The organism is Gordonia sp. (in: high G+C Gram-positive bacteria) (assembly GCF_047606305.1).
Taxonomy (GTDB): domain Bacteria; phylum Actinomycetota; class Actinomycetes; order Mycobacteriales; family Mycobacteriaceae; genus Gordonia.
Window position 1 is genome coordinate 1 of the sequence record NZ_JASGER010000014.1, and the last position, 56,258, is coordinate 56,258.

The window sequence follows — 56,258 nt, forward strand, 5'->3', positions numbered from 1 at the left end:
ACCGCAGCCGGTTCCGCCGGCCGTGCGTCCGCGGCCGCGGCCGCCGATCTCGGTCCTGCCGAACTGACCCGCAGCCGGTGGCGGCCGTCCGTCAGCGACGGCGGCCGTGCCGCGCCTGCCCGTCGGCGTAGCCGCGGCAGTAGTCCCAGGTGACGTAGTCCTCGGGGCGGGGGTCCACGGCGGGCTCGTGCGGGCGGACGGTGCCGTCGGCCAGCAGCTGCTGCAGGTTCGCGCGCAGCATGTCCCAGTCGTGGTAGTGGTCTTCGTTGCAGTCGTCGCACAGCACGACGAGGCCGCGCACACCCTCGGGCGACAACAGCGATTCGTAGACGGCCAGGTCGGCCAGGTCCTCTTCGACGGCCAGTCGCTCCGCGACGTCCAGCGGGATCCCCGGCTCCTCGGCGTCGAGTACGCCGGCGGGGTCGGTGGGGTCATCCGCGAACGGGTCCGGCGGCAGGCCGGGAGGGTAGTGGTTGGCCACGCCCCCACCGTAGCCGATCAGCGGCGCGGCTAGGATGGGGCAATGGCGAATGTGCGGACCGGTGGCGACGATCCTGACAAGGTGGCGATGCTCGGGTTGACCTTCGACGACGTGCTGCTCTTGCCGGCCGCGTCCGACGTCATCCCCTCCGAGGTGGACACCTCCTCCCGACTGACCAAGAGCATCTCGCTGCGCGTGCCGCTCGTGTCGTCGGCGATGGACACCGTGACCGAGGCGCGGATGGCGATCGCGATGGCCCGCGCCGGCGGCATGGGCGTGTTGCACCGGAACCTGTCGATCGAGGCGCAGGCCTCCCAGGTCGAGACCGTGAAGCGCTCGGAGGCCGGCATGGTCACCGATCCGGTCACCTGCAGCCCGGCGCACACGCTCGCCGAGGTCGACGCGATGTGTGCGCGCTACCGGATCTCCGGCCTGCCCGTCGTCGACGAGAAGGGCGAGCTCGTCGGCATCATCACCAACCGCGACATGCGCTTCGAGGTCGACCAGAAGCGACCGGTCGCCGACGTGATGACCCCCGCGCCGCTGATCACCGCGCAGGAGGGCGTCTCCGCTGACGCCGCGCTCAACCTGCTGCGCCGCCACAAGATCGAGAAGCTGCCGATCGTCGACGGTGCCGGCAAGCTCACCGGACTCATCACCGTCAAGGACTTCGTCAAGACCGAGCAGCATCCGCTGGCCACCAAGGACGCCGACGGTCGCCTGCTGGTCGGTGCCGCCGTCGGCGCCGGCGACGAGGCGTGGGAGCGCGCGATGGCACTCGCCGACGCGGGTGTGGACGTCATGGTCGTCGACAGCGCCCACGGACACTCGCGCGGCGTGCTCGACATGATCGGCAAGCTCAAGGCCGAGGTCGGCGACCGCGTGCAGCTCATCGGCGGCAACGTCGCCACCCGCACGGGTGCGCTCGCCCTCGTCGAGGCCGGGGTCGACGCGGTCAAGGTCGGCGTCGGCCCGGGCTCGATCTGCACGACCCGCGTCGTCGCCGGTGTGGGCGCCCCGCAGATCACCGCGATCATGGAGGCCGTCGCCGCCTGCCGCGCCTCGGGCATCCCCGTCGTCGCCGACGGCGGCCTGCAGTACTCCGGCGACATCGCCAAGGCGTTGGCCGCCGGTGCGTCGACCGCGATGCTCGGCTCGCTGCTCGCCGGCACCGCCGAGTCGCCCGGCGAGCTGATCCTGGTCAACGGCAAGCAGTTCAAGAGCTACCGCGGCATGGGGTCGCTCGGTGCGATGCAGGGTCGTGGGCAGGGCAAGTCCTACTCCAAGGACCGCTACTTCCAGGACGACGTGCTGTCCGAGGAGAAGCTGGTCCCCGAGGGCATCGAGGGTCGCGTGCCGTTCCGCGGCCCGCTCGGCGAGGTCATCCACCAGCTGGTCGGCGGCCTGCGCGCGGCCATGGGCTACACCGGGGCGGCGTCGATCGCCGACCTGCAGCACGCACAGTTCGTGCAGATCACCGCGGCCGGGCTCAAGGAGTCCCACCCGCACGACGTGACGCTCACGGCCGAGGCCCCCAACTACTACTCCCGCTGACCGGAAGGTTCAATCGTCGTGCGTGACCTCGTGGAATTCGGGATGGGCAGGACCGCCCGTCGGACGTACGAGCTGGAAGACATCAGCATCGTGCCGTCGCGACGGACCCGCTCGTCCAAGGACGTGTCGACCGAGTGGCAGATCGACGCCTACCGCTTCGGCGCACCGATCCTCTCGCACCCGACCGATGCGCTCATGTCGCCGGACACCGTCATCGAGCTGGGGCGCCTCGGCGGCCTGGGCGTCCTCAACGGTGAGGGCTTGTGGGCGCGCCACCGCGACGCCGACGCCAAGATCGCCGCTTTGCGCGATGTCGCCGAGAACGACCCCGAGCCGCGTGCGGCGGTGCGGTACCTGCAGCAGCTGCACGCCGCGAAGATCGACACCGGTCTGCTCGCCGAGGCCGTCTCGCGCATCCGCGACGCGGGGGTGACCACCGCGGTCCGGGTGAGCCCGCAGCACGCCGCCGAGCTCACGCCGAGTCTCATCAAGGCCGGTGTCGAGCTGCTCGTCGTGCACGGCACGATCATCTCGGCCGAGCACGTCGCCGAGGGCGGGGGCGACCCGCTCAACCTCAAGACCTTCATCGCCGACCTGGACATCCCGGTCATCGCCGGTGGCGTGCACGACCACCGCACCGCGCTGCACCTGATGCGCACCGGGGCCGCCGGCGTGATCGTCGGTTACGGCGCCACCGAGGGGTCGACCACGACCAACGACGTGCTCGGCATCGGGGTGCCCATGGCCACCGCCATCGCCGACGCCGCCGCGGCGCGCCGGGACTACCTCGACGAGACCGGCGGGCGCTACGTCCACGTCCTCGCCGACGGTGACATCAACACCTCCGGCGACCTGGCCAAGGCGATCGCCTGCGGGGCCGACGCGGCCGTGCTGGGCACCCCGCTCGCCTCGGCGGCCAGCGCGCCCGGCGGCGGGTGGTACTGGACGCCGCCGGCGGCACACCCGGACACCCCGCGCGGGGCGATGCTGCAGATCTCGACACCCGAGGACCGGCCGACCATGGAGCAGATCCTCAACGGGCCGTCCGACGACCCGTTCGGCGAGCTCAACCTCGTCGGCGCGCTGCGACGGTCGATGGCCAAGGCCGGCTATAGCGACCTCAAGGAGTTCCAGAAGGTCGGGTTGTCGCTGCGCGCATAGCCGTTCGATCGGGCTCGCGGGTATGACAACGACCAATGTCACGTCGGGTCTATGATCGGCCTATGTCTCGCAGCCCACAAGACAGCCACTTTGACGTGCTCATCATCGGTTCCGGCTTCGGCGGCAGCGTCAGTGCGCTGCGCCTGACCGAGAAGGGGTACCGCGTCGGGGTGATCGAGGCCGGTCGCCGCTTCACCGACGAACAACACGCCAAGACCAGTTGGCGGCTGCGCAAGTTCGTCTGGGCGCCCAAGCTCGGTCTGCTCGGCGTGCAGCGCATCCACCTGCTCAAGGACGTGATGATCCTGGCCGGCGCCGGGGTGGGCGGCGGATCGCTCAACTACGCGAACACGCTCTACAAGCCGCCGTCGCCGTTCTTCAACGACCGTCAGTGGGCGCACATCACCGACTGGGAGTCCGAGCTCAGCCCGTTCTACGACCAGGCCAGTCGCATGCTCGGCGTCGTCACCAACCCCACCTTCACCAACTCCGACCGGGTGATGAAGGAGGTCGCCGAGGAGATGGGCGTGGGCGACACCTTCGTCAGCACCCCCGTCGGCGTCTTCTTCGGGGAGAAGACCGGTGGGCGGGGGACCCCGGGCGAAACCGTTCCCGACCCGTACTTCGGCGGCGCCGGACCGACGCGCACCGCCTGCACCGAGTGTGGCTCGTGCATGACCGGCTGCCGCGTCGGCGCCAAGAACACCCTGGTGAAGAACTACCTGGGCTTGGCCGAATCGGCCGGTGCCCAGGTCATCGAGCGGACCACCGTCGACGGTCTCGTGCAGCGGCCCGACGGCACGTGGGAGGTGTCGACGCACGGTTCGTCGTCGTGGGGGCCGTTGGGTGCACGGCGCCGCACCTTCACCGCCGACAACGTCATCATGGCCGCCGGCACGTTCAACACGCAGAAGCTGATGCACGCGGCCAAGGGGTCGACCCTGCCGGAGATCTCCGACGCGATGGGCGTGCTCACCCGCACCAACTCCGAGTCGATCCTCGGGGCGATGGGCAAGAAGGTCGATCCCGACAGCGACTTCTCCGAGGGCGTCGCGATCACCTCGTCCTTCCACCCCGACGAGTCCACCCACATCGAGCCGGTCCGCTACGGCAAGGGCTCCAACGCGATGGCCTACCTGCAGACGATCCTCACCGACGGTGGAACGCGGCGGTACCGCTTCGGCCAGATGCTGCGCGTGCTGCTGACCCACCCGTGGTACCTGCTGCGCCTGCTGGTCCCGCGCCAGTGGAGCCAGAAGACGGTGATCGCCCTGGTCATGCAGTCCTCGGACAACTCGCTGACCACCTTCGTCCGCAAGCGCGGCCCGCTCAAGTACGTGACCAGCCGACAGGGGCACGGCGAGCCGAATCCGACGTGGATCCCGGCGGGCAACGAGGCCACCCGGCGGATGGCCGCCCACCTGCCCGGCGGCCTGGCGGGCGGCACCTGGGGCGACATCTTCAACATCCCGCTGACCGCGCATTACCTGGGCGGCTGCGTCATCTCCGACGATCCGACGAGCGGTGTCATCGATCCGTACCACCGGGTGTGGAACTACCCGTCGCTCTACGTGGTCGACGGCGCCTCGATCACCGCGAACCTCGGTGTGAACCCGTCGCTGTCGATCAGTGCACAGGCCGAGCGCGCCGCCGCCCTGTGGCCGAACAAGGGGGAGAAGGACCAGCGTCCCGAGCAGGGGAAGCCGTACCGCCGCATCGACCCGATCGCGCCGGTGTCGCCGGTCGTGCCCGCCGATGCGCCCGGTGCCCTGCGGCTGCCGATCACCCCGAAGCGGGCCACCGCCAAGAGGCCGCAGAAGGCCGCCGGATGAGCGCCGATTGGCGCGCCGAGCTCGCCGACCGGATTCGCGGTCTCATCCTGGGTGCGTCGCCGGAAATCGTCGAAGAGGTGAAATGGCGCAAGCCGTCCAACCCCGACGGCGTACCCACCTTCAGCGCCTCGGGCCTGGTCTGCACGATGGAGACCTATAAGGACAAGGTCAAGCTCACCTTCGCCAAGGGGGCGTCGTTGCCGGACCCGGCCCACGTCTTCAACGCGAGCCTCACCGCCGGCACCCGCCGCGCCATCGACATCCACGAGGGCGACGTCCTGGACGAAGACGCCTTCGTGGCGTTGGTGCGCGCCGCGGTGGATTCCTGCTGAGATCTGCACGATGCCGACCGGGCGATGTGACAATCACGCCCGAGGCTCAGAATCGACCCGTTCCCAGCGGTTGGCGAGGATGGTGGCGGTCAACGGTGCCTGAGGGCGACCACTAGACTCGACGTCGTGCCCCAGACTTCCAACGGCAACCCCCGCCCCGTCCTTGTCGTCGACTTCGGCGCCCAGTACGCGCAGCTGATCGCGCGGCGCGTGCGTGAGGCGCGCATCTACTCCGAGGTGATCGCACACGACGCCCCGATCGAGGAGTTCCGGGCGAAGAACCCGGCGGCGCTGGTGCTCTCGGGCGGCCCGGCCTCGGTCTACGCCGACGGTGCCCCGACGATCGACCCGCAGCTCCTCGAGCTCGACATCCCGGTCTTCGGCATCTGCTACGGCTTCCAGAAGATGACCGATCTGCTCGGCGGCACCGTCGCCAACACCGGCGGGCGCGAGTTCGGCCGCACGATGATGGAGATCGCCGACGGCGGCGGTGTCCTGCACCACGGGCTGAGCGAGAGCCAACCGGTGTGGATGAGCCACAATGACGCCGTGCAGCAGCCTCCCGCCGGCTTCACCGTCACCGCGTCGACGCCCGGCGCACCGGTGGCCGCCTTCGAGTGCGTCGAGCGCAAGATGGCCGGCGTCCAGTACCACCCCGAGGTGCTGCACACCCCGCACGGCCAGGAGATCCTGACCCGCTTCCTGTACGAGATCGCCGGCCTGGAGCCGACGTGGACCGCGGCCAACATCGCCGAGTCGCTGATCAACGACGTCCGCGCGCAGGTCGGCGATGACGGGCTGGCCATCTGCGCCCTGTCCGGCGGCGTCGACTCCGCGGTTGCCGCGGCACTGGTGCAGCGCGCCATCGGCGACCGGTTGACCTGTGTCTTCGTCGATCATGGGCTCCTGCGGGCCGGGGAGCGCGAGCAGGTGCAGACCGATTTCGTCGCGGCGACCGGTGCGCGGCTGGTGACCGTCGACGCGGAGGAGAAGTTCCTCGCCGACCTGGCCGGTGTCTCCGACCCGGAGGCCAAGCGCAAGATCATCGGCCGTGAGTTCATCCGCTCCTTCGAGGGAGCGGTGAGCGAGGTCTTGGGCGATCAGGCCGCGGCGGGCAAGAAGGTCGACTTCCTGGTCCAGGGGACCCTGTACCCGGACGTCGTCGAATCCGGCGGCGGTAGCGGCACCGCCAACATCAAGAGCCACCACAACGTCGGCGGGCTCCCCGAGGACCTCGAGTTCACGCTCGTCGAGCCGCTGCGCCTGCTGTTCAAGGACGAGGTCCGTGCGGTCGGTCGTGAGCTGGGTCTGCCCGAGGAGATCGTCGGCCGACAGCCGTTCCCCGGTCCGGGACTGGCCATCCGCATCGTCGGCGAGGTCACCAAGGAACGCCTCGACCTGCTGCGCAAGGCCGACCTGATCGCCCGCGAGGAACTGTCCGCGGCCGGACTCGACGGCCAGATCTGGCAGTGCCCGGTGGTGCTGCTCGCCGACGTCCGTTCGGTGGGCGTCCAGGGCGACGGCCGCACCTACGGCCACCCGATCGTGCTGCGCCCGGTGTCGAGCGAGGACGCCATGACCGCAGACTGGACACGCGTGCCCTACGAGGTGCTCGAGACCATCTCCACCCGCATCACCAACGAGGTCGAGGACGTCAACCGCGTCGTGCTGGACGTCACCAGCAAGCCGCCGGGGACCATCGAGTGGGAGTAAGTCCCCACCCGACCCCACCGAAACCACACCGAACGAGGGAACACCCATGCCCACACTCATGATCGTCGTCGGCAGCGTCCGGGAAGGCCGGATCGGCCTGCCCATCGCCGAATGGGCCCGCCGGGCCGCCGATGAGGACGGCCGCTTCGACGTCGACTTCGCCGACCTCGCCGAGATCGACCTGCCCTTCATGGACGAGCCGAACCACCCGCGACTGCACCAGTACACCAAGGCGCACACCGTGGAGTGGAGCAAGCGGGCCGAGGCGGCCGACGCCTTCCTGTTCGTCTTCCCCGAGTACAACTACAGCTACGCGCCGGCCATCAAGAACGCGCTGGACTATCTCAGCGCCGAGTGGAACCGCAAGCCGGTCGGATTCGTGAACTGGGGCGGCAACTCCGCCGGCACGCGCGCCCAGGTCGCGCTGCGTCCCGTCGTCACCGGGCTCGGCATGGTGATGACCAAGGGGAACGTCGAGATCAACTTCCCGCAGAAGCAGGTCGACGACGAGGGTCGTTTCGTGCCGAATGAGCAGCAGGCCGCGGTGCTGCAGGCCCAGTTCGACGAGATGCTGGCCCTGGACCAGGCACTGCGCCCGCTGCGCTGAGTCGAATATCGGCTAGAGAGCCACGGCGAGCACGATCACCAGCACGGCGATCAGCGCCACCACGCCGGCGATGATCAGCCACCGGCGCTCGTTCGACGTCGACGCGGCCACGCCCGTTGTGGCGGGTGCGGGTGCGGGTGCGCGGCGCGGTGCGGTCGCGGGCGCGACGGCCGACGGAGCCGGTGCGGGTACGTACGACCGCGGGAACGCGCCGGTGCGCATGCGCGGGGCGGTCGGAGTGGCCAGAGCCCAGACCGGCGGCGCGCCGTCGGGGCGGCTGATCCGGCCGGTCAAGACGTGCTCGGGGGTCGAGCGCGTGGCCCGTGCCGCGATCACGGCGAGCTCGTCGCGGACCTGCGCCATCGTCGGGCGCTTGGCCGGGCTCGGGGTGAGCATCGAGAGCAGCACGTCGTGCAGCGGGCCGGCCTGCTCGGGCGGGCGGATCCGCGCGCGGGCCACGCTGTCGAGCAGGGCGCCCACGTCCTCGCTCATGCCGAACGGCGGCACCCCTTCGACCATCGTGTAGATCGTCGACCCCAGGCTGTAGACGTCCGACGCCTCGCTCGGCGCCGCGCCGCGCGCGACCTCGGGCGCGAAGTAGGCGGGCGTGCCGGAGATCAGATCGCCGTCGTCGTCCTCGTCCTTGAACTGGGCGATGCCGAAGTCGGTGAGCTTGACCAGCCCGGCGTCGCGCCCGGTGTTGGCGATGAGGATGTTGCCGGGCTTGATGTCGCGGTGGATGACTCCGGCCTCGTGCGCGTCGGCCGCCGCGGAGGCGACCTGCGCGCCGATCTGTGCGGCGTCGATCGGGTCCAGGTGCTCGGTGACGTGCAGGATCTGCGCGACGTTGCGCGACGGCATGTACTCCATCACCAGCCACGGGGTGCCGCGGTCGAGGATCACGTCGTAGACGGCGATCGCGTGCCGGTGGGCCAGCTTGGAGGCGACGCGCCCCTCGTGCAGGGCCTTGCCGCGGACCGCCTCGGCGTCGGCCTCGGGCATGCCTTCGAGGGAGATGACCTGCTTGACCGCCACGTCGCGGCCCAGGAGCTGATCCTTGCCGAGCCAGACCGAACTCATGCCGCCGTCGCTGATCCGCGAGTGCAACCGATACCGGCCCGCCACAAGGTAATCCGGGCCCGGAGTCGATAGCGGAGACGTCACGCGGTGAGTATAGGGCGCCTGGTCAGGCCCGTGATCGCAGCCGTCCGGTGATGACCCCGCGCGTGGGCGCGAAGAGGTAGACGGCGAAGAAGAACACGCCCTGGGTGAGCACGACCATGCCGCCGAGGGAGGTGTTGGCGTAGAAGGAGATGTACAGCCCGATGATCCCGCAGGCGGCCGCGGCGGCCGGTGCGATGACCAACATGAGGCGGAATCGGTCGGTGAGCAGGTAGGCCGTCGCCCCCGGGATGATGAGCATCGCCACGACCAGCACGACGCCGACGACTTGCAGGGCGGTGACCGCGGTCAGGGCGAGCAGGCCGAGCATCGTCGCGCCGATCAGGCGCGGGCTCAGGCCGATCGCGAACGCGTGCGACGGGTCGAAGGCGAACAGCGTGAAGTCGCGTCGCTTGACGATGAGCACGGTGGCGACGATCGCACCGAGCACGGCGATCTGGATCAGGTCCGCGGCGGAGACGCCGAGCAGGTTGCCGAAGACGATGTGGTTCAAATCGACCTGACTCGGGGTGATCGACACGAGTACCAGGCCCAGCGCGAACAACGTCGTGAACACGATGCCGATCGCGGCGTCCTCCTTGACGCGGCTGCGATCGCGGACCGCGCCGATCAGTGCGACCGCCAGCAGGCCGAACACCACCGCGCCCAGTGCGAACGGGGCGCCGACGATGTAGGCCAGCACGACGCCGGGCAGCACGGCGTGCGACACCGCGTCGCCCATCAGCGACCATCCGGTGAGCACCAGCCAGCACGACAGCAGCGCACACACGACCGATGCGATCAGCGTCGCGGCCATCGCGTTGGTCATGAACCCGAAGCGGAACGGTTCGACGAGGAAGTCGATCACGAGGCCTCCTGCTCGCCCGGGTCGAGGCCGAACGCCCGCGCGAGGTTCTCCGGCGTCACGACCTCGGCGGGTGTGCCCTGCGCGAGGACGCGGCGCTGGAGCAGCACCGCCTGGTCGGCGAGTTGTGGAACCGACTGCAGGTCGTGGGTGGAGATGAGGATCGTGGCGCCGCGCTGCGCCTCCTCGCGCAGCAGCGCGGTGATCGCCGCCTCCGACCGCTGGTCGACGCCGGCGAACGGCTCGTCCAGGAGCATCACCGACGCGTTCTGGGCGATGGCGCGGGCGACGAAGGCGCGCTTGCGCTGGCCGCCGGACAGGTTGCCGATCTGCCGGTCCTGCAGGTCGTCGAGTTGCACCCGTGCCAGTGCCTCGTCGACGGCGTCGCGGTCGGCCCGCTTGGCGCGCCGCATGAACCCCATCCCGCCGTAACGACCCGTCATCACGACCTCGCGCACCGACAGTGGGAAGGTCCAGTCGATGTCCTCGGACTGCGGGACATAGCTGACGATCCCGGCACGGCGGGCGGCCGTCGGCGGCATGCCGTCGATCGCCACGCGGCCCGCGTCGGGGGTCACCATCCCCATGATCGTCTTGAACAGCGTCGACTTGCCCGAGCCGTTGACTCCGATGAGGGCGCACACGGTGGCCCGGGGGACCTCGAGGCTGACGTCGTCGAGGGCCAGGACCTCGCCGTAGCGCACGGTCGCCGAGCGCACGTCGAGGGCTTGGCGGTCGTCCATCGGGGTCATCGGGCCGCGCTCCCGGTCAGGCCCGCGGCGATCGTGCGGGCGTCGTGGCGGATCAGGTCGAGGTAGGTCGGTACCGGACCATCGGCCGTGGACAGGGAGTCGACGTAGAGGGTGCCCGCGAGGCGGGCGCCCGACGCCTTGGCGATCTGCCGCATGGGCTTGTTCGAGACGGTCGACTCGCAGAACACCGCGGGGATCGCGCGGTCGCGCACGAAGTCGATGGCCGAGGCCATCTGCCGGGGTGTCGCCTGCTGTTCGGCGTTGACCGGCCAGATGTACTTCTCGCCGAGACCGGTGTCGCGGGTCAGGTAGGAGAACGCCCCCTCGCACGTCACGAGCGCGCGCTTGTCGGCGGGGACGGTGCGCAGGTCGGCGGCCAGCTCGTCGCGGACGGCGCGCAACCGGGCCTTGTAGGAGTCCGCATTCGCGCGGTACTGGTCGGCGCCGGCGGGATCGATCGCGGTGTACGCGCGTCGGAGGTTGTCGACGTAGACCTCGGCGGCGCGCGGGCTCATCCACGCGTGCGGGTTCGGTTTGCCCGCGTAGGCGCCCGACGAGATGGGGACCGGCGCCACCCCGTCGGACAGGGTGACGCGCGGGGCGTGCAGATCGGCGGTGAACCGGTCGAACCACGCGTCCACCCCGAGACCGTTGTTGACGACCAGCGCGGCACCGGCCGCGCGTCGGATGTCGCCGGGGGTGGGCTCGTAGCCGTGGATCTCGGCGCCCGCCTTGGTGATCGACTCGACGTGCAGCCGGTCGCCGGCGACGTTGGCCGCGATGTCGGCGATCACGGTGAAGGTGGCGACGACGATGGGTTTGCCAGTCGGGCGGGTCGGTGCGGCGCACGCGGCGAGCAGGATCGCCGCTGCGACGAGCGCAGCACCCCACGCCACTGGTTTCGACATGGCAACAGAATAACTTCGGTTAGCCGAATTTACGAAGCCGCGCTGGTCAGACGTGGAATCGCAAGGGCCATCACCACGGCCGATCCGCACACGGCGAGCGAGATCAGCATGGACGCGACGTAGCCCGGTGTGGTGGGGATGGTCGCACTCGCCGGCACGTCGGCGACGGGGTGGATCGAGGAGGTAAGGATCATCCCGACCACGGCGGTCGAGAGCGACGTGCCGATCGCGCGGGCGAGGGTGTTCACCCCGTTCGCCTCGGCGGTTTGCTCGACGTCGACCGCCCGCATGATCTGCGCGGGCATGGCGGCATACGCGATGCCGAGGCCTGCGCCGGAAAAGGCTCCGGCGACCGCGATGGTGACCCAGTTCAGCGGCAGCGCACCGCCCACCGACGCGAGCAGCACGACGAAGGACACACCGAGGGTCGCGGCGCCGATCGCGAGCGCGACGCGCGGTCCGTAGAGGCGGCACAGGCGCGAGCACACCGGGGAGCTGAGGAACATCAGCAGCCCGGCGGGGGTGAGGATGAGGCTCGCGACGAGCATGTCGAAACCCATCCCGGCGCGCAGCCGCGTCGGAGTCATGAGCAGCTGGATCGGGATCATCTGCATCGTGTAGAAGCCGAACCCGATGGCGACCGACGCGAAGTTGGTCAGGATCACCGGGCGTCGGGCGAGGACGCGCAGGTCGATCAGGGGTGCGTCGAGGCGGAGCTCGAACCGGGCCCAGATCGCAGCGCTCACGATCGCGAGCGCGAGCAGGCCGATGGTCGCCGGGCCGGTCGGACCCCAGGTGCCGATGCGCGACAGCGGCAGCAGCAGACACGTGAGCAAGATCAGCAGTCCGAGGGCACCGGGGAAGTCGAAGCGGCCGCCGGGCGGGGGCGTCGGTTCGCCGACCGTGGCGGCCACACCGACCATCGCGAGCAGTGCCACGGCCGCCGAGACGGCGAACAGCATGTGCCAGTCGAGCAGCTGGGCGATGGACGCGGCGAACGGCAGCCCGAGTGCACTGCCGACGCCCAACGACCCGCTCATCGCGCCGATGGCCGACGACAGGCGCGCGGACGGGACGATGTCGCGCATGATGCTGATGCCCAAGGGGATCGTGCCCAACCCCAGGCCCTGCAACCCGCGGCCGACGAGGAACGGCAGGAGGGTCGGGGAGAGCGCGCAGATCCCCGAGCCGATGGCGACGAACAGCAGGCTGAGCAGCAGGATGCGGCGCTTGCCGTACATGTCGCCGAGGCGGCCGGAGATCGGGGTGACGACGGCGCCGACCAGCAGGGTGATGGTCAGGGCCCATGCGGTGTCGGCGGGATCGGCGTCCAGGCGACCCGGCAGCCCCGGGATGAGCGGGATGATGATCGTCTGCATGAGGGCGACGACGACACCCGCGTTGCAGAGCGCGGCGATGGCGAACCAGGGTGTCGGGCCGCCGCGCTGCATCGCGCCAGTCTACTGTATATAAAGCACAATCTGGCCCGGAGGGGTTATCCGATGGCCTTCACCAGGTAGGCGGCGGCGCTGGGCACGGGCTGGACGATGCCCACGGTGGACGTCTTCGCGATCTCGTCGGCGGCAGCGCTGAGCGGGCCACCGCCGATGATCACCGACGCCGCCCCGTCCTTCACGCACTCGTCGATCGCCGCGGACAGCGTGGTGATCGCCAGCTTCGGGTCGGCGGCGACCTCCTCGGCGGTCGCGTCGGTGAACCGGAGCCCGGTGAACGGCGCCGTCTGGTTGGCCTTCACCAGGGCCTCCAGCGACGGACCCAGCTCCTTGGTGGTGGTCACCATGCCGAACGGCTGGCCGCTCGCGCCGGCCGCCAGCACCGCGGCACCGCCGATCCCGATGATCGGGAAGTCGTAGACCTTGCGCAGCTCGTCCACCCCCGGATCACCGATCGCGGCCACCATGATGCCGGCCGTCTGGTCGTTCACCGCCTTCTTGGCGGCGTCGACGACCTGCGGCACGCTGGCCGCCAGCGCGGTCGGATCGACGATCACGCTCGGTCCTTCGGCTGCGGTCGCGCCGACCGCCGTCAGGTCCGATCCCGTCAGCTGTTGATTGGCCAACGCGGTCATGGTGTCGGTCGTGCCGGTGTTGGTGTTCGGGTTGATGACGAGGATGTGCTTGGTCATACCCCCGACGGTAGGCCGTCAGGCGCTCAGCCGCTGCGCCTCGCCGCGGATATCGGCGGGCAGGTCCTCGCCCGGATCGCCCAGCCCGAGGTGCTCGCGCAGGGTCGAGCCCCGGTATTCGGTACGGAAGAGGCCTCGTCGGCGCAGCTCGGGCACGACGTAGTCGACGAAGTCGTTGAAGGTGCCGGGCGACTGGGCGCTGGACACGATGAACCCGTCGGCCTCCCCGCCGCGGAAGGACTCCTCGATCTGGTCGGCGACGTCGGCGGCGGTGCCGACGAACTGCGGCAGCAGTACGCCCTGCGCATACAGCTTGCCGATGTCGCGCAGGGTGAGCTCGTCGCGCTGCGACAGCCGCCGGGCGACGTCGAACAGGCCCTGCGTGCCGCTCACGGTGATGTCTCCGACCGGCGCGTCCAGGTCGTACTGCGAGAAGTCGTGGTCGGTGTGCACCGACAGGGTGATGAGTCCGGAGATCGGGTCGGCCAACTCGTTGTGGAAGGCCTGCTTCTCCCGCGCGATCGACTCGGTCTCGCCGATGAACGGGATGAACGACGGAAAGATCTTCACGTGGTCGGGGTTGCGGCCGAAATTCGACGCCCGCGACTTGACGTCGTCGTAGTAGGCGCGGCGCCCCTCGGGCGTCGGATCGATCTCGAAGATCGCCTCGGCCCAGCGCGCGGCGAAGTTCTTGCCGGTGTCCGACGAGCCGGCCTGGATCAGGACCGGTCGGTGCTGCGGCGACCGCGGCTGGTTGAGCGGGCCGCGCGAGCGGTAGTGGGTGCCGTCGTGGTCGATGGTGTGGATCTTCGACGGGTCGGCCCACACGCCGGACTCCTTGTCGGCGGTGACCGCGTCGACGTCCCAGCTCGACCACAGCTTGACCGCGGTGCTCACGAACTCCTCGGCCAACTCATAGCGGCGGTCGTGCTCGACGTGCTCGTCGAAGCCGAAGTTCTGCGCCTCGGCCTGCGAGAGCGAGGTGACGATGTTCCAGGCGATCCGGCCGCGGGTGAGGTGGTCGAGGGAGCCGAAGACGCGCGCGACCTCGTACGGGTGGAAGTACGTCGTCGACTTGGTGACCGCGATCCCGAGCTTCGAGGTGACCGCACCGATGCTCGCCGCGACCAGACTCGGGTCGATCGTGGCGGCGGCCTGGGTGCCGCGCCGGAAGGGCTCGGACTGGTCCCCGCCGAAGCGGACGGGGGCGGCGAGCAGGTCGGCGAAGAAGGCAAAGTCGAACGTGCCGCGTTCCAGGATGCGGGCGACGCGGTGGTAGTGATCGGGGCCGAAGTAGTCGGTCTCCGATCCGGGGTGCCGCCATGCGGCGTGCGAATGCGTGACGGGGGAGGCGATGAGGAAGCCGCCGAGGTGGAGCTGGCGCGTGGTCATGGGAGGTCCTTCGTGCGGGGTCGGTGGGGTGCGTCGCCCATACAATCCGACGATGTCGCCAGGGGTCGACCTTGTATTCGGGGTGATTCGAATGCGGTCTCCGACGGGTGCGCTTCCTTGACTCCGAATAGAACATATGTTCGTATACCGACATGCGGTGGGCGGAACAGGCGATCGAGGTCGACGACGGCGGGCTGCCCGGACTGGGGCGGGCGGATCTGGTGCGGTCGGTGACCACGCCGGAGTTCGCCGGCATCACCTTCCACGAGGTCCTGTGCCGATCGCTGCTCAACCCGGTGCCGGTGTCGTCGGGCATGCCGTTCCGGTTCAGCGTCAACACGTTTCGCGGTTGCACCCATGCCTGCCGGTACTGTTTCGCGCGGCCGACGCACGAGTACCTCGACTTCGACGCGGGGGACGACTTCAACCGTCAGATCGTCGTGAAGCTCAACGCCGCGGCAGTGCTGCGCAAAGAGTTGCGGCGACGATCGTGGTCCCGCGAGGTGGTGGGACTGGGCACCAACACCGACCCGTATCAGCGGGCCGAGGGTCGCTACCGGTTGATGCCGCCGATCATTGCCGCGCTGGCCTCCTCGGGCACCCCGTTCTCGATCCTGACCAAGGGCACGTTGCTCCAGCGCGACGTCCCGCTGCTGCGGCAGGCCGCCGACGTCGTCGACGTTTCCCTGTCGGTGTCGCTGGCCATGGTCGACGCGGAGTTGGCGGCGCAGCTCGACCCCGGCGCGCCGTCACCGCGGGCCCGGCTCGACGTGATCCGCGCCCTGGCCGAGGCGGGGTTCGCCCCGCATGTGATGGTGGCTCCGGTCGTGCCGTATCTGACGGATTCGACGGCGCAGCTCGATGTGCTCCTCGCCGAGGTCGCCGCAGCCGGGGCGGTGAGTGTCTCGGCGATCCCGATGCACCTGCGCGGCTCGACGCGGGGGTGGTTCCTGCAGTGGCTGGCCGACGAACATCCGGCGCTGCTCAGGCGCTATCGGGCGCTGTACGGACGGGGTGCGTACGTGTCGAACGAGTACTCCGCACGGCTCGCGCAGCGCCTGCGGCCGCTGGTCGCGCGCCACGGTCTGGTGGGGCAGTCCGGGCCGGTGCGGCCGGTCGAACAGGGCGTCGTGCCGTCGCCGGCGCCGCGACCTGCGACGATGGTCGAACCCACGCTCTTCTAGCGCTCTGACCTGCACAGACAGCAACTCTTGCGCTTTGTCGGGGCGGCGGTCTACAGTCTTTCCTATCGAATAAATGTTCGATGAAGCCCGGCACTCTTCCCGACCGGCTTCGCAAGCGGAAACGCGCGCTGTGGCGCGGGTGATTCACGGTCGGGGAGAGCGATGGGCGAGGCGGCGGCAACGGCGGAGGTCGGCCCCACGGTCGCGCAACTGCGCCAGGCGATGGCCAGGGTTGGGGCGAGTGCGGGCACTGCGGCGCAGCGGGTGGATTCGGGCACCGGACCGGGGGAAGACGGTCTGGTCCCGGACGTCCTGGCAGTGCCCGCCACCCTCGCCGAACTGTTTCCGCACGGCGGATTGGCCCGCGGGAGCGTGGTGTCGGCGTCGGGGGCCGGGTCGCTGCTGTTGGCGATGATCGCGGCGAGCAGCGCCGAGGGCGCCCAGGTCGCCGTCGTCGGACTGGGGCGGTTGAGCATGCTCGCCGCTGCGGAGATGGGGGCGGACCTGTCGCGGGTGGCACTGGTCGCCGACCCGGGGGCCGATCCGCTGCAGATCGCGACGATCCTGCTCGACGGGATGGACCTGGTGGTGGTGAACCTGCGCGGGGCGTCGGTGCCGCCGTCGCGGGCCAAGGTGCTCGCCGCCCGGGCGCGCCGCAACTCGTCGGTGCTGCTGGTCGTCGACGGGCGGTGGCCGGGTGCCGCCGCGCATCTGTCGGCCCGGGTGAGCGGTTACCGCCGCGGTGTCCCCGGCGCGGTCGAGGCCCGGTGCGGCTATGGCCGGATCAACGGGTGGGACCTGGCGGTGTCGTTGCGGTCGCGCAGCCGCCCACCGCGCAGCGCCCGACTCGTCACGGGGGCCGCCCGGGTGGGGCGGGTCGGCTGATGGGCCGCCGGATCCTGGCCCTGTGGGCACCGGACTGGCCGGCCGTCGCGGCCGCCGCCGAACGGGACCTGCCGCCCGACGTGCCGATCGCGGTGCTGCAGGCCAACCGGGTGATCGCCTGTTCGGCGCCGGCACGGCGGATGGGTATCCGGCGCGGTATGCGCAAACGGCAGGCGCAGTCGAACTGCCCCGAGTTGGTCGTCGTCGCCGACGACCCCGACCGCGACGGCCGGCTGTTCGCCCCCGTCGTCACGGCGGTGACCGAGGTGCTGCCGTGGACGGAGGTGCTGCGGCCCGGCCTGGTGGCGGCGCCGGCATCGGGGCTGCGCTATTTCGGCTCCGAGGAGAACCTGGCCGCGGCGGTGGTCGAGTCCGTGGCCGACGTCGGTGCCGAGGTGCAGGTCGGGGTCGCCGACCAGATGTTCACCGCGGTGCTGGCGGCCCGCCGCGAACTGTTCGTCCCGCCGGGCGGCGATGCGGAGTTCCTGAGTCCGCTGCCGATCCGGGAGCTGGCCGTCGAACCCGCACTGGGCGGGGACCGCACCGAGTTGGCCGACCTGCTGTGGCGGCTGGGGTTGCGCACGCTGGGGGCTTTCGCCGCACTGCCCGCGGCCGATGTGGGCAGCAGGTTCGACGCCGAGGCGGTCGTCGCGCACCGACAGGCCTCGGGCCGTCCCGGCCGCACCCCGTCGGCCGCCGTGTCGCGACCGGAGCTGACCGTCGTGCACTCCTGCGACCCGCCGGTGACGCGCATCGACGCCGCCGCCTTCCTGGCGCGTCGCCTGTCCGTCGAGCTGCACGAGAAGCTCACCGCGGCCACGGTGTCGTGCACGCGGCTGGCGGTGCATGCGCGGACGGAGCGGGGACAGGAGAATTCGCGCATCTGGTGCTGTGCGCTGCCGCTGACCCCGGAGACGACCGCCGACCGGGTGCGCTGGCAGCTCGAGGGCTGGCTGACCGAAGGGGCCACCGGCGCGGGGGCGGGGCCGGACTCGCCGGTCGTGGAGCTGACCCTCGAGCCGGTCGAGGTGTCCGCCGGGGAGGGGCTGCAGTACGAGCTGTCCGAGTCGGGGGCGTCGGCGACGGACGGCCCGCGCGCCGACCGTGTTCGCCGGGCGCTGGTGCGGGTGCAGGGGCTGTTGGGGGCCGATGCGGTGATGGTCCCGGTCCGCAGTGGTGGTCGTGGACCGGTCGAGCAGATCACCCTGGTCCCCGCCGGTGAATCGGCGGTGCCGGCTCGACCGGTGAGCGCGCCGTGGCCCTCACGGCTGCCCGAGCCGACGCCGGCGATCCTCGTCGACGCCCCGGTCTCGGTGTGCGACGACGAGGGGAGTCCGGTGGAGGTGACCGCGCGCGGGGCGTTCAGCGGCGATCCGGTGGTGGTGGCCAGCGGACGGCACCGCTGGTCGGTGCGCTGGTGGGCCGGCCCGTGGCCGTGTGGGCTCTCCGGCGACGACATGGTGGCGCGCGCCCAGGTCCTCCTCGACGACGAGCGCGCACTGCTGCTGCGCTTCGGCCCCGACGGCAAGTGGCGGGTCGAGGGGGTCTACGAGTGAGTGCTCACGGATGATCCGCAAACCCCGCAAACCCCACACTTCGGGACATACCCGACAGCCAATCGGTGTCGGGTATGTCCCGAACTGTCGGGTTTAGTCGCGACGATCGGCAAAGTCGAGTAGCGCGCTACTCGTGACCGGTGCGCATCCCGGGTCGACCCTGGAGGGGCAAGGCAATCCCGACGAAGGAGAACGATCATGGCGAACAAGCGACTGCGGCCCCCGCGCCGCGACTGGGCGCGCATCAACCCGCAACCGCTCCCGCCCGGTGGCCTGGGCCGCATCAACCCGCAGCCGCTCCCGCCCGGCGGTGGCCGCCGTTTGCCCCGGAACTATCGCCGATAGCGGGTCTACGCTGGAGGCGTGAGTAGACGGCGATCCCATCGGAGCACCCCGGGGCCGGCCGTCCGTCGACGCATCCAGCCCTTCCATCCGGGCCCGGTGCGACCGCAGACGCCGTTGCAGAGGTGGCTGCGCGACGTCGGCAGCTCGGACCTGGCGAACGAGCTGTAGCGTCCTTTCCCCGTCGACACACCAGGCGAACACATGTTCGATAAACTGGGTCGATGGGGTGGCACAACGGCCCGCCGAGCTGGGCGGAGATGGAACGGGTGCTCTCCGGGCGCCCGCGCCCGGGTGAGGCCTTCGCCCCGCCCTACGACCAGCACATCGACGACGAGGGCGTTCCCGACGGCGGCGACGGCCCGGCCTGGTCCCGCAAGCGGGAGGCCTATCTCGCCGACGAGACGGTCCGATCTATCCGCTCGGCCACCCCGTTCGCCGAGCTGCACGCGCACAGCGCATTCAGCTTCCTCGACGGTGCGTCGACCCCGGAACAGATGGTCGAGGAAGCCGTTCGCCTGGACCTCAAGGCCCTCGCGCTCACCGATCACAACGGCTTCTACGGCGTCGTCCGCTTCGCCGAGGCGGCGCGCGAGTTCGGTCTCCCCACGGTGTTCGGCGCCGAGCTCTCGCTCACGCCCGACGCGGTGCGCACCGGAGTGCCCGACCCTCCCGGCGAGCACCTGTTGGTCCTCGCCCGCGGGCCGGAGGGCTACCGCCGCCTGTCCCGGGCGATGGCGGCGGCCCACATGCGCGGCGGGGAGAAGGGGCTGCTGCGCTACGACCTCGGCGAACTGTCGGACGCGGCCCGACAGTGGCTGATCCTCACCGGGTGCCGCAAAGGGGCCGTGCGTCGGGCACTGGACCGTGGTGGTCCGGCCGCCGCCCGACGGGCACTGGCCGAGATGGTCGAGCGCTTCGGGCACGACAACGTCGCCGTCGAGCTCACCTCCACCGGGCAACCCGACGACGATGAGCGCAACGCGACCCTGGCCGCCCTGGCCGCGGAAGTGGGGCTGCCCATCGTCGCGACGACCGGTGCGCACGTCGCCGGTCCGGATCGTCGACGGCTCGCGATCGCCATGGCCGCCATCCGGGCGCGCACCGACGTCGAGACCATCGACGGGTGGATGCCCGGCGTCGGGGGAGCGCACCTGCGCAGCGGCGACGAGATGGCACGGCTGGTGTCGGCGCACCCCGATGCACTGGCCAACGCGGTCGACCTGGCCGCCGACTGCGCCTTCGAGCTCGGGCTGATCGCCCCGCAGCTCCCGCCGTTCGACGTTCCCGACGGCCACACCGAGACCACCTGGCTGCGCGAGCTGACCCACCTCGGCGCACGCCGCCGCTACGGCCCGCCCGACGAGCATCCGACGGCGTACCGGCAGATCGAACACGAGTTGGCGATCATCGAGGAGCTGGAGTTCCCCGGCTACTTCCTCGTCGTGCACGACATCGTCCACTTCTGCCGCACCCACGACATCCTGTGCCAGGGGCGCGGCAGCGCGGCCAACTCGGCGGTCTGCTTCGCGCTGGGCGTCACCTCGGTCGACCCGGTCGCCAACCACCTGCTCTTCGAGCGCTTCCTCTCACCCGAGCGCGACGGTCCACCGGACATCGACGTCGACATCGAGTCGGACCGTCGTGAGGAGGCGATCCAGTACGTCTACGGCAAGTACGGCCGCGACTACAGCGCGCAGGTCGCCAACGTCATCACCTACCGTCGACGTTCGGCGGTGCGCGACACCGCCCGGGCGCTCGGCTACGCCACCGGACAGCAGGATGCGTGGAGTCGGATGCCCGACGAGGCGCCCGACGACGTCACCGAGATGGCCGCCCAGATCAAGGGGCTGCCCCGGCACCTGGGCATCCACTCCGGCGGCATGGTGATCTGCGACCGGCCGATCGCCGACGTCTGTCCCACCGAGTGGGCGCGGATGGAGAACCGCAGCGTGCTGCAGTGGGACAAGGACGATTGTGCGGCCATCGGTCTGGTGAAGTTCGACCTGCTCGGGCTGGGGATGCTCTCGGCGCTGCACTACGCGATCGACCTGGTCGGCGAGCACAAGGGCATCCACGTCGACCTGGCGCAGATCGACATGACCGAGACCGCCGTCTACGACATGCTGTGCCGCGCCGATTCGATCGGGGTCTTCCAGGTCGAGTCGCGCGCCCAGATGGCGACGCTGCCGCGGCTCAAACCCCGCGACTTCTACGACCTGGTCGTCGAAGTGGCGCTGATCCGCCCCGGCCCGATCCAGGGTGGATCGGTGCACCCCTACATCCGTCGGCGCAACGAGCTCGAAGACGTCCAGTACGACCATCCCGCGCTCAAACCGTCCCTCGAGCGGACCCTGGGCATCCCGCTCTTCCAGGAGCAGCTCATGCAGATGGCCGTCGACGTCGCCGGGTTCAGCGCCGCCGAGGCCGACCAGCTGCGCCGGGCGATGGGCTCCAAGCGCTCGCCGGAGAAGATGGCCGCGCTGCGGCAGCGCTTCTTCGACGGGATGGAACAGCTGCACGGCATCACCGGGGACACCGCGCAGCGCGTCTACGAGAAGATGGCCGCCTTCGCCAACTTCGGCTTCCCGGAGAGTCATTCGCAGAGCTTCGCGTCGCTGGTGTTCTATTCGGCGTGGTTCAAGCTGCACCACCCGGCCGCCTTCTGCGCCGCCCTGCTGCGGGCGCAGCCGATGGGCTTCTACTCGCCGCAGTCGCTGGTCGCCGACGCCCGACGCCACGGTGTGACGGTCCATCACCCCGACCTCAACGCCTCACTGCCGCATGCGACGTTGGAGGAGGCGGGAACCCACGTGCGCCTTGGCCTTTCGGGGGTGCGGAACATCGGCGACGACGTGGCGCAGCGGATCGTCGACGAGCGCGCCGACGGCGGACGGTTCACCGACCTCGACGACGCGGCCACCCGTGTCGAACTCACCCAGGCGCAGTGGGAGGCACTGGCCAGTGCCGGTGCGCTCGACTCCTTCGGCCTGAGCCGTCGGCAAGCGCTGTGGGCGGCGGGGGAGGCGGCCCGCCGGCGCCGCGACCAGCTGCCCCTGGCCTCGGGGTCGTCGCCGCCGACACTGCCCGGCCTGTCCGGGGTGGAATTGGCGGCGTCGGACGCGTGGGCCACCGGCATCACCCCGACGAGCTATCCGACGCAGTATCTGCGCCCCCGGCTGCAGGCACTCGGGGTGGTGCCCGCCGACCAGCTGCTGGGCGTCGCCGACGGGGCCCGCGTGCTGGTCGCCGGGGCGGTGACCCACCGGCAGCGCCCCGCGACGGCGTCGGGGGTCACGTTCATCAACCTCGAGGACGAGACGGGCATGGTCAACGTCGTCTGCTCGGTGGGGTTGTGGCGCAAGTACCGCGAGTTGGCGCACACCGCGTCGGCCCTGGTGGTCCGCGGCAAGGTGCAGAACGCCGAAGGCGCGGTCACCGTCGTCGCCGATCGGCTACAGCGGCTCGACCTGCGGATCGGCACGCGCTCGCGCGACTGGTGCTAGACCGCCCCGTCGAACCCCTGCTGGCGCCACGCCTCGTAGACGGCCAGGGTCGCCGAGTTGGCGAGGTTGTGCGAGCGGCGGTCGGGCAGCATCGGGATCCGCAGCTTGTCGGTGATGTGCGGGTCGGCGAGCATCTCCTCGGACAGGCCCGTCGGCTCGGGGCCGAACATCAGCACGTCGCCCGGCTGGTAGGCGACATCGGTGTAGAACCGCGACGCGTGGGCGGTGAACGCGAAGACCCGCTCGGGTGCCAGGGCCCGCCAGGCGGCGTCGAGATCGGCGTGCACCGTCACGTGCGCCATCTCGTGGTAGTCCAGACCGGCGCGCTTGACCTGCGCATCGCTCATCTCGAAGCCCAGCGGTTCGACGAGGTGCAGTTCGCTGCCGGTGTTCGCGGCCAGCCGGATGGCGTTACCGGTGTTGGGCGGGATGCACGGCTCGACGAACAGGATGCGGAACACGCCGGTCAGCGAGCCCCGGGATCGGCGGCGTGGCGAGCCTGGACGCGCGGACCGGTGTCACCCGGCGGCGGGGGCGGGGCGAACTGGTCGCGCACGGCGTCGGGGATCCGGCTGGCGCCGTAGACGAGCATGACCAACAGGTCCTTCGCCTTCCCGACGATCTCGTCCTCGCCCCAACCGCCGGTCGCGGCCACGGTTCCGGCGCCGGTGCCGCGCAGCACGAAGCCGTCGGCCTTGGCGGTGAGGAACTGGTAGACCGCGTAGACGAGGAGCACGATGATCGCGAGCGCGACGAGGGCCGATTCGCCGCCGCCGTAGTAGCCGCCGCCGTACACCAGGCCCGCCGACAGCAGCAGCCACAGCGCGGCCACCAGGGCCACCGAGCCGGCGATGATCTTCCACGTCGTCGTGCGTCGGCCGAGGGTCATGTCCGAGATGTGGTCGACTGGCATGCTCTCCTCGACGTAGCCGCGCGGGATGAGCCCGAAGATCGTCGACGTCCGTCGCACAACCACCCGCCGATCGGTGATCAGCACGCCCTCGGAGAGGTAGCGCAGGATCAGGTTCGGGTGGAATTCGGCGCCGTAGTAGACGGTCTCACCGGGCAGCGGACGGATCTGGGGAAGTTGTTGCGGCATTGCGGCCCTCTCCGGGGTCACGGGGTCAAGGTCGCGATCACTGTATCGAACCGGAGTGCCGAAAATGCGGCATGGAAGAATGAGAGCCGTGACAGCGACACGACTCGATGGCATCGCCACCCGCGACGAGATCTTCACCGACCTGGCCGCACGGGTCGACAAGCTCAAGGCCTCCGGCATCGAGCCCGGCTTGGGCACGATCCTCGTCGGCGACGACCCCGGATCGCACTCCTACGTCAAGGGCAAGCACAACGACTGCGCGAAGATCGGGGTCAACTCGATCCGGCGCGACCTGCCCGCCGACGCCACGACCGAACAGCTCAACGCGGCGATCGACGAGTTGAACGCCGACCCCGCCTGCACCGGCTACATCGTGCAGCTGCCGTTGCCCAAGCACCTCGACGAGAACGCCGCCCTCGAGCGCGTCGACCCGGACAAGGACGCCGACGGTCTGCACCCGATCAACCTCGGGCGACTGGTACTCGGCAAGGAGTCGACACTGCCGTGCACGCCGCGCGGCGTGATCCACCTGCTGCGCCGCTACGACATCCCGCTCGACGGCGCGCGGGTCACCGTCATCGGCCGCGGCGTCACGATCGGCCGCCCGATCGGCCTCCTGCTGACCCGTCGCAGCGAGAACGCCACGGTCACCCTGTGCCACACCGGCACCAAGGACCTCGCCGCCGAGACCAAGCGAGCCGACGTCATCGTCGCGGCCGCCGGCGTCGGACACCTCATCACCCCCGACATGGTCGCGCCGGGCGCCGCGGTCGTCGACGTGGGCGTCAGCCGCGACGCGGACGGCAAGCTCGTCGGCGACGTCCACCCCGACGTGTGGGAGGTCGCCGGCGCGGTGTCGCCGAACCCCGGTGGCGTCGGACCGTTGACCCGCGCGTTCCTGCTGGTCAACATCGTCGAGCGCGCCGAGGCGCAGTTGGCGGCACAGGGAGCCTGATGGTCGCTCCGTCCAACGTCGAGCGCGCGCGGAACCTGCGCCGCGCGCGGGTTCGCCGCTGGTACATGATGCAGATCCCGTACTTCATCGTGCTGGCCATCGTGCTGGTGGCGGGGATCTTGGTACTCGTCGACCGGTGGCGCCGCGGCGCCTTCGTCTTCAGTGGCGCGCTCGCCCTGGGTGCAGCGCTGCGGGCCTTCCTGCCGGCGCGCCGGGCGGGGCTGCTTCAGGTGCGCAGCCGCCCGTTCGACGTGGCGGCGATGGCGACGCTGGCGGCGGTCGTGCTGTGGATGGCGATCACGATCGACCCGCTGGGGACCCGGTAGCGCTACGACGGTCCTACACTCCAGACATGTACCTGGAAGAGGTGGCGGTGACCGGCCGGTGGACCGCCGACGCGGCATCCGAGGTCGCGTTCAGCGCGTCGAATCACCCGCAGTCCCAGGTCCACATCGTCTGCCGCGGAGTCCGCATCCATGCCCCGGTGCTTCCGTACGCGTGGGATCGGCTGCGGTCGGCCAGTGGTGCACCGGTGGTCGTCACGGTCGAGGGAGGCAACGAGGCGGCAGCGCTCGTCGCGGTGTCCGACCGTCTGCGCGAGGTGCTGGGCACAGCCGCGAACACCGGCGATTCGGTCAGCGGCGCGCGAGCTCGACGGTCTGGCGCAACAGCTCGGCCATGGCGTCGAACTCGATGAGGAAGGCGTCGTGCCCGTAGACGGATTCGACGACGCGCAGGCCGCCCACGCAATTGCCGAGTCCGGCCGCGAGCTCTTCCTGTAGCCGCAGCGGGTACAGGCGGTCCGAGTCGATGCCGCCGACGATGACCGGCGTCGTACAGGCGGCCAGCGCGGCGGCGACCCCGCCGCGATCGCGGCCGACGTCGTGGTTGTTGAGCACCTCGGTGAGTGCGACGTAGGACGCCGGGTCGAACCGGGCGATGATCTTGTCGGCCTGGTGGTCGAGGTAGCTCTGCACCGCGTAGCGACCGCCGTGCAGCGGATCCTCTTGTCCCTGGGCGGAATTCGCGAAGCGGTTGTCGAGCTCGAGCTCGTTGCGATAGGTCAGGTGCGCGATGCGCCGGGCCACGCCCATGCCGACGGTCGGGGACACGCCGGTGCCGTGGTAGTCGCCGCCCTGCCAGGCCGGATCGGCCTTGATGGCGGCGATCTGGGTGGTCTGCGTGCCGATCTGGTCGGCGGTGGCGCGGGCGCCGACGGCGAGCACCAGTGCGGCCCGCGTGCGGTCGGGGTAGGTGATCGCCCACTCGAGCGCGCGGGCCCCGCCCATCGATCCGCCGACGGCTGCCGCGAGCGACGTGACGCCCAGCTCGTCGAGGAGGGCCGCTTCGGCGCGCACCTGGTCCAGGACGGTCAACTGCGGGAAGCGCGAACCCCACGGCTTGCCGTCGGGGGAGGTCGACGACGGTCCGGTGGACCCGTTGCAGCCGCCGAGCACATTGGCCGCGATGACACACCATTCGTCGGTGTCGAGGGCGGCGCCGGGGCCGATCAGGCCGTCCCACCAGCCGGGGGCCGGGTGGTCGGGGGTGCCCGGCCCGGTGATGTAGGTGTCGGCGGTCAGTGCATGCAGGACGAGTACGACGTTGTCGCGCGCGGCGTTGGGCTTGCCCCACCGCGAAAACGCCATGGTGACGTCGGGGATGGTCGCCCCGCCGTCGAGCGCGATGTCGCCGACCTGGATCTGGTGCAGCGATCCGTCGGGCGTCTGCGCCCACACCGGCTCAGCCGTCGACGACGGCGTGGACGCCGGGTCCACGCCGTGTCGACGGCTGTGCAGGATGGTCACTTCGGCCTCGCTGATCGCTGGTGCCTTATCCCTTGGCGGCGGCGAAGCCCTGCTCGAGGTCGGCGAGGATGTCGTCGATGCCCTCGATGCCCACCGAGAGGCGGACCAGGCCCGGCGTGACGCCGGCCGAGAGCTGCTCCTCGCCGTTGAGCTGGCTGTGCGTGGTCGATGCCGGGTGGATGACCAGCGAGCGGACGTCGCCGATGTTGGCCACATGGCTGTGCAGGGTCAGCGCGTCGACGAACTTCTTGCCCGCCTCGACGCCGCCGGCGAGCTCGAAGCTCAGGACCGAGCCGGTGCCCTTGGGCAGCAGCTTGGTGGCCAGCGCCTTGTACGGCGACGAGTCCAGGTCGGCGTAGTAGACCTTCTCGACCTGCGGGTGCTTCTCGAGGAAGGCCGCGACCTTCTTGGCGTTCTCGACGTGGCGCTCGACCCGCAGGCTCAGGGTCTCGATGCCCTGGGCGGTGAGGAAGGCGTTGAACGGCGAGATGGCTGCGCCGGTGTCGCGCAGCAGCTGCACGCGCGCCTTGAGCGCGTAGGCCGGGGCACCGAGGTCGATGAACTTGACCCCGCCGTAGCTCGGGTCCGGCTCGGTGAAGCCGGGGAACAGGTCCTTGCCGTCGCGCTGCGACGACCAGTCGAAGGTGCCACCGTCGATGATCACGCCGCCGATGGTGGTGCCGTGGCCGCCGATCCACTTGGTGGTGGAGTGCACGACGATGTCGGCGCCGTGCTTGAGCGGGTTGAGCAGGTACGGCGTCGCGACGGTGTTGTCGACGATCAGCGGCACACCGTTGCGGTGGGCCACCTCGGAGACGGCCGGAATGTCGAGGATCTCGATCTTCGGGTTGGAGATCGTCTCACCGAAGAAGGCCTTGGTGTTGGGCTTCACGGCGGCCTGCCACGACTCCGGGTCGTCCGGGTTCTCGACGAAGGTCGTCTCGATGCCGAACTTGGGGAGCGTGTAGTGCAGCAGGTTGTAGGTGCCGCCGTACAGGCGCGGGCTGGCGACGACGTGGCCGCCGGCCTCGACGATGTTCTGGATCGCGTAGGTCTCCGCGGCCTGGCCCGAGGCCAGCAGCAGAGCGGCGACGCCGCCCTCGAGCGCGGCCAGCCGCTGCTCGACGACGTCCTGCGTCGGGTTCATGATCCGGGTGTAGATGTTGCCCGGCTCGGCGAGCCCGAAGAGGTTGGCCGCGTGCGTCGTGTCGTTGAAGACGTACGACGTGGTCTGGTAGATCGGCAGCGCCCGTGCGTTCGTGGCGGTGTCGACGCCCTGACCAGCGTGGACCTGCTTCGTCTCGAAGCTCCAGGCGGCAGTGGGGTCGTCGGGGGTTTGCGACATGGTTCTGATTCACCTTTCGGTCGGTGCGGGGGTTGCCCGTCCCAGGGTCCGACCGTCGGACCCGCGCTTGTCGTGCGGGTCATCCGCACGACCAGGTCATCACCCGGAGCACCCCACCGCGGTTGGAGGGTTGCCGGTCAGCAAGCCGGGGCTTGGCGCTGACGCTCTGAACCTGCCACAAGGATATAACACCGCGCGAAGTGCTCTCGACGGGTCTGGAATCAGGGTGGGCCGAAACAGGAAGTTCACAGAGATTTTGTGAACTGACCCGCCAGTAAGATTTACGTGTTATCCATGTCACAGTGTTTTACACTGGCAAAGCCGAGTTGCAGCACCGTGCGTGATCAGATTCCACAGCGCACGACTTCTGCGACGAGGTGCATGTCTTCAGGGAGACCCACCATTTCAGGAGGCGTTGGCATGGCAGCCCAAACCATCGACGACGACCAGCAAGACCAATCAACCGCACCCACGTGGACCGCGGTGAAACGTGTCACGGCCCTCGGTGCGATAGCCGGTGCCTTGGCGCTCATTGCCTCGTTCTTGAGTCCACCGACGGGTGCGTGGGCGGACTGTAGTCCGGTGACGATCCTCGTGCCGGGTACGAATGACCCGCAAGGGAACATTATTCACTTCTACAAGGACGACACCGGTCGAGAGCAGCGGACCGTGCACTACCCGACGACCCTCTGGCCCGCTGGAAACATCGGCTACGACCGCGACGCCCAGCTCGGCTACGACGCAACCGTGGCAAAGGTCAAGCAGGCGCAGTCAGAGTGCCAGAAGGGCAATCGTGACATCAGGATCGTCGGCTACAGCCAGGGTGCGCGAGTCGCCGGCGACGTCCTCTCGGACATCGGCAACGGAAGGGTCGACGGCGTCACTGACAAGGGTGTGAGCGGCGTGCTGTTCTCGGACCCCCGCCAGGAAGGTATCGCGGGCTACGCGGGACGAGGCATTGAGCTCAGCTTCCTAGGGGTCATTCCCGGCCTGACGATGAACGGTTCACGCAAGGGCGGCTTCGGCACGCTGGACAACAAGGTTCAGACGATGTGCAGCCAGGGCGACGGTATTTGCTACCTCGCCGATCCCTTGAAGGACCCGTTGGGTGCCATTGATTCGTTGGTGGGTTACTTCGTCAAGCACGGTGACTACCCGATCAACGGCTGGCTGGAAGCTCCAAGTAAGTGGGGCGGGATCAACGGCCTCGACTGCAAGCAGGCGGCCAATGCCGGTGGCCAGGTCTGCATGGTGCGCGGGCAGTCGTCGATCGGCCGGTTGATCAGCAATGCCATTCCGGGGGCGCCTGATGTCTACGGGATGATCGCCTCGGTGGTGAACCTGAACTGGTTGGCACCCGGGGTTGGGATCAACTCGCTGCAGCCGGTCCTTGATCTGGTCTACAGCTTCTTGCCTCCGTTGCCGTATATCACGCAGCACGCGGGCGGCTTCCTTCCCGATGCCATGCTGATCGGCGAGATGTCCGGACCGAACGCCGCTGATGCATGGGCGCGATTCGGTCTCGCCTTCGCGTCGATGGCGCTCACGCCGGTGAATGGGGCAATCTACTGGGCCAACCGAGTCGGTTCGCTGGTTGGCGTGCCCACGCTCATTCCGGAGTATGCGTTCGGTGTGCCATTCGGCAAGGCCGTCTGGGACTTGAGCGTGATCCCCGGTGACCGAGTCGCCTATCCGGGCACGGTTCCGTTCGGGCCGATCCTGCCGGGGCTTGATCGGTGGTTCAACAAGTACATCGGTGATCCGCTGGGCGGTCTGACCAACAGTCTGGGTCTCTCCGCGAAGCAAGCGGCCGCTCAAACGCAGGCGGCCGCGTCCCTGCCCACCACGGCCCAGCTTGCGGCGGCTGTGGAGGAGGTGCAGGCGAAGCCTGCCTATCAGTTCGCGGCCGTGAACCAGGAGCAGGTGGCTGCGGTCGAATCCGGTGATGAGTCGGTGACTCCGGTCCAGCTGAACGCGCGTACCGCCAAGATCGATGCGGATGCGCCTGCGGCCCAGACGCCGATCGAGAGGTCGCCGTCGGCGACGACCCCGGTCGATGCGAAGCCGTCTGTGCCCACCGTGCAGCCCCAGCCCGCCGACACGGGAGCGCAGCTCCGCACCGCTCCGTCGCAGCCGACCGTGGAGCCGGTGAAGCCGACGACGGTCGCGCCTGTTCCGACGCAGCCGATCACCCCGGCACCGACGGCTCCCGAGCCGGCCCCGCAACCGACCGCGCCCGTCGCACCGCCGGTGGTCGAGGCGCCGTCGCCGGAGCCTCAGGTGACCCAGCCGGTCCAACCGCCGGTGACTCAGCAGGTTCAACCGCCGGTGACTCAGCAGGTTCAACCGCCGGTGACCCAGCAGGTCCAGCCGGCCGTGCCGGCGGCTCCCGCTGCACCGGCTCCGGCGGTGCCGAAGGTGGCGCCGATGGCTCCGAGTGGTGGGTTCACCCCGAGTGTCGGGGGAGCGGCCACCGGCGGTGGAACCGCCGGCGGTGGCGCAGCCGGGTAGCGCCGGTCCCGTCGATGTGAGACCGGTCATATCGGTCGGTTAAGCTGTGCTCGTTCTATGCAGAGTGCAGCTCGCCCGAACGGGTCTGCCGGACCGCGGGAGGGCGCTCACATGGCGCAGACGATTGATCAGCCGGTGCCGACCACCACGTGGTCGACGGTGAAGCGTGCAACCGCGCTCAGCGCGATCGCCGGTTCGGTCGCCCTCGTGGCGGCGTTCCTCAGCCCGCCGACGGGCGCGCACGCCTGCTCCGACAGTGGAGCCCTCATCGTCGTGCCGGGCAACAACGACGTCGACTACGCCACCGGCGGCGGTTTGATGCGCGACGTCATCGACAACGCCGGGGACAAGGACGTCATCGTCGTCGGATATCCGACGACGATCTGGCCCGCCGGTGCCGTCGGCCACAACAAGAACGTCGACATGGGGCGCAATGCGACCATGCAGGCGGTCACCGAATACCAGGACAAGTGCGGCGGCAAGCCGATCGAGATCGCCGGGTACTCGCAGGGGGCGCGCGTGGCGGGCGACGTGTTGTCCGATATCGGCAACGGCCGCTACGAGGGTTACGACCTCACGGACGAGCAGATCGACCGGTTGGAAGAGACCAAGGAAAGCGACATCAAAGGCACCCTGTACGCCGATTCGCGCCAGAACCGCGTCGTCGACTACGCGGGTCGCGGCTTTGAGCAGGCGTTCCTCGGAGTCATCCCCGGCGGAACGGTGACGGGTCCGCGTGAGAACGGCTTCGGCGATCTCAGCGGCAACGTGACGTCGCTGTGCAGCCAGGGCGACCCGATCTGCTCGATGACCGACCCGGTGAAGGACCCCCTGGGTGCGGTCGACGCGCTGCTCGGCTACTTCGTCAAGCACTCCGACTACGTGAGCGAGGGCTGGATGAAGCTGGACCGGAGTGAATCCGGGTGGTCGGCGATCAACGACGGCAAGACCACGTGCAGCGAGGCATCCGGCAACGGCGGAACCGTGTGTGTCGTCGAGCAGCCGTCGTCGATCACCCGACTCGTCCGGGCGAACGCGGTGGCGATCCTCGGGATGTCCGACGCGGACGCGGCGAAGATCCCCGACGTGTACGGCAAGGTGCACGAGGTCCTCAATCTCAACAACGTGCTCCCGAATGTGAGTATCGCGAGCCTGCAGCCGGTGGTCAACCTGGCGTTCAGTGCGCTGCCGCAGCTGCCGTACGTCACCTACAACGCCGGCGGCTACCTGCCCGACGCGCTGACCGCTCTCCAGTTGGTGACCGGCATCGGCTCGGCCCTCGGCGGCGACACCGGGCCCGTCGTCGACGCGGCGAAGGCCATCGGCCTCAGCGCGGCGAGCATGCTGCTGATCCCCGTGAACGGCACGATCTTCTGGGGCAACAAGCTCAGCCAGCTCGTCGCCGGAGCAGATGTCTTCCCGCAGAACGACTTCACCCAGACCGTGTGGAAGCTGGGTCGGATCCCCGCGGAAACCTCCGGTGTCCCCGCGACCATCTGGCCGACGCCGTGGCCCCCGGCGACCGGCAGCGGCAATCGCACAGCGGCGTCGGTCAGCGCGCCCGCCACGGTCGACTTCACGACCGTCCTGAGCAAGGCGCAGACCTCAGGGGTCTACCGGGCGGCGCAGAAGGCGACCTCGCCATCGCCCACCGGCCCGGTGACCGCGCAGCAGAAGGCGACGCCGAATCTCCCCGACGCACCGAGTGCGCCGCAGCGCGACCAGTGGTTCCCGAAGCGCGACTCCGGACCGAGGTTCACCCCGCCGACCCGCACGTTCACGCCGCCGTCGCCGACCCACACCGCTCCGGCCGTGCCCACGCAGACGCCGCCGGCCGACCAGCAGCCGCCGTCGACGCAGGGGCAAACGCCCAGCTGGCGCGGCGGAACCCTTCCGTGGCACCGGGATGGCGAGCAGGGTGGCGACCGCCCGTCGTGGCGGTCGGGACAGCCGTCGGGCGGCAACCAGCCGACCGTCGGCGCGACCCCCGGAACCGCCGGCGCCGGGCAGTGACTCAGGCAACAAACCGCCCGGGTAGACTCTCAAACAGTACGCGCGTTATGTTTCGCCAGCGCGCGGCACGGCACACGCGCGTACTAGGTTTGACCTACTAGGTTTTTACCTAACGCAGGCCGCCGTCGTGCAACCCACGGGCCGGCCTGCCGCCAGACGCAGTCGCAGACACAACCTGCGCATCCGATGCCGAGGAGGGCACCAGCCATATGGGCAAGATCAAGGTCGAAGGCACCGTCGTAGAGCTCGACGGCGACGAGATGACTCGAATCATCTGGCAGTTCATCAAAGAGAAGCTGATCCACCCGTACCTCGACGTCAACCTCGACTACTACGACCTCGGCATCGAGTACCGCGACGAGACCGACGACCAGGTCACCATCGATGCGGCCCACGCCATCCAGAAGCACGGCGTCGGCGTGAAGTGCGCGACCATCACCCCCGATGAGGCCCGCGTCGAGGAGTTCGGCCTCAAGAAGATGTGGCGCTCGCCCAACGGCACCATCCGCAACATCCTCGGCGGCACGATCTTCCGCTCGCCGATCATCATCTCCAACGTCCCGCGCCTGGTCCCCGGTTGGACCAAGCCGGTCGTCATCGGCCGCCACGCCTTCGGCGACCAGTACCGCGCCACGGACTTCAAGGTCCCCGGCGCCGGCACGGTGACCATCACCTACACGCCCGACGACGGCTCCGAGCCCATCGAGCACGAGATCGTCAAGATCCCCGAAGAGGGCGGCGTCGTGATGGGCATGTACAACTTCAACAAGTCCATCGAGGACTTCGCGCGCGCCTCCTTCAACTACGGCCTGCAGCGCAACTACCCGGTCTACCTGTCGACGAAGAACACCATCCTCAAGGCCTACGACGGTGCCTTCAAGGACATCTTCCAGGACATCTTCGACAAGGAGTTCAAGAGCCAGTTCGACGCGGCGGGCCTGCACTACGAGCACCGCCTCATCGACGACATGGTGGCCTCCTGCCTCAAGTGGGAGGGCGGCTACGTCTGGGCCTGTAAGAACTACGACGGCGACGTCCAGTCCGACACCGTCGCGCAGGGTTACGGCTCGCTGGGTCTGATGACCTCGGTGCTGCTCACCCCGGACGGCAAGACCTGTGAGGCCGAGGCCGCACACGGCACCGTGACCCGTCACTACCGCCAGCACCAGCAGGGCAAGCCGACCTCCACGAACCCGATCGCGTCGATCTTCGCGTGGACCCGCGGCCTCGACCACCGCGGCAAGCTCGACAACACCCCCGAGGTGCGCGAGTTCGCCGAGACCCTCGAGGACGTCGTCATCAAGACCGTCGAGTCGGGGAAGATGACCAAGGACCTCGCCCTGCTCGTCGGCGGCGACCAGCCGTATCAGACGACCGAAGAGTTCCTGGCCACCCTCGACGAGAACCTGCAGAAGGCTCGGAAGGCCTGATGCGCCGGATCGTCGGCCTCCTCGTCGCGGCGACCGCCACGGTCGCCGTCGCCGGCTGCAGCGTGCAGGGCACGCCGCACGCCGACCCGAGGGCGACCGTGGTCGACGATGCGAGTGGCTACTCGGGCGGATCGTCGGAGGCACTGCCCCCGCCGCCCGCGGACTACAAGACGATGACGTGCACGACCTACCGGGCCCAGCCCGATCCCGTGCAGCAGTCGGTCGTGCACGCGATCCTCGGTCCGGACAAGAAGAACTACATCCTGATCTCGACGCTCGTCGACATCATGTGCCTGCGCCAGCCCAACGCCGCCGTCGTCGACGTCCTCAGCTCGATTCGACCTGATTTCATCCGCTGATCGCGCCGACGATAGCGTGACTGTCGTGAGCTCTTTCTCGGTGACGACCGTCAACGTCAACGGCATCCGCGCGGCGGTCAAGGAGCGGTCCCCCGAGAACCTCGGACTGCTCCCGTGGCTGTCCTCGCTGGACTCGGAAGCCGTTGCGCTGCAAGAGATCCGGGCCACCCGCGAACAAGCCGAAGAGGCACTGGCGCCCGCTCTGGACGACGGCTGGCACCTGAGCATGAGCGAGTCGACGGTCAAGGGCCACGCCGGCGTCGGCGTCCTGAGCCGCACCGCGCCCACGACGGTGCGCGTCGGCATCGGCAGCGACGAGTTCGACACCCTCGGCCGCTACCTGGAGGTCGACCTGCCGTCGGCCCTCGGCGAGATCACCGTCGCCAGCCTCTACCTGCCCAAGGGGGCCGTCGACCCGGCGCACACGTCGACCGCCACCGAGACCGACGAACGCAAGTTCGCCGAGAAGAAGCGCTTCCTGGCCGAGTTCGGCGATCACCTCGGCACGAGGATCGCCGAGGGCCGGCACACCATCGTCGGCGGCGACTGGAACATCGCGCCCGCCGAGAACGATCTGAAGGCCTTCAAGACCAATCGTCGTAGCCCCGGCTTCCTGCCGCACGAGCGGGAGTGGGTCGCCGACCTGTTCGCCGCCGGGTGGGTCGACGTCATGCGCCGACTGACCGGCGACGTGCCGGGTCCGTACACGTGGTGGTCGTGGCGCGGGAAGTCCTTCGACAACGACGCCGGCTGGCGTATCGACTACCACCTGGTGACGCCCGACCTCGCCGGTCGTGCGAGCAAGTCGTACGTCCACCGACCCGAGGCCTACAACCTGCGCTGGTCCGACCACAGCGCGGTCACCACCGTCTTCGACCTCTGATCATCTCAGGGCCACAGGCGTTCGCGGGTCCAGCCGTCGTCGCCGCGGCGGTAGCGCAGGCGGGTGTGCCGCCGCTGCGGGTCGCCCTCCCAGAATTCGACGCTGTCGGGCGCCAGGGCATAGGAGACCCACTCGACCGGGACCAGCTCGTCGTCGGCCGCCATGCGGCGCCGGCTCTCGGCGAGGGCCGTGTCGATCTCGGTCGGGTCCACCAGCGGCTCACTCTGGCGGAGGGTGAGCGCCATCTCGCGCGAGCCGGTCGGCCGCGCGAGGAAGTCCGCCGCGCCGGCGGCGGCACCCTCGTCGACGGCTGTTCCGACGACCCGGATCTGGCGCACGAGGGCGGGCCAGTAGAAGGTCAGCGCGGCGCGGGGATCGGCGGCCAGGTCACCGCCCTTCGGGCTGCGGGCGTTGACGGCGAAATGCCAGCCCGCCGCGTCGACGGCTTTCACGATCAACATGCGGGAGCTCGGCCCACCGTCCGGGCCGATCGTCGACAGTGTCATGGCGTGGGGTTCGGGCACCCCCGCGGCCACCGCGGCGGACAACCACTCGGCGAACAGGTCGACCGGATCGCCGGGCGCGCGGTCGGGGTCGAAGCCGGGAGGCGTGCCGCGCAGGACCGGCAGCGAGCGCAGAAGGGACCGTCCGCCGTCCTCGCGCCACGACTGCGCACTGACCTCTCCCGCGACCATGGCGACAGCTTACGTCTGAGAGACTGGGGATATGAGCAACAACCAGCCCGCCCGCCGCGCGCGGGTGCTGTCGGGCATCCAGCCCACCAGCGACTCCTTCCACCTCGGCAACTACCTCGGTGCGGTCCGGCAGTGGGTCGCGTTGCAGGACGAATTCGACGAGGCCTTCTACTTCATCCCGGACATGCACGCGATCACCGTGCCGCACGACCCGGAGAAGCTGCGCGAGCGGACGCGCCGCGGCGTCGCCCAGCTCCTCGCGCTGGGCGTCGACCCGGCCAAGTCGACGATTTACGTGCAGTCGCACATCCCCGAGGTCGCGCAGCTGACGTGGGTGCTCTCGTGCCTCACCGGCTTCGGCGAGGCCAGCCGGATGACGCAGTTCAAGGACAAGTCGGCGCGGCAGGGCACCGAGGCAGCCGGCGTCGGCCTGTTCACCTACCCGATCCTCATGGCCGCCGACATCCTGGCCTTTCAGGTCGACGCCGTGCCGGTCGGGGAGGACCAGCGCCAGCACCTGGAGCTGACCCGCGACCTGGCGAACCGGTTCAACTCGCGCTTCGGTGAGACGTTCACCGTCCCCGACCCGTACATCGTCAAAGAGTTCGCCAAGATCTACGACCTGCAGAACCCCACGGCGAAGATGAGCAAGTCGGCCGAGTCGGACTCCGGTCTGATCAACCTGCTCGACGAGCCGAAGAAGTCGGCGAAGAAGATTCGCTCGGCGGTCACCGACAGCGACTCCGTCGTGGCCTTCGACCGCGAGAACAAGCCGGGCGTCTCCAACCTGCTCACCATCCAGGCGGCGCTCACCGGGCGCTCGATCGACGACCTCGTCGCCTCCTACGAGGGCAAGCAGTACGGGCACCTCAAGGTCGACACCGCCGAGGTCCTCACCGACTTCGTCACGCCGCTGCGCGGGAAGGTCGAGGAGCTGCTCGACGATCCCGCGCATCTCGACTCGATCCTCGCCGCCGGTGCCGCCAAGGCCCGCGCCGTGGCCGCGCCGACGCTGACCGACGTGTACGACAAGGTCGGCTTCCTCGCGCCGGTGTCGGGCTAGTCGGACCGCGCCATGCCGTCCCTGCCGCCGCCGCTGGCCTCGGCCTGGAGTGCCGTCACCGCCACCGTCGGTGCGGTGATCGACTGGATCACCGGGACCTGGTCGGCGCTGCTGGAGCGCTTCGGCCTGCTCGACCGCGTCGTGGCGACGATGAAGCGCCACGACCAGCACTACGGCGGCGCCTTCGCCGCGGCCATGAGCTTCCGCACGGTGATGGCACTTGTCCCCGTGCTGATGGTCGCGTTCGCGATCGCCGGTTTCGTGTTGAGCCGCCAGCCCGAGATGCTCGCCGACTTCCGCCAGTCGATCGCCGACGCTATGCCCGGCGGGCTGGGCGAAACACTGTCCGATGCCATGGATTCGGCCATCCGGTCCCGCTCGACGGTCGGCTCGGTCGGTCTGGTGATCGCCGCATGGACCGGCATCAACTGGATGTCGGGCGCACGGGAGGCGATGACCGCGATCTGGGGCGGCCGGGTGGACCGCAACCCGTTCCTGTCCAAGCTCTACGACCTCGGGCAGGTGACGCTGCTGGGGCTGTGGTTCGTCGTCACGCTGGTGTTCAGCGCGGCGGGGTCCAAGACGCTCGCCGACCGCGTGCTCGTGTGGCTCAACCTGGACTGGTTCCCGTGGGTGTTGACGCTCGTGCAGTGGACCGCGCCACTCGTGTCGATCCTCATCACCTGGCCCCTGCTGACGGTCGTGCTGGCCAAGGTGCCGCTGGTGAACATCCCGCTGCGCAACGCGTGGAAGGCCGGGCTGATCGCGGCGATCGCGATGGAGGTCCTCAAGTCCGTGGCGGGCATGATCATCGCGGCGACCAGTCGCGGTCCGGCAGGAGCCGCCTTCGGTTCGATCATCACCGTGATGATGTTCATCAACGTCGTCGCGCGCATCATCTTCTACACGACGGCGTGGTGCGCCACCGACCCGGTCAACGCCGGGTATCTCCTCGACGAGGAGCGGTCAGCGCTTGAGGACGCGCCAGCCGAAGAAGCCGGCGGCGCCGACGAGGACCGCCGCGATCAGGCCGATGACGAGGCCGTTTCCGAACAGGCCCGACGAGTCTGACGAGTTCTGCGCGGGACCGGCCACCGGACTCGGATCGGTCGTCGGTGACGGGGTCGTCGTCTTCTCGCCGTCGGTGGCGTTCAGCGTGCCGACGGAGGCGCCCGCCGGAGCGGCGCCGCCCCACTTGACCAGGTTGACGGTCTGGGTGGAGTACGGCGAATCCAGGTAGGAGAGCCCGTACATCTGCACGACCAGCACGTCGCGGTCACCGGACTTCGCGGCGCCCACGTAGGTCTTGAGCGCGTCGTCGGTGTAGCCGGTCTTGCCGCCGATGGTTCCGGGGAAGCGTTCCAGCAGAAGCGGGTTCGACGTGAACATGTCGTAGGCGGGATGGTCCGGGTCGTCGGGGATCTCCGGGCGCGGCGGGTAGCCGGGGAAGTGGTACTGCCGCGTGCCGATCAGCTCGCGGAACGTGTCGTTCTTCATCGCCGCGCGGAAGATGACCGCCAGGTCGTACGGCGAGGTCGACATGCCCGGTGCGTCCAGGCCCGACGGCGACGCGGCGCGGGTGTCGAGGGCGCCGAGCTTCTTGGCCTTGTCGTTCATCTTCTTCAGCGTCTCGTCGACGCCGCCCAGCTGTCGGGCGATGACCATGGCGCAGTCGTTGCCCGAGGAGAGGATCAACCCGGTGAACATGTCCCGGTTCGTGTACTTGCCGCGCGGACCGGTGCCGCAGGAGTCGCCCTCCTGCTCGTACTCGGACTTCTCGACGGTGACCGGGGTGTCGAGCTTGAGCTCGTCGAGCCCGACCAGTGCCAGGAGCACCTTGATCGTCGACGCCGGTCGATAACGGCCGTGCGGATCCTTGGCGGCCAGGACCTCGCCGGAGTTGAGGTCGGCCACCAGCCAGGCCGCCGAGGTCAGCTTCGACGGGATCGGCCCCATGCCGTCGGCGACGACGGTGCCGCACGTGCCCAGACGCGGTCCACCGACCGGCGGCACCTGCACCGGCAGCGGCTTGGGTGCCGTTTCGCCCGGCTTGGGGACCTCGGAGGTGTCGATCGCGGGCGGCGTCGACGACTTGAACGGACAGTCGTCGGTGGCCGGCGTCGTCACCGGGGCCGGGCCGTTGGTCGGTGCCGTGAGCGGGTCGATCGCGCCCGGTGCCGGGACGGCCGACGAGGAGCCGTATTCCGCGGAGTCGCCGTAGGACGAGCTCGAGGTCGGGCTGGCGGGGGTCGATGACGAGCCGCTCGACGGGCCTGCCGACGGGCGGCCCGAGGACGGTTCACCGGCGGCGCCCCCGGCGCCGAGCAGCATGCTCCCCGAGACCAGAGCCCCGGTCGCCAGCAAGACGGAGGTGCGGGCAAGTCCGATCGGCCGGCCGGCAGCCGTGCCCCCCTTGAGAATCACGGGCTCACCCTAGCAAGCCAACCTGGCAAGTCGCTGGTGCCGTCGGGGCCTCGTGGTCAGGGGGCGCATGTGACCCGCGCACCCCGTCGGACGACGGTCCGAACGTCGCGCACCGCGTCGTTGACGGTCACGACGCACCGCGCGAATCCGCCTCTGCTCACGAGGGTGGCGGTGAGGCGCTGGCGGGGCGCCCGGGACGTGTAGACCAGCGTCGAGGTCCACAATCCCGCGCCGGTGACCGGTTGGACGAGCACGGTCCGATCCTGCGTGCGCGGACGGTCGAGGGAGTCGAACCAGGAGGTCGGCCCGTTGTCGCGGACGTCGGAGACGAAGGTGATGGCGATGCGATCGCCCTGGTGCACGGGCGCCGGGGGAGCGGAGGCCGGGGGAGCCGGTGCCGCGACGGCGGGCGCGCCGCCGGTGAAGAGGGACAGCAGGAACAGGATGCGGATCAGATGTGTCATGTCCCTTAGACGCACCGGGCGTCGGGACGGATCCCTCGGGTGAGCGGAGACGACAATGCACGAACCCCGTCGAGAAGGAGAATCGACGGGGTTCGCGGAACGGGCTGGTGCCGGGGGTCAGCGCGAGAACATCAGCGCGCGCTTGACCTCCTGGATGGCCTGGGTGACCTGGATGCCGCGCGGGCAGGCATCGGTGCAGTTGAACGTGGTGCGGCAGCGCCAGACACCGTCGACGTCGTTGAGGATGTCCAGGCGCTCGACGGCGCCCTCGTCGCGGCTGTCGAAGATGAAGCGGTGCGCGTTCACGATCGCGGCCGGGCCGTAGTAGGAGCCCTCGTTCCAGAACACCGGGCAACTCGTGGTGCAGCACGCACACAGGATGCACTTGGTGGTGTCGTCGAAACGCGCCCGGTCGGTGACCGACTGGATGCGCTCCTTGGTGGGCTCGTTGCCGCTGGTGATCAGGAACGGCTTCACGGCGCGGTAGGCGTCGAAGAAGGGCTCCATGTCGACGACGAGGTCCTTCTCCACCGGCAGGCCCTTGATCGGCTCGACGGTGATGGTCAGCTCCTTGGACGCGTCCTTGGGCAGCAGGTCCTTCATCAGGAGCTTGCAGGCCAGCCGGTTCACGCCGTTGATGCGCATCGCGTCCGAGCCGCACACGCCGTGCGCGCAGCTGCGGCGGAAGGTCAGGGTGCCGTCGAGGTAGCCCTTCACGTACAGCAGCAGGTTGAGCAGGCGGTCGGTCGGCAGCGCCGGGACGCGGAACGTCTCGAAGCCGGCGGCGTCGGGGTCCTCGGGGTTGAACCGATAGATCTTCAGGTTCACCATCCGCGCCTCGGGCGGGACCGGGGGCAGCGGCGGATCGCCTGCGGTGGTGGGTTCTTCGACGGTTGCGGTCATCAGTACTTGCGCTCCATCGGCTCGTAGCGGGTCTGGACCACGGGCTTGTAGTCCAGTTCGATGTCGGACAGCAGGCCATCGCCCTTCTTGTACGCCATCGTGTGCTTCATGAAGTTCGCGTCGTCGCGGTTGGGGAAGTCCTCGCGGGCGTGACCGCCGCGCGACTCCTTGCGGTTGAGCGCACCGACGACGGTGACCTCGGCCATCTCCAGCAGGAAGCCCAGCTCGACGGCCTCGAGCAGGTCGCTGTTGAAGCGCTTGCCCTTGTCGTGGACGCGGATGTGGTTGTACCGCTCCTTGAGGGCGCGGACGTCCTCGAGCGCCTGGGTGAGCGTCTCCTCGGTGCGGAACACCGACGCGTTGTTGTCCATCGTCTGCTGCAGCTCGGTGCGGATGTCGGCCACCCGCTCGTTGCCGTGCTCGGACAGCACGCCGGCCAGCCACTCGTCGACCATCTCGGTCGGGTTCTCCGGCATGTCGGTGAACTCGTGGCTGTTGGCGTAGTCGGCGGCGGCGATGCCGGCGCGACGGCCGAACACGTTGATGTCCAGCAGCGAGTTGGTGCCCAGGCGGTTGGCGCCGTGCACCGACACGCAGGCGCACTCGCCGGCGGCGTAGAGGCCGTGGACGACCTCTTCGTTGTTCGCCAGGACCTGGCCCTCGACGTTGGTCGGGATGCCGCCCATCACGTAGTGACAGGTCGGGTACACCGGCACGTACTCGGTGACCGGGTCGACGCCGAGGTAGGTGCGCGCGAACTCGGTGATGTCGGGGAGCTTCTCGTTGAGGACGTCCTCGCCGAGGTGGGTCACGTCGATGTAGACGTAGTCCTTGTTCGGCCCCGCGCCGCGACCCTCGAGCACCTCGAGGACCATCGAACGGGCGACGATGTCGCGGGGCGCGAGGTCCTTGATCGTCGGGGCGTAGCGCTCCATGAAGCGCTCGCCGTCGACGTTGCGCAGGATGCCGCCCTCACCGCGGACCGCCTCGGAGATGAGGATGCCCAGGCCGGCCAGGCCGGTCGGGTGGAACTGGTGGAACTCCATGTCCTCCAGGGGCAGGCCCTTGCGGAAGATGATGCCCATGCCGTCGCCGGTCAGGGTGTGCGCGTTCGACGTCGTCTTGTACATGCGACCGGAGCCGCCGGTCGCGAAGACGATCGACTTGGCGTGGAAGACGTGGATCTCGCCGGTGGCCAGTTCGTAGGCGACGACGCCGGTGGCGACCTTCTCGCCGTCCTCGTTCTCGGTGAGCGCCAGGTCGAGGGCGTAGTACTCGTTGTAGAACTCGACGTCGTGCTTGACGCAGTTCTGGTACAGGGTCTGCAGGATCATGTGACCGGTGCGGTCGGCGGCGTAACACGCGCGGCGGACCGGGCTCTTGCCGTGGTCGCGGGTGTGCCCGCCGAAACGGCGCTGGTCGATCTTGCCCTCGGGGGTGCGGTTGAAGGGCAGACCCATCTTCTCCAGGTCGATCACCGCGTCGATGGCCTCCTTGGCCATGATCTCGACGGCGTCCTGGTCAGCCAGGTAGTCACCGCCCTTGACGGTGTCGAAGGTGTGCCACTCCCAGTTGTCCTCTTCGACGTTGGCCAGCGCGGCGCACATGCCGCCCTGGGCCGCGCCGGTGTGGCTGCGGGTGGGGTAGAGCTTGGTGAGGACCGCGGTGCGGGCGCGCGGCGCCGCCTCGATGGCGGCCCGCATCCCGGCGCCGCCGGCGCCGACGATGACCACGTCGTAACGGTGTTCCTGCATGGGTGGTGCGTCTCCTTGTGACGGGGCCGTGGACTAGCTGCTGGTGTTGAAGGTGAGCAGCGCGTAGGTGCCGAGGATCAGGACGAGGGCCATCGACACGCCCAGCAGCAGGTTCAGCCAGAAGCGGGTCGAGTCCTTGCGCGCGTAGTCGGCGATCACGGTGCGCACACCGTTGCCGCCGTGCAGCTGGGCGAGCCAGAGCATCGTCAGGTCCCAGATCTGCCAGAACGGGCTCGACCAGCGCTCGCGCACGAAGTCGGAGTTGATGCGGTGCACGCCCTGGTCCCAGGTCAGCATGATCGCCATGTGGCCGATGACCAGGAAGACCAGCAGGATGCCGGAGAAGCGCATGAACAGCCATGCGTACTTCTCGAAGTTGCCGCCGCGGGGCTTGCGCGGCGAACGCGGGTTGTCCAGTGACGGCGGACGGTCGTGGGAGGTGAGGAGGGTCTTCGCGGGCTGCGGAGCGGCGGTGGTCATGGTGGCTACTCCTTAGTGGAACGCGTAGGTGAAGATGAGCTGGAGGCAGCGGATCGCCGCGGCGCCGAACACGAGCGCGAACAGGCCCAGCACGCCCCACAGCATCTGACGCTGGTAGCGCGGACCCTTCGACCAGAAGTCGATCAGGATGACCCGGACGCCGTTGAACGCGTGGAAGAGCACGCAGAAGACGAGGGCGATCTCCATGAGGCCGATGATCGGGGTCTTGTAGGTGTTGATCACCGCGTCGTACTCCTCGGTGCTGATCCGCATGACCGCGGTGTCGAGCACGTGCACGAAGAGGAAGAAGAAGATGGTGACACCGGTGATGCGGTGCAGGACCCATGCCCACATGCCCGGATCGCCTCGATAAATCGATCGCTTGCGCACCGGAGCGGGCGCCGTCGTTGGGGTGCTCATGGCGTAATTCGGCCTCCGAACGTGGTTTTCATGGGACCCAATAAGAACTGACTCTAAACCCTGGTCATGGGCCGGTAAAAACGACCCGAGGCGAATTCCGATCCAACCGATCGGAACTAAGGTTTGCCTTACCAATATGGATTCTGGTAATGGGCGGGAAATAGCGCGGTCACAGGGCATCCCCGACTGTTAGCCGGGTGTTTCGACGCGAAACCAAGTGTGCAGAATGTCTCACCCCGAATCTGTGTCACGCTTTACACATGAGCGCCGAATCCGCCTCGGTCACCCCCGCGCCGCCGGTTTCGCCCGGCGCGTTGCGACGCGCGCCGAAGGTCCTGCTGCACGACCATCTCGACGGGGGACTGCGCCCGGCGACGATCGTCGACCTGGCCCGCGAGTCCGGCTACGACGAGCTGCCCACCCAGGACCCCGAGCAGCTGGGCCGGTGGTTCGTCGACAACGCCAACGCGGGGTCGCTGGTCCGGTATCTGCGAACCTTCGGCCACACCGTCGCGGTCATGCAGACGGCGGCCGCGCTGCGCCGCGTCGCCCTCGAGTGCGTCGAGGACCTGGCCGCCGACGGCGTCGTGTACGCCGAGGTGCGGTTCGCCCCCGAGTTGCACCTCGAGCAGGGACTCACCCTCGACGAGGTCGTGGCCGCGGTGCTCGACGGATTCGCCGACGGGCAGCGGGCCGCCGCCGCGGCGGGGCGGCCGATCGTCGTCGGGTGTCTGGTGACCGCGATGCGGCACGCCGCGCGGTCGACCGAGATTGCGGAGCTGGCCGTGCGGCACCGCCGCTCGGGGGTGGTCGGCTTCGACATCGCCGGCGCCGAGGCCGGGAACCCGCCGACGCGACACCTGGACGCCTTCGACTACCTGCGCGCACAGTGCATGCGCTACACGATCCACGCCGGCGAGGCCTTCGGCCTGCCGTCGATCAAGGAGGCCATCGGCTACTGCGGCGCCGACCGGCTCGGCCACGGCGTGCGCGTCATCGACGACGTGGTGTTGCCGCCGGGCGCCGATCCGTCCGACGAGTCCTTCGTCGGGGCGAAACTGGGGGACATCGCGAACTACGTGCGCGACAAGCGCATCCCACTCGAACTCTGCCCGTCGTCGAACGTGCAGACCGGCGCCGTGGCCGATCTGGCATCGCACCCGTTCAACATCCTGGCGCGCCTGCGGTTCCGGGTCACGGTCAACACCGACAACCGGCTGATGGGCGATACGACGATGAGCCGCGAGTGCGGACTGCTGGCCGATCGGTTCGGCTACGGGTGGGCGGACTTCGAGCGCTTCACCGTCAACGCGATGAAGTCGGCCTTCATCCCGTTCGACCAGCGCATGACGTTGATCGACGGGGTGATCAAACCCGGCTACGCGGGGTTGACGGGCGCCTAGTTCTTGCGCTCGATCCGGTCTTCGAAGTCGTGGACCAGGGCGCGGAACGCCTCGGACTCGTTGTCGAACGGCGGGCTCGGCGCCAGGCGCTTGGGATCGGGGTTCGTCGCGTAGTCGACGAACCAGCCCAGCGGGGTCGTCGACGACAGGGCCTCGCCGACCGAGTCCTCACCGGCGTACTCGCCGGCGTCCAGCAGCAGCTCGACGGCCAGGTCCAGCTGCTCCCCGTCGATGCGGCGCGGGCCGTCGGCGATGTCCTCGGCCAGACCCGGGAGCACGTAGACGTTGTCCTCGTACACCTCGAACTCCAGCGAACCGTCGGTCGCGGCGGCGCGGACGTCGTCGAAGGTGGAGACCTTCGCCAGGTCGTGGTCGTCGTCCTCGGCGAGGTAGCGGGTGATCGCGCGTACCGACAGGAAGACGTAGATCGTCCCGTTCCGGCCCAGGAAGACTGGCTCGTCGTCGAGGTAGCAGCGCAGCGACAGGTATTCGCCGTCGGAGGTCGTGATCTGGATCGGGTCGATGCCGACGCCCACCCAGAAGTCCTCTTCGTCGATGTCGCCGTCGAGCAGCTCGCCGGCCTCGGTCTCCTCGTCGGAGCCGACCAGGCCCTTTGCCGAGCCCGTGGCGTCGTCCTCGTCGTCGCCGACCAGGTCCAGGTCGTCCTCGTCCGGCTCGCCGGAGTCCTCGGCCGACGCGGCGGCGGCCAGTTCGGCCTCGGCGGCCGCCACGGCGGCTTCGTCGACGTCAGGGGTGGTGACGAGGTCGTCGAGCGCGTCGATGACGTCGTCCCAGTTCTTGGCGATCAGGCGACCGATGCGGACCCACAGGTCCTGGCCGTCGCGACCGACGAAGTTGCGGGTACCGGCGGTGACGGCGCCCAGGATGGGGTTGCCGTTGAAGAACTTGGTGATGGTGTTCAGCTCGCAGACCTCACCGAGGATGCGGACGATCTCCAGCGAGTCCTCGAGGTCGGCGATGTTCTCCGGGGTGGGGTCCTCGGCGGCGAGCTCGGGCACGCCGACCAGGTCGTAGGTGTGCCGCTTGTCGGGCACCAGCTCATCACCCTGGAGCTCGACGACCGTCGGCCACGCAGGATGGTCGACGAGGTCGTGCTCCTCGTCGGTGCTGCGGATGTAGCCGACGAGGTGGGCGACGTCGTCGAAGCCGTACAGGTTCTCGCCGAGCCCGAGGAACGCCTCCCACTCCTCGTCGTCCTCGCGCCAGCGCGGGGCCCAAAGGGTGTAGGCGTTTCCGTCGGTGAGACCCAGCTCAATGGGGACGATGTCTCCGGCCATGGGGAAAGCCTAACGAAGGGGGCCCGCCTATACGGAACCTGGGCGGGCTTTGCCTCTTAGGATGGGGTGATGCTGGCCGAGTTCACGCCGAACGAGCGCAGGGCGCTCGGGATCATGACGGTGATCGCGCTGGCCGTCGCGGCCTATTTCCTGCGCCACTATCTGGTGCTGATGGGCGCCGCGGCGATCCTCGCCTACCTGTTCCAGCCGATCTACCGGCGGCTCGCCGCGCGGATGAACTCGGGCCTGGCGGCATTCCTCACCCTGCTGAGCGCCATCGCGATCGTCGGCATCCCGTTGAGCGGGATCATCACCATGGCCGGCGTGCAGATCGCCCAGATGGTGACGAGCATCCGCGACTGGCTGGGGAAGACTGATCTGAACGAGGTCGGCCAGCGGTTGCTGAAGTCGGCGAACCACTTCCTGGAGAAGGTGCCGATCGTCCACGTCGAGCCGCTGACGATGGACAAGGTGCGCGACGCGGTGTCCAACTTCGCCGAGGGCGCCGGGCGCTTCGCGCTGGGCTTCGCACGTGATTCGGCCGGCGGCATCGCCACGACGGTGACGATGGTGATCATCTTCCTGTACGTGTTCCTCGCGCTGCTCACCAACGCCTCGAAGGTCGTGAACCTGTTCAAGGATCTGAATCCGCTCGGGCCCGAGGTTTCCGACATCTACCTGGACAAGATCGGCTCGATGGTCACCGCGACGGTGCGCGGGCAGTTCGTCATCGCCTTCGCCCAGGGCCTGGCCGGCGCGATCTCGATCTACCTGGGCGGCATCCACCAGGGCTTCGCGATGTTCGTCATCTTCCTGACGGTCCTGTCGGTCATCCCGCTGGGCAGCGGCATCGTCACCATGCCGCTGGGCATCGGCATGGCGTTGACCGGCAACGTCGTGGGCGGTCTGTTCGTGTTCTTCTTCCACCTCATCGTCACGACCAACATCGACAACTTCCTGCGACCGGTCCTGGTGCCCCGCAACGCGCACCTGCATCCGGCGCTGATGCTGCTGTCGGTGTTCGCGGGCATGCAGATGTTCGGCTTCGCCGGGATCGTCTTCGGGCCGGTGTTGATGATCGTCATCGTGACGACCATCAACATGTACCGCTCGGTCTACAAGGGGGCGGCCTGGGTCGACGACTTCGAGTCCGCCGACGTCGACGATGCGCCGCCGCCCAACCTCTGGCGACGCCTCGCCGCTCGGTTGCGGTCGAAGGCGGGTGACTCGACGGGGGACTCGGGCTCCGCCGAGAAGGCCTCCGCGTCCGGCTAGACAGGAAACCCTACGGTCGGACTTCGCGGTCAAACCGGTGGAATCGGACGAACGGGCCTGGTCAGTGTGGGTCGGCGCGCCTAACCTCGGCGCTATGAAGATCACTGATTTGACCACCGCCGCCGTGGGCGCCGTCATCGCCGGCGGCCTCCTCCTGGGTGCCGGAGCCGCGCAAGCCGCCCCGTCCACCGCCCCCTCGCAGAAGCCGACTGCCCCGCACTCGCAGCAGCACAAGACCGCTCCGAAGAAGCAGGACAAGAAGAAGGACGCGAAGCCGGAGACCAAGAAGAAGTCGCCGGACGCCAAGAAGCAGGGCGACAAGAAGCCGCAGAGCAGCACCAAGCCGAGCACGCCCGCGAAGCCGAGCACCCCTGCCAAGCCGAGCACCCCTGCCAAGCCGAGCACGCCCGCGAAGCCGAGCACGCCCGCGAAGCCGCAGAACAACCAGAACAGCAAGACCCGTCCCAACGGCGCGACCGCGCAGTGCAAGGACGGCACCTGGTCGACCAGCCAGCACCACTCGGGCACCTGCTCGGAGCACGGCGGCGTCTCGACCTGGGTGCACTGACCCGATAGTTCAGCGGGGTCGGTAGAACCCCTGGAATCCCTGGCCGAGGTTGGTCGTGCGGATCGGGTTCACCTGGACGGGGTCCCCGGCTTCGACCATCTGGCCGTCGCCGACGATCATCGCCACGTGGCCGTCCCACACGGCGAGATCGCCGGGCTGGACCTGGGCGCGGCTGACCCGGAATCCGGCGTCGTCCTGGTTCTGCGCCAGCCGGGGCAGCTCCAGGCCAGCCCGGCGATAGGCCCACTGCGTCAGGCCGCTGCAGTCGAAGCCCTTGGGCGTCGTGCCGCCCCAGACATAGGGGACGCCCCGCTGGCTCAGTGCCGCGCGGACGGCCCGTGCCGCGCGGACGTTGGGTGCGTGCACGACCTTCCCGCTCGGCAGTTTGATCGCCAGGGACGCGTCGCGCGGGTCGGCGGCGGTTCCGCGCTTGCCCGGCGCCGGAACGGTCTTCGGTGCGTGGTGCTTGGACTGGGCGAGCAGGTTCGCCGCATCCGAGCGCAGTTCGTCCTGCGTCTTGGTCACCACCGCGATGCCGCGGGAGACGTGATCGAGTGCGACCGGCAGCAACGCCATCAGGCCCTCGACGCTGTACAGCGCCGGGCCCAGCGCATTCGCGGCGCGGGCGAAGGAGTCGAGGAGCCGCTGCAGATCGGCGGCGGCTCGCCCGACGCGCGCGCTGGCCGTCGTCACGACCGTTGCGGAGTTCGTGTTGGCCGCCGCCGACCGTCGGTGATCGCGGGCGGCCGATTGCGCCGCCGTCGCCGCGGCGCTCCCACCGCGACCGCTCCACGCCCCGGCCAGCGAGCCCGCACTGCGCACCGAGTCGGCGCCGGCCCTCGTCGAGACCGTCGCCGCACGGTCCAGGTTCGCGACCGGTCCGCCTGGCGGCAGGACCCCGGTGCCCAGCGTCGTCAGGAGCGCGCGCAGCGGGGCGACCAGCGCCTCGGCCCCGGTCACAACAGCACCCCTCGCGTGCGCCGGGCCGCCGACTCGTCGGTCGCGGAGTAGTCGTCGACGCCACTGCGCGTCGCGTCGGCGATCCCACCGTGGTGCGTGGCCAGTCCGTCGAGGTGGCGGCCGGCCTCGTCGAGCACGCGCGCCAGCACCGCGAGGAACTCGGTGCCGATCAGCCCGAACGTGGGCAGCAACCGGGCGAGGTCGCCGCGCAGCGACAGGGCGATGCCGACGACCTCGTGAGCGGTGGCGAGATGGTCGGCCGCGAAGCGGTCAGCGGTGGGTGCGTGCAGTGTGACGGTCATGTCGCATTGGACGCACCGCGGGCCCGATCGGTTCCCTCAGCCGCCCCACTTCTGCAGCCACGGCTCGACCACGGACTCGCTCGGAGTCTGGATCGTCAGCGACGACGGGCTCACGACATACGAGGTCCCGCCACTGCGAAACACGTAGGTAGAGCCGTTTTGCTCGGGCCAACTGACGTCCGGCGAGCGGTGTCCGCCGGCGTATCCGATGTAGTACAGGCCGCCGGTGGCGCCGGCGCGGCAGATGACCACCGACGACCGTTCCGTCCGCCCGATGAACACAGCCGGGTCGTCGACGTTGCAGCGCGCCGGGTTGCCGGTGAAGCCCTGCGAATCGGTACCCGCGACCGTGTCGGAGTCCTGCTGATCGGCGGGCGCGCTCGGCGTCACGGTCTCGGTGACCGTGGTGGTGCCGCCGGACTCGGGATTCGGGACCACGGAGGTGATGACCGTCGGCGCGGGCGCTGCGTTCTTGGACTTCGACTTCCCCCACAGGACCGCGCCGAGCGCCGCACCGAGGACGAGCAGGGCCCCGACGACGAGGCCGATGAGGACCATCGGCAGCGCGTTGGAACGCTGGGCCGGCGCATAGCCCGGCTGCGGGTACGGCTGATTCGGGTACTCCGGTCCGGGTGGGCTCGGGAACTGCGAGCCGTTGTTGTCCCAGCCCGACGGGTATTGCGACGTCATGCGCCGAGTCTAGGTGAGCAGGTCGTCGGCGGCGTGCTGTGCGCGCTCGAGCGTCGTCGCACGACGTTGTGCCGCCTCCGACGCCGAGCCGACGGATGTGACCACCTCGACGTAGGCCTTCACCTTGGGCTCGGTGCCCGACGGTCGGACGATCGCCCGGATCCGCTCACCGCCGCGTGCGCCGGTGAACTCGACGGCATCGGTGCGCAGCCCGTCCGTGCGCGCGGCGAAGTCACTCATCGTGCAGTCCAACCCCGCCAGGGTTCGACGCGGTGTCGAGCGCAGCCGCTTCATCAACGCGGCCGCCTCGTCGGGGTCGGGCAGACGCGTCGACGTGCCGACGGTGACGTGCAGGCCGTGGCGGACGGCGAGCCCGTCGAGCAGTGCCCCGATCGACGAGCCGCCGCGCCGCAGCTCGGCGACGACGCGGGCGACCAAGACCGCGGCGCTGATCCCGTCCTTGTCGCGGACCGCATCGGGGTCGACGCAGTGCCCGATCGCCTCCTCGTACGCATAGACCAGGGGTTCACCGGCGCGCGCCAACCATTTGAACCCGGTCAGCGTACGCACCGAGCGGGCGCCGGCGGCCTCGGCGACGTCGGCCGCGAGGGTGCCCGACACGATGCTGCTGGCGACGACCGATCCCGGTGCCGCCAACGCCTGGCAGAGCACCGCGCCGACCTCGTCGCCGGTCAGGCGGCGCCACCCGCCGTCGGCGGGGACGGCCACGGCGCAGCGGTCCGCGTCGGGATCGAGGGCGATCGCCACATCGGCGTCGACGTCGGCGGCCAGTCGCACCAGCAGGTCGGTGGCGCCGGGCTCCTCGGGGTTGGGGAAGGCGACGGTGGGGAAGTCCGGGTCCGGCGCGAACTGGGCGTCGACGACGTGCACGTCGTCGAACCCGGCGCAGGCCAGCGCGTCGAGCGCGAGCGGCCCGCCGACGCCGTGCATCGGGGTGAGCGCGATGCGCAGTGGGTAGGTGCACCGGGGGAATCGCGCCGACAGGCGCGCCAGATAGCGGTCGCGGCAGGTGTGCGCACGGTCGTCGGGTTGGACGGGTGAGCGGGGGATCGTTGACGGCGCGCGCGCCATCAGTGCCTCGATCTCCTCGTCGACGGGGCTCACGATCTGAGCGCCGGGAACGTCGGAGCCCGTTCCCGCATACAGCTTGTAGCCGTTGTCGCCGGCGGGGTTGTGCGAGGCGGTGATCTGGACGGCTGCGGCGGCGTCGAGGTCGCGGCACGCAAACGCGACCAGCGGGGTCGGAGAGGTGCCGGGCAGCGCGATGACGTCGAACCCCGCCGCCGCGAGCATCTCGGTCGTCGTCGTGAAGAACTCCGCCGAGCCGTGGCGGGCGTCGCACCCGACGGCGACCGGTGCGCCGGTCAGGCCCCGTCCGGACAGCCACTGCGCGACGGCCCACGTCGCACGGGAGACGAGCTCGACGTTCATGCCGCCCGGTCCGTCGCGGACCGGGCCGCGCAACCCGGCGGTGCCGAAGCGCAGCTCAGCCGGCATCGAGTTTTCCGACGATCCCCGCGAGCAGCGTGCCGATCATCGCGGCGGCGTCGCGGCCGGACTCGAGGACCTCCGCGTGGCTCAACGGCTGTCCGGTGATGCCGGCGGCGAGGTTGGTGACCAGTGAGAGGCCGAGGACGTCGAGGCCGGCGGCGCGGGCGGCGATCGTCTCGTGGACCGTCGACATCCCGACGAGGTCGGCGCCGAGGGTCGCCAGCATGCGGATCTCCGCGGGCGTCTCGTACTGGGGGCCGGGCAGCCCGGCGTAGACACCCTCGGCGAGTGGTCCGCGACCGAGACCGGCGTGGACCTCCTGGGCGGCCGCGCGCAGGGCGGGGGAGTAGGCGTCGACCATGTCGACGAAGTGCGCGCCGACCAGCGGCGAGCGTCCGGTGAGGTTGAGCTGGTCGCAGATCAGGACGGGTTGGCCGACGCGGTAGTCGCGGTTCACCCCGCCCGCGGCGTTGGTGAGGATGATCCGTGTGCAGCCGGCCGACGCGGCGGTGCGCACCGGGTGGACGACCTGCTCCAGAGGGTGCCCCTCATAGGCGTGCGTGCGCCCGGCGAGGATCAGGACGCGCTGCTCGCCGACGCGCGCCGAGGTGATCGTGCCGGCGTGCCCGGCCGCGCTCGGCTGGGCGAAACCGGGGACGTCGGAGGTCGTGAGGGTGGCGACGGGGGTGCCGAAGGCCGTCATCGCCTCCGACCAGCCGGAGCCCAGCACGACCGCGACGTCGTGGCGCGGCACACCGGTCTGCGCGGCGATGAAGTCGGCGGCTGCGGCGTCGGGGGCGGGGTCGTCGGCCATGGCTACACCGTAATCCAGCACTGTTTCGGCAATTCGGCGTCGATCGATGTGGCATTGCCGAAACCATGCGGGACTGCGCGGGTTGTAGAGTCCGTGCCATGCCGTATTTGCGCGAATCTGACGATGTGTACGAGCTCTACCTGGGCACCGAGGGCGTCGAGCTCGATGAGGCGAATCCGGAGAACCGGTTCGCTCTGACCTGGATGGACGAGGTGAACGCGGCGCTCGACCAGGTCGCCGAGGCCGGCGCGTCGGCGAAGAAGGGCTTGGTCATCACGGCCACCGGCAAGTTCTTCACCAACGGCCTGGACACCGACTACGTCTTCGCCAACGGCGACAAGCTGCCGGCCTATCTGGATTCGGTCCACGAGATCTACGCGAAGGTGCTCACGCTGCCGGTTGCGACCGTCGCCGCGGTCAACGGGCACGCTTTCGGTGCCGGCGCGATGCTCGCGCTGTGCGCCGACTACCGCCTCATGCGCACCGAGCGCGGGTACTGGTCGCTGCCGGAGGCGGCGCTGAACATGCCGTTCACGTCGGGGATGGCCGCGCTGCTGCGCACCCGGCTCAGCGACGCCACCGCCACCGAGGCGATGTTGACCTCGCAGCGCTACGGCGCCGATCGCGCCGTCGCCGCGGGCATCGCCGACGAGGGTGTGGCGGTCGAATCGCTCGTCGAGCGCGCCCGGGAGATCGCGGCTGCGCGGTCCGCCACCGCCGGAGCCAACCTCGCGACCATCAAGAAGGGGTTGCGCCAGCCGCTGCTGGAGACGCTGAACCGCAAGACCCCGCCGTCGCTCCTGTGACCGCTGCTTAGAGCTCGGTGTCCCCGCCGGGTCCGGGTCCGACGTTGCGGGACTCGTGCAGGCGCAGTGCCTGTACGTAGTCGGAAGGTGCGCCGGCCTTCTCGGCGGCGTCGGACATGACGCCGAGGTAGCGCGCGGACGGCAGGCCGCCCTCGAAGGCGTCGACGACGTAGAGCCAGGCGAGCGCGGATCCGCTGGTCGTCTCGATGCGCGCCCGCAGTTTGCGGTGCACCCCGAGCTCGGAACCCTCCCAGCGGTCGAGGTTCTGCACGTCCTCGTCGGGCACGTCGTAGAGGACGACGAACACGCGGGCGTCGGGGTTGTCGCGGTCCTCGACGACGGTGGCCAGCGACCCTTCCCAGCCGATGTCCTCGCCGGCGAAGGTGAGTCGCCAGCCGACGAGCCATCCGGTGGCCGACATCGGGGAGTGGGGTGCGCGCATCGCCATCTGCTCGGGATCCATATTCGATCCGTATGCGGCGTACAGCGCCACGGGCGTCTCCTCGGGGCTGATCGGCAACGGTTGTTCGGCGACGGGCGAGTCAAGCCTAGCGCCGGGGCCGGGGAATCGCGGCAGGGCATGCGACCCCGGTGTGGCGATGCGTCGCGAAGTGCGGCGGACTGGGACAGAATGGGGATCGTTCAACGCGTCGGGCAATCAGCCACCCCGGGCAGTCAGGAGTCGTAGTGACCAGGATCGTGATCATCGGCGGCGGGCCCGCGGGCTACGAGGCGGCGCTGGCCGCCGCTGCCTACGGATCCGAGACGACCATCGTCGACGCGGACGGCGTGGGCGGTGCGTGCGTGCTGTACGACTGCGTGCCGTCGAAGACGTTCATCGCGTCGACCGGCGTCCGCACCGATGCGCGCCGCGCGGGTGACCTGGGCATCGACATCCACTTCGACGACGCGGTGGTCAGCTTGCCCGAGATCCACAAGCGTGTGAAGGAGCTCGCCTTCGCCCAGTCCGCCGACATCAAGGCGCGTCTGCTCAGCGAGGGCGTCCGGCTGATCCACGGCGTGGGCGAGCTGGCTGACCCGGTGCCCGGCAGCGCGACGCACCAGGTGATGGCCAAGGGGAGCGACGGCAGTGAGGAACTCCTCGAGGCCGACGTGGTCCTGATCGCCACCGGCGCGCGCCCGAGGATCCTGCCCGACGCCCAGCCCGACGGCGAGCGGATCCTCACCTGGCGCCAGCTGTACGACCTGGAGGAGCTGCCGACGCACCTGGTCGTGGTCGGTTCGGGCGTCACCGGCGCCGAGTTCGTGCACGCCTACACGGAGCTGGGCGTGAAGGTGACGCTGGTGTCCAGCCGCGACCGGGTGCTGCCCGGACAGGACGAGGACGCGGCGCTGGTCCTCGAGGACGCGCTGGCCGAGCGCGGCGTCAAGCTGGTCAAGAACGCCCGCGCCGACAAGGCGACCCGTGACGGGGATTCGGTGACCGTGACCCTCGCCGACGGTCAGACGGTGACCGGGTCCCACGTGCTGATGACCGTCGGCTCGATCCCCAACACGTCCAAGTGCGGACTGGAGAAGGTCGGCATCAAGACCGACAAGGGCGGCTACATCGAGGTCGACCGCGTCTCGCGGACCTCGATCGCCGGCATTTACGCCGCGGGCGACTGCACCGGCCTGTTCCCCCTGGCCTCGGTGGCCGCCATGCAGGGTCGTATCGCGATGTACCACGCGCTCGGTGAAGGCGTCGCCCCGCTGAAACTGAAGACCGTCGCGTCGGCTATCTTCACCCGACCGGAGATCGCGACCGTCGGCGTCTCGCAGCAGGCGATCGATTCGGGTGAATACCCCGCGCGCAGCGTGATGCTGCCGTTGGCCACCAACGCGCGCGCCAAGATGAGCGGACTGCGCCGGGGCTTTGTGAAGATCTTCTGCCGCCCGGCGACCGGCGTGGTCATCGGCGGCGTGGTCGTCGCACCGAACGCCTCGGAGCTGATCCTGCCGATCGCCATCGCGGTGCAGAACAAGCTGACGGTCGGGGACCTGGCGCAGACCCTGTCGGTCTACCCGTCGCTGTCCGGATCGATCACCGAGGCGGCCCGCCAACTGGTCCGCCACGACGATCTGGACTGATCAGGCCGTCTCGTCGATACCCACGTCGACGAGGAGTTCGGCGGCCAGTCGTTCGAGCTCGCCGCGCACCGCGACGAGGTCGGTGCCCGATGGGACCGTGACGTCGAAGTTCGCCTCGAAGAGCATGCCGCCGGCCATCGGCGCCTCGCGGGTGTCGGTGGTGATGCTCTCGATGTTCAAGCCGTGCGAACCGAGCACGGTCGACAGTTCGCGGACGATGCCCGGACGGTCGTTGCCCAGCACTCCGATGGTCAGGTGTGTGGCCGTCTCGTCGCCGGACGAGGCGCCGGCCGAGTGGACCGACACCTCGAGGTCGTCGAGGGAGCGGGCGGCGGCGAGCAGGTCGTCGGACTGGTCGTCGGGAACGCCGACGGCGACGATGCCGGCGAACTTGCCCTCGAGTCGGGCGAGCTGACTGCGCTCCCAGTTCCCGCCGTGGGCGGCGACGACGTCGGCCAGGGTCGAGACGAGGCCGGGACGGTCGTCGCCGATGACGGTCAACACAAGATGCTTCACACGGCGAACGCTACCGCAGGGATCAGTCGTTCTTGAGCAGCTCGTCGATCTGGTTGATCGCGCCGGTCGCCCCTTCGACCATGCCCATCTCGAGCACCTTCTGCAGGTCGCCGGCGGTGGCGTAGACGCTGCGGTACTCCGCGCGGGTGCCGTCGCCGTCGGCGGTGAACCGGTAGACGTTCTTGGAGACCGGCAGGTCGAGGTTCGGCGTGAAGTCGTCGGCGTCGAGGGCGAAGCCGTCGTCGAAGTCGAAGGACGTCTTCTCGTCGACGGCGGTGATCTCCCAGAAGCCGGGGAACTTGTCGCCCTCCGGGCTGGTCATGAAGTAGTGCATCATGCCGCCGGGCCGCAGTTCATGGCGGACGAAGGTCGCGGGGTAGGTGGGCGGGCCCCACACCTGCTCGAGCTGACGCGGGTCGGCGTAGATCTGCCAGACGCGTTCGACGGGCGCGTCGAAGCGGGCCGTCATGGTGAGGGTGCAGTTCTCGGGGTCGGGGGTCACGTCGATGACGGGCATGGTCTCACTCCTGCTGATCGGTGTTGTTGTCGGCGGCGAGGAGGGCGTCGATGCGCGCGACGCGTCCCCGCCAAATCTGTTCCAGCTCGGCCAACAGGGCGCTGACCGAGCGGACCGCGGTGACTTCTCCCGACGCGAGGGCTTCTCGACCGTTGCGCCGCTTGGTGACCAGTCCCGCCTTCTCGAGGACCGCGACGTGCTTCTGCACGGCCGCGAAGCTCATGTCGTACTGCGCTGCGAGGGCACTCACCGAGTGCTCGCCGGCCAGGGCTCGTCGCAGGATGTCGCGACGGGTCCGATCGGCGAGTGCGTGGAAGAGTGCGTCGACCTCGTCGTCCGACAGGTCCAGGCGTTCCGCTGTGGTGGTCACGCTTCAAACATACAACCAAACGGTTGTATGTCAAGGTTGGTCGCTACTCGGGCATGCGGTCGATGGTCGCCTTGGTGAAAGCGATTGCCCGAGCACAGATCTCGGAGGTGGGTGGGGCGGGCACCCGGTTGTAGCTAGCGACGGTGCTCACAC

The 56,258-nt window shown here is 69.5% G+C and carries 56 protein-coding genes and 1 riboswitch (1 of these 57 running past the window's edge); of the genes, 26 read left to right on the plus strand and 30 right to left on the minus strand.

Annotated elements, in window-relative coordinates:
- Positions 1-91: 91 nt before the first annotated feature.
- The gene (locus QM634_RS02350) at positions 92-481 is read right to left on the minus strand and encodes a DUF5319 domain-containing protein (protein WP_415041166.1); all 390 of its coding nucleotides are present in this window, start codon (positions 479-481) and stop codon (positions 92-94) included.
- Positions 482-523: 42 nt separating this feature from the next.
- On the opposite strand from QM634_RS02350, the gene guaB reads away from it, so the two are divergent.
- From guaB to QM634_RS02380, 6 genes are all read left to right on the plus strand, one after another.
- Entirely contained in the window at positions 524-2,035 is a 1,512-nt protein-coding gene (gene guaB / locus QM634_RS02355) for an IMP dehydrogenase (RefSeq protein ID WP_415041167.1), read from the plus strand.
- 18 nt (positions 2,036-2,053) lie between these two features.
- Positions 2,054-3,196 (plus strand): GuaB3 family IMP dehydrogenase-related protein, encoded by a 1,143-nt coding sequence (locus QM634_RS02360; RefSeq protein ID WP_415041168.1) that lies wholly within the window; start codon positions 2,054-2,056, stop codon positions 3,194-3,196.
- Positions 3,197-3,258: 62 nt separating this feature from the next.
- Positions 3,259-5,028, plus strand: coding sequence for a GMC family oxidoreductase N-terminal domain-containing protein (locus tag QM634_RS02365; protein ID WP_415041169.1), 1,770 nt, complete (start codon positions 3,259-3,261; stop codon positions 5,026-5,028).
- Entirely contained in the window at positions 5,025-5,360 is a 336-nt protein-coding gene (locus tag QM634_RS02370; protein WP_415041170.1) for a DUF1801 domain-containing protein, read from the plus strand. The genes QM634_RS02365 and QM634_RS02370 overlap by 4 nt, the downstream gene beginning before the upstream one ends.
- A 126-nt stretch (positions 5,361-5,486) precedes the next feature.
- Complete coding sequence (gene guaA, locus QM634_RS02375) at positions 5,487-7,073, plus strand: glutamine-hydrolyzing GMP synthase (protein WP_415041171.1); 1,587 nt, start codon at positions 5,487-5,489, stop codon at positions 7,071-7,073.
- Between the two features lie 46 nt (positions 7,074-7,119).
- A complete protein-coding gene (locus tag QM634_RS02380) occupies positions 7,120-7,680 on the plus strand; it encodes an NADPH-dependent FMN reductase (RefSeq protein WP_415041172.1) in 561 nt (186 codons plus the stop codon).
- 12 nt (positions 7,681-7,692) lie between these two features.
- Here QM634_RS02380 and QM634_RS02385 read toward each other — a convergent pair whose 3' ends face one another.
- The 7 genes from QM634_RS02385 to QM634_RS02415 form a co-directional block, all read right to left on the minus strand.
- Positions 7,693-8,760, minus strand: a complete 1,068-nt coding sequence (locus QM634_RS02385; RefSeq protein WP_415041173.1) for a serine/threonine-protein kinase — start codon at positions 8,758-8,760, stop codon at positions 7,693-7,695.
- 106 nt (positions 8,761-8,866) lie between these two features.
- A complete protein-coding gene (locus QM634_RS02390) occupies positions 8,867-9,670 on the minus strand; it encodes a metal ABC transporter permease (RefSeq protein WP_415041228.1) in 804 nt (267 codons plus the stop codon).
- A 35-nt stretch (positions 9,671-9,705) separates the two neighbouring features.
- Entirely contained in the window at positions 9,706-10,449 is a 744-nt protein-coding gene (locus QM634_RS02395) for a metal ABC transporter ATP-binding protein (RefSeq protein WP_415041229.1), read from the minus strand.
- Positions 10,450-10,454: 5 nt separating this feature from the next.
- Positions 10,455-11,366 (minus strand): metal ABC transporter substrate-binding protein, encoded by a 912-nt coding sequence (locus QM634_RS02400; RefSeq protein ID WP_415041174.1) that lies wholly within the window; start codon positions 11,364-11,366, stop codon positions 10,455-10,457.
- Between the two features lie 29 nt (positions 11,367-11,395).
- Positions 11,396-12,817, minus strand: a complete 1,422-nt coding sequence (locus QM634_RS02405; protein ID WP_415041175.1) for an MFS transporter — start codon at positions 12,815-12,817, stop codon at positions 11,396-11,398.
- Between the two features lie 44 nt (positions 12,818-12,861).
- Entirely contained in the window at positions 12,862-13,512 is a 651-nt protein-coding gene (locus QM634_RS02410) for an aspartate/glutamate racemase family protein (protein WP_415041176.1), read from the minus strand.
- An 18-nt stretch (positions 13,513-13,530) separates the two neighbouring features.
- A complete protein-coding gene (locus QM634_RS02415; protein WP_415041177.1) occupies positions 13,531-14,904 on the minus strand; it encodes an LLM class flavin-dependent oxidoreductase in 1,374 nt (457 codons plus the stop codon).
- Positions 14,905-15,056: 152 nt separating this feature from the next.
- Between QM634_RS02415 and QM634_RS02420 the strand changes: the two genes are divergently transcribed.
- The 6 genes from QM634_RS02420 (at position 15,057) to QM634_RS02445 (ending at position 22,377) form a co-directional block, all read left to right on the plus strand.
- Positions 15,057-16,088, plus strand: a complete 1,032-nt coding sequence (locus QM634_RS02420) for an Rv2578c family radical SAM protein (RefSeq protein WP_415041178.1) — start codon at positions 15,057-15,059, stop codon at positions 16,086-16,088.
- A gap of 162 nt (positions 16,089-16,250) precedes the next feature.
- On the plus strand, positions 16,251-16,973 hold the full coding sequence (locus QM634_RS02425) for a hypothetical protein (protein ID WP_415041179.1): 723 nt from the start codon (positions 16,251-16,253) through the stop codon (positions 16,971-16,973).
- Positions 16,973-18,529 (plus strand): DNA polymerase Y family protein, encoded by a 1,557-nt coding sequence (locus tag QM634_RS02430; RefSeq protein WP_415041180.1) that lies wholly within the window; start codon positions 16,973-16,975, stop codon positions 18,527-18,529. Before QM634_RS02425 ends, QM634_RS02430 begins: the two co-directional genes overlap by 1 nt.
- Before the next feature lie 198 nt (positions 18,530-18,727).
- Positions 18,728-18,874 (plus strand): hypothetical protein, encoded by a 147-nt coding sequence (locus QM634_RS02435; protein WP_415041181.1) that lies wholly within the window; start codon positions 18,728-18,730, stop codon positions 18,872-18,874.
- An 18-nt stretch (positions 18,875-18,892) separates the two neighbouring features.
- Positions 18,893-19,042: a hypothetical protein gene (locus tag QM634_RS02440; protein ID WP_415041182.1), complete on the plus strand. Its 150-nt coding sequence runs from the start codon at positions 18,893-18,895 to the stop codon at positions 19,040-19,042.
- 53 nt (positions 19,043-19,095) lie between these two features.
- The gene (locus QM634_RS02445; protein WP_415041183.1) at positions 19,096-22,377 is read left to right on the plus strand and encodes an error-prone DNA polymerase; all 3,282 of its coding nucleotides are present in this window, start codon (positions 19,096-19,098) and stop codon (positions 22,375-22,377) included.
- Here QM634_RS02445 and QM634_RS02450 read toward each other — a convergent pair.
- A complete protein-coding gene (locus tag QM634_RS02450; RefSeq protein WP_415041184.1) occupies positions 22,374-22,838 on the minus strand; it encodes a tRNA (cytidine(34)-2'-O)-methyltransferase in 465 nt (154 codons plus the stop codon). The genes QM634_RS02445 and QM634_RS02450 overlap by 4 nt on opposite strands.
- 5 nt (positions 22,839-22,843) lie before the next feature.
- Positions 22,844-23,476 (minus strand): hypothetical protein, encoded by a 633-nt coding sequence (locus QM634_RS02455; RefSeq protein ID WP_415041185.1) that lies wholly within the window; start codon positions 23,474-23,476, stop codon positions 22,844-22,846.
- Positions 23,477-23,564: 88 nt separating this feature from the next.
- On the opposite strand from QM634_RS02455, the gene QM634_RS02460 reads away from it, so the two are divergent.
- Both QM634_RS02460 and QM634_RS02465 read left to right on the plus strand, forming a co-directional pair.
- Positions 23,565-24,431 carry a bifunctional methylenetetrahydrofolate dehydrogenase/methenyltetrahydrofolate cyclohydrolase gene (locus tag QM634_RS02460; protein ID WP_415041186.1) on the plus strand — a complete coding sequence of 289 codons (867 nt, stop codon included), beginning with the start codon at positions 23,565-23,567 and terminating at the stop codon, positions 24,429-24,431.
- A complete protein-coding gene (locus tag QM634_RS02465) occupies positions 24,431-24,757 on the plus strand; it encodes a DUF3017 domain-containing protein (RefSeq protein WP_415041187.1) in 327 nt (108 codons plus the stop codon). Before QM634_RS02460 ends, QM634_RS02465 begins: the two co-directional genes overlap by 1 nt.
- A 309-nt stretch (positions 24,758-25,066) precedes the next feature.
- Here the strand turns inward: QM634_RS02465 and metX are convergent, their stop codons facing one another.
- The gene (gene metX, locus QM634_RS02470; RefSeq protein ID WP_415041230.1) at positions 25,067-26,209 is read right to left on the minus strand and encodes a homoserine O-acetyltransferase MetX; all 1,143 of its coding nucleotides are present in this window, start codon (positions 26,207-26,209) and stop codon (positions 25,067-25,069) included.
- A gap of 55 nt (positions 26,210-26,264) precedes the next feature.
- The gene (locus QM634_RS02475) at positions 26,265-27,584 is read right to left on the minus strand and encodes a bifunctional o-acetylhomoserine/o-acetylserine sulfhydrylase (RefSeq protein WP_415041188.1); all 1,320 of its coding nucleotides are present in this window, start codon (positions 27,582-27,584) and stop codon (positions 26,265-26,267) included.
- Between the two features lie 58 nt (positions 27,585-27,642).
- Positions 27,643-27,757: riboswitch (SAM riboswitch) on the minus strand.
- Positions 27,758-28,004: 247 nt separating this feature from the next.
- Between QM634_RS02475 and QM634_RS02480 the strand changes: the two genes are divergently transcribed.
- From QM634_RS02480 to QM634_RS02500, 5 genes are all read left to right on the plus strand, one after another.
- Positions 28,005-30,095, plus strand: a complete 2,091-nt coding sequence (locus QM634_RS02480) for a cutinase family protein (protein ID WP_415041189.1) — start codon at positions 28,005-28,007, stop codon at positions 30,093-30,095.
- Between the two features lie 111 nt (positions 30,096-30,206).
- Positions 30,207-32,108, plus strand: a complete 1,902-nt coding sequence (locus QM634_RS02485; RefSeq protein WP_415041190.1) for a cutinase family protein — start codon at positions 30,207-30,209, stop codon at positions 32,106-32,108.
- A gap of 209 nt (positions 32,109-32,317) precedes the next feature.
- Entirely contained in the window at positions 32,318-33,538 is a 1,221-nt protein-coding gene (locus QM634_RS02490; RefSeq protein ID WP_415041191.1) for an NADP-dependent isocitrate dehydrogenase, read from the plus strand.
- The gene (locus tag QM634_RS02495) at positions 33,538-33,897 is read left to right on the plus strand and encodes a hypothetical protein (RefSeq protein ID WP_415041192.1); all 360 of its coding nucleotides are present in this window, start codon (positions 33,538-33,540) and stop codon (positions 33,895-33,897) included. The genes QM634_RS02490 and QM634_RS02495 overlap by 1 nt, the downstream gene beginning before the upstream one ends.
- 25 nt (positions 33,898-33,922) lie before the next feature.
- A complete protein-coding gene (locus tag QM634_RS02500; protein ID WP_415041193.1) occupies positions 33,923-34,780 on the plus strand; it encodes an exodeoxyribonuclease III in 858 nt (285 codons plus the stop codon).
- A gap of 5 nt (positions 34,781-34,785) precedes the next feature.
- Here the strand turns inward: QM634_RS02500 and QM634_RS02505 are convergent, their stop codons facing one another.
- Positions 34,786-35,475, minus strand: a complete 690-nt coding sequence (locus tag QM634_RS02505) for a pyridoxal 5'-phosphate synthase (RefSeq protein WP_415041194.1) — start codon at positions 35,473-35,475, stop codon at positions 34,786-34,788.
- A gap of 31 nt (positions 35,476-35,506) precedes the next feature.
- On the opposite strand from QM634_RS02505, the gene trpS reads away from it, so the two are divergent.
- Both trpS and QM634_RS02515 read left to right on the plus strand, forming a co-directional pair.
- Positions 35,507-36,538, plus strand: a complete 1,032-nt coding sequence (trpS, locus tag QM634_RS02510; protein ID WP_415041195.1) for a tryptophan--tRNA ligase — start codon at positions 35,507-35,509, stop codon at positions 36,536-36,538.
- A gap of 12 nt (positions 36,539-36,550) precedes the next feature.
- Entirely contained in the window at positions 36,551-37,609 is a 1,059-nt protein-coding gene (locus QM634_RS02515) for a YihY/virulence factor BrkB family protein (protein WP_415041196.1), read from the plus strand.
- Here QM634_RS02515 and QM634_RS02520 read toward each other — a convergent pair.
- The 6 genes from QM634_RS02520 to sdhC all read right to left on the minus strand — a co-directional run bounded on the left by QM634_RS02520 (position 37,505) and on the right by sdhC (position 42,983).
- The gene (locus tag QM634_RS02520) at positions 37,505-38,962 is read right to left on the minus strand and encodes a serine hydrolase (RefSeq protein WP_415041197.1); all 1,458 of its coding nucleotides are present in this window, start codon (positions 38,960-38,962) and stop codon (positions 37,505-37,507) included. The genes QM634_RS02515 and QM634_RS02520 overlap by 105 nt on opposite strands.
- Before the next feature lie 56 nt (positions 38,963-39,018).
- Positions 39,019-39,426 (minus strand): hypothetical protein, encoded by a 408-nt coding sequence (locus QM634_RS02525; RefSeq protein ID WP_415041198.1) that lies wholly within the window; start codon positions 39,424-39,426, stop codon positions 39,019-39,021.
- A 117-nt stretch (positions 39,427-39,543) separates the two neighbouring features.
- Positions 39,544-40,329 carry a succinate dehydrogenase iron-sulfur subunit gene (locus tag QM634_RS02530; RefSeq protein WP_415041199.1) on the minus strand — a complete coding sequence of 262 codons (786 nt, stop codon included), beginning with the start codon at positions 40,327-40,329 and terminating at the stop codon, positions 39,544-39,546.
- Positions 40,329-42,083 carry a succinate dehydrogenase flavoprotein subunit gene (gene sdhA, locus QM634_RS02535; protein WP_415041200.1) on the minus strand — a complete coding sequence of 585 codons (1,755 nt, stop codon included), beginning with the start codon at positions 42,081-42,083 and terminating at the stop codon, positions 40,329-40,331. Before sdhA ends, QM634_RS02530 begins: the two co-directional genes overlap by 1 nt.
- A 33-nt stretch (positions 42,084-42,116) precedes the next feature.
- Entirely contained in the window at positions 42,117-42,563 is a 447-nt protein-coding gene (locus tag QM634_RS02540; protein WP_415041201.1) for a succinate dehydrogenase hydrophobic membrane anchor subunit, read from the minus strand.
- Positions 42,564-42,575: 12 nt separating this feature from the next.
- A complete protein-coding gene (sdhC, locus tag QM634_RS02545; RefSeq protein ID WP_415041202.1) occupies positions 42,576-42,983 on the minus strand; it encodes a succinate dehydrogenase, cytochrome b556 subunit in 408 nt (135 codons plus the stop codon).
- A gap of 260 nt (positions 42,984-43,243) precedes the next feature.
- On the opposite strand from sdhC, the gene QM634_RS02550 reads away from it, so the two are divergent.
- Complete coding sequence (locus tag QM634_RS02550; protein WP_415041203.1) at positions 43,244-44,386, plus strand: adenosine deaminase; 1,143 nt, start codon at positions 43,244-43,246, stop codon at positions 44,384-44,386.
- Here the strand turns inward: QM634_RS02550 and QM634_RS02555 are convergent.
- Complete coding sequence (locus QM634_RS02555; RefSeq protein WP_415041204.1) at positions 44,383-45,684, minus strand: primosomal protein; 1,302 nt, start codon at positions 45,682-45,684, stop codon at positions 44,383-44,385. The two genes, QM634_RS02550 and QM634_RS02555, sit on opposite strands and share 4 nt — an antisense overlap.
- Positions 45,685-45,753: 69 nt before the next feature.
- Here QM634_RS02555 and QM634_RS02560 point away from each other — a divergent pair, with 69 nt between their 5' ends.
- On the plus strand, positions 45,754-46,959 hold the full coding sequence (locus tag QM634_RS02560; RefSeq protein ID WP_415041205.1) for an AI-2E family transporter: 1,206 nt from the start codon (positions 45,754-45,756) through the stop codon (positions 46,957-46,959).
- Positions 46,960-47,053: 94 nt separating this feature from the next.
- On the plus strand, positions 47,054-47,527 hold the full coding sequence (locus QM634_RS02565; protein ID WP_415041206.1) for a DUF3761 domain-containing protein: 474 nt from the start codon (positions 47,054-47,056) through the stop codon (positions 47,525-47,527).
- 9 nt (positions 47,528-47,536) lie between these two features.
- On the opposite strand, the gene QM634_RS02570 is transcribed toward QM634_RS02565, so the two are convergent.
- The 5 genes from QM634_RS02570 to QM634_RS02590 are packed head-to-tail and all read right to left on the minus strand — an operon-like array spanning position 47,537 to position 51,805.
- Positions 47,537-48,487: a C40 family peptidase gene (locus QM634_RS02570; protein WP_415041207.1), complete on the minus strand. Its 951-nt coding sequence runs from the start codon at positions 48,485-48,487 to the stop codon at positions 47,537-47,539.
- Complete coding sequence (locus QM634_RS02575) at positions 48,484-48,789, minus strand: type VII secretion target (protein ID WP_415041208.1); 306 nt, start codon at positions 48,787-48,789, stop codon at positions 48,484-48,486. Before QM634_RS02575 ends, QM634_RS02570 begins: the two co-directional genes overlap by 4 nt.
- A gap of 36 nt (positions 48,790-48,825) precedes the next feature.
- On the minus strand, positions 48,826-49,479 hold the full coding sequence (locus QM634_RS02580) for a hypothetical protein (RefSeq protein ID WP_415041209.1): 654 nt from the start codon (positions 49,477-49,479) through the stop codon (positions 48,826-48,828).
- Between the two features lie 9 nt (positions 49,480-49,488).
- On the minus strand, positions 49,489-50,997 hold the full coding sequence (locus QM634_RS02585; protein WP_415041210.1) for a phospho-sugar mutase: 1,509 nt from the start codon (positions 50,995-50,997) through the stop codon (positions 49,489-49,491).
- On the minus strand, positions 50,987-51,805 hold the full coding sequence (locus QM634_RS02590) for a purine-nucleoside phosphorylase (protein ID WP_415041211.1): 819 nt from the start codon (positions 51,803-51,805) through the stop codon (positions 50,987-50,989). Before QM634_RS02590 ends, QM634_RS02585 begins: the two co-directional genes overlap by 11 nt.
- 98 nt (positions 51,806-51,903) lie before the next feature.
- On the opposite strand from QM634_RS02590, the gene QM634_RS02595 reads away from it, so the two are divergent.
- The gene (locus QM634_RS02595; RefSeq protein ID WP_415041212.1) at positions 51,904-52,611 is read left to right on the plus strand and encodes an enoyl-CoA hydratase/isomerase family protein; all 708 of its coding nucleotides are present in this window, start codon (positions 51,904-51,906) and stop codon (positions 52,609-52,611) included.
- Between the two features lie 7 nt (positions 52,612-52,618).
- On the opposite strand, the gene QM634_RS02600 is transcribed toward QM634_RS02595, so the two are convergent.
- Complete coding sequence (locus QM634_RS02600) at positions 52,619-53,104, minus strand: gamma-glutamylcyclotransferase (protein ID WP_415041213.1); 486 nt, start codon at positions 53,102-53,104, stop codon at positions 52,619-52,621.
- A gap of 194 nt (positions 53,105-53,298) precedes the next feature.
- Between QM634_RS02600 and QM634_RS02605 the strand changes: the two genes are divergently transcribed.
- Positions 53,299-54,702: an NAD(P)H-quinone dehydrogenase gene (locus QM634_RS02605; protein ID WP_415041214.1), complete on the plus strand. Its 1,404-nt coding sequence runs from the start codon at positions 53,299-53,301 to the stop codon at positions 54,700-54,702.
- Here the strand turns inward: QM634_RS02605 and QM634_RS02610 are convergent, their stop codons facing one another.
- From QM634_RS02610 to QM634_RS02625, 4 genes are all read right to left on the minus strand, one after another.
- Entirely contained in the window at positions 54,703-55,218 is a 516-nt protein-coding gene (locus QM634_RS02610) for a glycine cleavage system protein R (protein WP_415041215.1), read from the minus strand. It abuts the gene before it with no gap.
- A gap of 22 nt (positions 55,219-55,240) precedes the next feature.
- Positions 55,241-55,735, minus strand: coding sequence for an SRPBCC family protein (locus tag QM634_RS02615; RefSeq protein ID WP_415041216.1), 495 nt, complete (start codon positions 55,733-55,735; stop codon positions 55,241-55,243).
- Between the two features lie 4 nt (positions 55,736-55,739).
- The gene (locus QM634_RS02620; protein WP_415041231.1) at positions 55,740-56,084 is read right to left on the minus strand and encodes an ArsR/SmtB family transcription factor; all 345 of its coding nucleotides are present in this window, start codon (positions 56,082-56,084) and stop codon (positions 55,740-55,742) included.
- A 64-nt stretch (positions 56,085-56,148) separates the two neighbouring features.
- Positions 56,149-56,258: the final stretch of a DUF3558 family protein gene (locus QM634_RS02625; protein ID WP_415041217.1), read on the minus strand. Its footprint extends 457 nt past the window's final position; only the last 110 of its 567 coding nucleotides appear in the window; the start codon falls outside the window, past its right edge; the stop codon is at positions 56,149-56,151.

What these genes read in the sequence shown, in the direction of transcription:
- guaB (WP_415041167.1), top strand. Translation starts at nt 524, where the DNA reads ATGGCGAATGTGCGGACCGGTGGCGACGATCCTGACAAGGTGGCGATG.
- QM634_RS02365 (WP_415041169.1), top strand. Translation starts at nt 3,259, where the DNA reads ATGTCTCGCAGCCCACAAGACAGCCACTTTGACGTGCTCATCATCGGT.
- QM634_RS02370 (WP_415041170.1), top strand. Translation starts at nt 5,025, where the DNA reads ATGAGCGCCGATTGGCGCGCCGAGCTCGCCGACCGGATTCGCGGTCTC.
- QM634_RS02380 (WP_415041172.1), top strand. Translation starts at nt 7,120, where the DNA reads ATGCCCACACTCATGATCGTCGTCGGCAGCGTCCGGGAAGGCCGGATC.
- QM634_RS02385 (WP_415041173.1), bottom strand. Translation starts at nt 8,760, where the DNA reads ATGAGTTCGGTCTGGCTCGGCAAGGATCAGCTCCTGGGCCGCGACGTG.
- QM634_RS02390 (WP_415041228.1), bottom strand. Translation starts at nt 9,670, where the DNA reads ATGACCAACGCGATGGCCGCGACGCTGATCGCATCGGTCGTGTGTGCG.
- QM634_RS02395 (WP_415041229.1), bottom strand. Translation starts at nt 10,449, where the DNA reads ATGGACGACCGCCAAGCCCTCGACGTGCGCTCGGCGACCGTGCGCTAC.
- QM634_RS02400 (WP_415041174.1), bottom strand. Translation starts at nt 11,366, where the DNA reads ATGTCGAAACCAGTGGCGTGGGGTGCTGCGCTCGTCGCAGCGGCGATC.
- QM634_RS02405 (WP_415041175.1), bottom strand. Translation starts at nt 12,817, where the DNA reads ATGCAGCGCGGCGGCCCGACACCCTGGTTCGCCATCGCCGCGCTCTGC.
- QM634_RS02410 (WP_415041176.1), bottom strand. Translation starts at nt 13,512, where the DNA reads ATGACCAAGCACATCCTCGTCATCAACCCGAACACCAACACCGGCACG.
- QM634_RS02415 (WP_415041177.1), bottom strand. Translation starts at nt 14,904, where the DNA reads ATGACCACGCGCCAGCTCCACCTCGGCGGCTTCCTCATCGCCTCCCCC.
- QM634_RS02420 (WP_415041178.1), top strand. Translation starts at nt 15,057, where the DNA reads ATGCGGTGGGCGGAACAGGCGATCGAGGTCGACGACGGCGGGCTGCCC.
- QM634_RS02425 (WP_415041179.1), top strand. Translation starts at nt 16,251, where the DNA reads ATGGGCGAGGCGGCGGCAACGGCGGAGGTCGGCCCCACGGTCGCGCAA.
- QM634_RS02430 (WP_415041180.1), top strand. Translation starts at nt 16,973, where the DNA reads ATGGGCCGCCGGATCCTGGCCCTGTGGGCACCGGACTGGCCGGCCGTC.
- QM634_RS02435 (WP_415041181.1), top strand. Translation starts at nt 18,728, where the DNA reads ATGGCGAACAAGCGACTGCGGCCCCCGCGCCGCGACTGGGCGCGCATC.
- QM634_RS02445 (WP_415041183.1), top strand. Translation starts at nt 19,096, where the DNA reads ATGGGGTGGCACAACGGCCCGCCGAGCTGGGCGGAGATGGAACGGGTG.
- QM634_RS02455 (WP_415041185.1), bottom strand. Translation starts at nt 23,476, where the DNA reads ATGCCGCAACAACTTCCCCAGATCCGTCCGCTGCCCGGTGAGACCGTC.
- QM634_RS02465 (WP_415041187.1), top strand. Translation starts at nt 24,431, where the DNA reads ATGGTCGCTCCGTCCAACGTCGAGCGCGCGCGGAACCTGCGCCGCGCG.
- QM634_RS02475 (WP_415041188.1), bottom strand. Translation starts at nt 27,584, where the DNA reads ATGTCGCAAACCCCCGACGACCCCACTGCCGCCTGGAGCTTCGAGACG.
- QM634_RS02480 (WP_415041189.1), top strand. Translation starts at nt 28,005, where the DNA reads ATGGCAGCCCAAACCATCGACGACGACCAGCAAGACCAATCAACCGCA.
- QM634_RS02485 (WP_415041190.1), top strand. Translation starts at nt 30,207, where the DNA reads ATGGCGCAGACGATTGATCAGCCGGTGCCGACCACCACGTGGTCGACG.
- QM634_RS02490 (WP_415041191.1), top strand. Translation starts at nt 32,318, where the DNA reads ATGGGCAAGATCAAGGTCGAAGGCACCGTCGTAGAGCTCGACGGCGAC.
- QM634_RS02495 (WP_415041192.1), top strand. Translation starts at nt 33,538, where the DNA reads ATGCGCCGGATCGTCGGCCTCCTCGTCGCGGCGACCGCCACGGTCGCC.
- QM634_RS02505 (WP_415041194.1), bottom strand. Translation starts at nt 35,475, where the DNA reads ATGGTCGCGGGAGAGGTCAGTGCGCAGTCGTGGCGCGAGGACGGCGGA.
- trpS (WP_415041195.1), top strand. Translation starts at nt 35,507, where the DNA reads ATGAGCAACAACCAGCCCGCCCGCCGCGCGCGGGTGCTGTCGGGCATC.
- QM634_RS02515 (WP_415041196.1), top strand. Translation starts at nt 36,551, where the DNA reads ATGCCGTCCCTGCCGCCGCCGCTGGCCTCGGCCTGGAGTGCCGTCACC.
- QM634_RS02525 (WP_415041198.1), bottom strand. Translation starts at nt 39,426, where the DNA reads ATGACACATCTGATCCGCATCCTGTTCCTGCTGTCCCTCTTCACCGGC.
- QM634_RS02530 (WP_415041199.1), bottom strand. Translation starts at nt 40,329, where the DNA reads ATGACCGCAACCGTCGAAGAACCCACCACCGCAGGCGATCCGCCGCTG.
- sdhA (WP_415041200.1), bottom strand. Translation starts at nt 42,083, where the DNA reads ATGCAGGAACACCGTTACGACGTGGTCATCGTCGGCGCCGGCGGCGCC.
- QM634_RS02540 (WP_415041201.1), bottom strand. Translation starts at nt 42,563, where the DNA reads ATGACCACCGCCGCTCCGCAGCCCGCGAAGACCCTCCTCACCTCCCAC.
- sdhC (WP_415041202.1), bottom strand. Translation starts at nt 42,983, where the DNA reads ATGAGCACCCCAACGACGGCGCCCGCTCCGGTGCGCAAGCGATCGATT.
- QM634_RS02550 (WP_415041203.1), top strand. Translation starts at nt 43,244, where the DNA reads ATGAGCGCCGAATCCGCCTCGGTCACCCCCGCGCCGCCGGTTTCGCCC.
- QM634_RS02555 (WP_415041204.1), bottom strand. Translation starts at nt 45,684, where the DNA reads ATGGCCGGAGACATCGTCCCCATTGAGCTGGGTCTCACCGACGGAAAC.
- QM634_RS02560 (WP_415041205.1), top strand. Translation starts at nt 45,754, where the DNA reads ATGCTGGCCGAGTTCACGCCGAACGAGCGCAGGGCGCTCGGGATCATG.
- QM634_RS02565 (WP_415041206.1), top strand. Translation starts at nt 47,054, where the DNA reads ATGAAGATCACTGATTTGACCACCGCCGCCGTGGGCGCCGTCATCGCC.
- QM634_RS02575 (WP_415041208.1), bottom strand. Translation starts at nt 48,789, where the DNA reads ATGACCGTCACACTGCACGCACCCACCGCTGACCGCTTCGCGGCCGAC.
- QM634_RS02580 (WP_415041209.1), bottom strand. Translation starts at nt 49,479, where the DNA reads ATGACGTCGCAATACCCGTCGGGCTGGGACAACAACGGCTCGCAGTTC.
- QM634_RS02585 (WP_415041210.1), bottom strand. Translation starts at nt 50,997, where the DNA reads ATGCCGGCTGAGCTGCGCTTCGGCACCGCCGGGTTGCGCGGCCCGGTC.
- QM634_RS02590 (WP_415041211.1), bottom strand. Translation starts at nt 51,805, where the DNA reads ATGGCCGACGACCCCGCCCCCGACGCCGCAGCCGCCGACTTCATCGCC.
- QM634_RS02595 (WP_415041212.1), top strand. Translation starts at nt 51,904, where the DNA reads ATGCCGTATTTGCGCGAATCTGACGATGTGTACGAGCTCTACCTGGGC.
- QM634_RS02615 (WP_415041216.1), bottom strand. Translation starts at nt 55,735, where the DNA reads ATGCCCGTCATCGACGTGACCCCCGACCCCGAGAACTGCACCCTCACC.